Source organism: Syntrophaceae bacterium (assembly GCA_013177795.1).
Lineage (GTDB): Bacteria > Desulfobacterota > Syntrophia > Syntrophales > UBA2192 > UBA2192.
This window is the reverse complement of record JABLXY010000001.1, coordinates 346,029-401,646: the sequence shown is the minus strand read 5'-3', so window position 1 is coordinate 401,646 and position 55,618 is coordinate 346,029. Positions and strand designations below refer to the sequence as shown.

Below are 55,618 nucleotides of genomic sequence, written 5' to 3'. Positions count from 1 at the left end.
TCGGTGACCAGAGCCGACCAGATGTGAGCGGCAAGCACAGACTTGCCGGAACCAGGTGGCCCTTGGATTACGAGGACCTGCTTACGTGGTATCCCGCAGTTGAATACCGATTCTTCAAGACGGGCCCGTACAAGAGCGAATGCGCTACGCTGGTGATCGAGAAGTACGAATGGGGTGTCCGTGCGATCGCGGATCAAAGCGCCGACCTGGCGAACAAATCCGCGTTCCTGCTTGTAGCGCCCGCCTACGAAGGCGCGGGCGAATTGCTCGTCGGCTGATGTGAGGCAATCGGCAAGATAGGCTGGCCAGGCCTCCCGAATGACTTTCGGGTTCAGTGTAAAGAAGGGGTACTTCCGCACTAGCGCATCATTGGGAGGCTCTGCGTAGCGGTCTGCGAAATACTCTCGCGTGAAGAGAACGCACCCACGTACGTTCGCTCGCTCATCCTGAACACTAGAATGGAATCTCCTGCAATACTCGGCGTAACCTTGTACCTGCTCCGATGGATGAAGAACTAGACTACCCCCACGCTCCATCAGCCCCTCAACTGGACCCGGATGATCACCGCGTGTGATCCAATGCTTAAGCTCGATAATTACCACGGAAGGTCCCGAGTTACTTCGGCCGAGCAACACGACGTCGCACCATGAAGATGCGGCGGGTAGTTGGTATTCGAGGGCAAGGTATCCGTGGCCAGCGATGTATAGGTGAAGAGGACCAAACTCAGGCTCCTCCAAAACGTTCGCAAGCGCAGGCAGAGACGATTCCCAAGCCTCACGTTCTTCCTTGCCGCCACGTCCTGTTGCGGTAGCAAGGGCCTCTATAAGTCGCGCTCGATTTTCTTTTATAGTTTTGCGAAACTCTGACACTGTCATCAGCATGACACGCTCTCCCACATCTTCCCTTTCACTGTGCTGTTGAAGGGAGGATTGGCTAGGATAAAGTCGGTCTTGTGGTCCGGGTGTCGGTCGTTGTAGCAGCTGTCGCCGTGCTTGATCCTGCTCTCGATGCCCCGGATGGCGAGGTTCATCTTCGCCAGTCTCCAGGTGGTGTAGTTCGATTCCTGGCCGAAGATGGAGATGTTCGAAACCGCCCGGCCGGCGTTTCCGTTTTTCCCGGCATGGGCGCGGATGAACTCGACGGACTGCACGAACATGCCCGAGGAGCCGCAGCAGGGGTCGTACACCCGCCCCCGGTAGGGTTCGATCATCTCGACGAGCAGCTTGACCACACAGCGGGGCGTGTAGAACTCGCCGCCCTTCTTGCCCTCGGCGCTGGCGAACTGAGAAAGGAAATACTCGTAAACCCGGCCCAGCACGTCCTTGGAGCGAGCCTCCTCATCGCCGACCTTGATGTTGCTGATGAGGTCGATGAGCTGACCCAGGCGCTGCTTGTCGACAACCGGGCGGCCGTATTCCTTGGGCAAGACCGCCTTAAGGGAGGGGTTGTCCCTCTCGATGGCGGCCATGGCGTCATCGACGAGCTGGCCTACCGTGGGTTGCTTGGCGCTGGCCTTGAGATGGCACCACCGGGCCTCGGGCGGCACCCAAAAGACATTGACGGCCCGGTACTCGTCCGGGTCCTCGGGGTCTGCCCCCTGGTCCTTTTCGGCCTCCAGCAGGGCATGCTGCTCCTCGAAGGCGTCGGAGATGTACTTGAGGAAGAGAAGACCGAGGACGACATGCTTGTATTCGGCCGCATCCATACTGCCCCGGAGGGCATCGGCCATCTTCCAGAGCTCGGCCTCGTAGCCGACGTTGGCGCCCGTCTTGTTGTTGTTTTCGTCCTTTTTCTTTTTCGTCCTCGCCATAGTGTTTCTTTCGCCCCTTTGTCCGTGAATTTTCGGTCACGTTTCAGGTTGCCCCGGTGAATGAAAAAAGCCCGACGCAGAGCTTCCGCTCCTGCATCGGGCTTATGGTCCCGCACAGTATTTCAAGACTCCCCCCGGAAAACAGAGTGCCGTCCCCGCTTACCTCTCCTTCGTCGCTCCGCTTTCCCCTCGGGGCGATTATTAAAAGGAACAAAACGAAATGTCAAGCAACATCAGCGGGTTTCTAACGTGCGTGCGGGCCCGGGGATTCCGGAAAGAGGGGCATAACCCCCACCCGGGGCTGTCGGCCCCGGGGGCTGGACGGTTCCGTGCAGCGGGCATATCCCAAGGGACTATCGTCCAAGGAGGTCTTTCGTCGCGTTGTAGCCCGCTTCGGGCTTCTTTGCCGAGGACGGTGTGCCGGGCGCGGTGTTGACCTTGCCGACGTAGGTTGCATTCTTCTTCGGATCCTGGGGCGGGGTGCCCGGGCGCTGCGTGTTCTGCCCGGTGACCTGTTGAAGTGCCGGGGGCTTGCCGGGCGCGGCGACGGGTTTCACGGCCTGCTGGGGCGCCGCCGGGGGTCTGGGGGGCAGCTTCGATCCGATCTGGTCCATCGGCTGGCTTTGGGCAGGCTTTGCAGGCTGATTGGGGTTCTTCTGGGCATCCATCCATGCCTTCAGGTTCGGGTTGGCGGGGGATTGCGGCGGGGGCTGCATCTTCTTCTCGTAGTCTTTGGACGCGGGCCCCGCTGCATCGGCGACAAGCGCCGGGGAGGCGAGAGCCACGGCGAAACACAGGGCAACGAGGACTGCGGTCGGACTGTTTTTGCTCATGATGGATCTCCTTTACCGGGCGGCTGCCCGTTCTCATACTGTATCGTCAGCGCGGGGCCGGACTTGAGCGGCCGCAGCGGACGTCATGCATCTTCGATGCCGAAGCCAACACCGTCAGACCCTGACTGCGTGGCGTGCGGCGCAGGACCGACGGCAAAACGACGCTCCGCACGGTCACGCTGCCTTGAGGCGTGACGAGTTTGGCGCTTGAGATCGTTCACCCTCCCCTTGCTCCCCTCCCGTCGAGGGAGGGGGATTGAGGGCGCATTGAGGGAAAGGAGTGTTGGAACCGGCTTCCCCGCGCGGGCTGCGGCTCACCGCAAAGATGTGTCTTATCGCTGGTTCGGGGGCTTCTTTCACGGGTACGGTCAGCCTCCCAGGACCCGGGAGATGAACATGACCGGCCTGTACTGCCAGCCGCCCTGGACGACGATGTTGACGACGGGGTTTTTCAGCTCGGCGTGGGAAAAGGTGTACTCGTAGGCCGTGCCGACGGTCGGCAGCCCGTCCCGGACGATGATCCCCACCTGCTTCTCGTATTCCCAGCGGCCCAGCACGATGCCGCGGAAGAAGGAGCCCTCGAAGGAGAAGCCCAGCCTGGGGCCGTCGGCCGTGTACCGCAGCGACCGCGCGATGTCCACGGCACGGCATACGTTCTCCTTTTCGGAGAGCCGGAGACGAATGGACGCGACGGTGCGGACCCCGCTCAACGTCATGAGGCCCGCCCATTTGGCGTCGGCCAGGCGCCAGGTCACGTCGATCGTGCCGTCCTTGCGCTCCTGCGCGCGCAGCGGTGCGTCCAGCTCGTTGAGGGCCATGAGGCGGCGTCGCAGCTCGGGTTCGCTTACCGGTTCGGCCCCCGGGGCGGGGAGGACCGCCGCGGCCCAGCTGCCGATCCGGTTCCAGAGGCGAAGCTGCAGGGCCGCGTAGAGCAGGATGACGATAAGCAGGGCGGGCAGATGCTCGCCCCGGCGGAAAATCGCCGTGAGGAGGTTTGCCCCGGGGTTGGGGACCAGGACGGCCGATTCCCGGAGGGCCTGCACGATGCGCTCATCGCTGTCGGCCTCCACGCGGAGGATTACGTGCCCGATGCGCCGGAGGGCGATGTGCCGTCCTGCGGTGTCCGTGTAATCCAGGCGGTCGGGCCCGGAGACCTGACGGGGGCCCGCAGCCGCCGAGGCCGCCTCCGCGAGGTCCCTGAAGGCGGCTGCAGCGGCGCGGTCATCGGCATGGACCCGAAGCTCCGCCAGCGTCCCGTCTTTCCGGGCCCGCAACCCCGCCAGGGCAGGCGGGGCCTGGACGGGCTCCCGTGCGGTCCATCCCGGGAAAAGGAGATCCGGGCGCGCGAGCCGGCCCCCCTCGAGGGCGAGTGCCCGGGTGTCCAGCGCGTACTCCGGCGGGGCCAGCACGAACCCGAGCCAGAGCGCGCCGACCGCGAAGAGCACGGACCCGAAGAAATACGCCAGGGCAAGCGCCGTTTTCAAGCCGATCGACTCCCGCGTGCGCCGACGCGCCGGTTAGCCCCTGATTTTGCCGAGGATCGTCGTCTGCGATTCAGTGACGGACTTGCGGATATCAGACCCCATATTCAAGAAATCAGTGTTTCGCCGGTTCATGTCCGAGGCCGCGTCGCAGATCGCAGCCTGCACCTCGCACCTGGTCCTGCACTGGGAAAGGTTGCTCTCCTGCTGTGCGCGCAGAGCCGATCCCGGCGCGCCCGTGACCCTGTTCTTCTCGGCGCAGCAGCTCTGACAGACGGAAAGGTTGCAGCCGCCGCAGTACTGGGGATCAAGAACCTGCTGGGCGCTGAGCTGGCTGGCGTAGTCGTTGGACTGGGCCTGCAGGGCGTTCCCGTAGGCCTTCATCGTGGCGGTCTCGGTGTTGAGGCTGTCGGCCGAAACGCGCAGCGACTGGCGCTCCTGCGCGGTCAGGGAGGAACAGGATGCAAGCTTGCGGATCTCGCCGTTGAGGGCCGAGAGCACCCCGCGGATCTCGCCCGCCTCGCGCAGGCCGTTGCCGTGGACGCGCTGGGCCTCGCCGCGGATGCGCTGCATGTTCTGCAGCTCGGTCATGCCCGTCTGCCGCGGCGTGACGGCCGTGACACCGCTCGTCTGCCGGGGCGTCGCCGGGGTCACGCCCGTGCCGCCCTGCGGCAGGGCGGCCGTGCCCGGGTAGGGCTTGAAGGCGGCCTGCTGAGCCTGGTGGCCGGCCTGCTTCATCTGCCTGCCCAGGTTGATGAAATCGTAGGTCGAGCGCAGGTAGGGGCCGAGCTTGGCCTTGAGCTGGGCCACGCGCTGCACCACAGGCTGCACGGCCGGGCACGGGGCGGGCTGCGTCGCGCCCTTTGCAGGGGTCGCGGTGCCCGCGGGCTTCTGCGTGCCGGGCACGGTCGTCATCCCCGGGGTCGTCGCCGCGGGTTGAGATGCCGTGGGGGTCTTGACGGCGGGTGTGGCCGCGGGGAAGGGCAGCGGGAGCTTCTGCAGCGTTCCTTTTGAGGGAAGTGTAACAGGAGGAGTGGACGCGGGCTGCGGCTGCTTCGTCACGACACCGGGGATGACCGCCTGGGTCGGCTTCTGCGCGGCCGGGGCGGTCTGGGCGGGTTTCTTCTCCGGCAGGGGCTTGAGGTCAAGCTTCTCCTGGGTTTGCAGGGGCTGTACAACCTTTTCGGTCTGCTGGGAGGCTGCAGGTCCGGGACACAGGAAAAGTAGAAAGGCCAGGGCCGCCGAAAGGAGGGCCCAAGGTACAAGGCACGGCCTGCCGCGCGGGCGCCGCTCACGGTGCGCGCTCATCCTGCTCACCTCCTGTGTCACTTGCAGGGACCCACCCACTTGCCGTTCATGTGCTGGGTCATCTCCATGGTGCCCTGCCTGCCGTCGGGCACGCGGACCTTGACGGTGCCTTCAAGGGTGTCGTTCTTGTACGTCATCGTGCCGCTGCTGGTGACCGTGCCGCCTTCCGCCTTGCACTCGATCACCCAGTTCACCGTGTCCCCCTTCACCTCACGCTTGATCTCCTTGCAGTCCGTGCGTCCCGGCTCCTCCTTGTTCTGGGGGACCATGTCTTTTTTGTTGAGGCACTGCCGGAAGGTCTGCGGGGGCATCTGCATGGGCATGCCCGGCATGTCCATCTTGACCGTGATCTCCCAGAGGCCCTCCTTCATGTTCGGGCCGCTCTGCCCGCCGCCGCAGGCGGCAAGCGAAAGGATGACCAGAAATGCGAAGCCCATTGCGATTGCCGTTCTTCTCTCCATGATCTCCTCCTTGGACTGATATGAAGCGGTGTCGGTCCGTCTTCGGGTTTTCGTGTCTCGAGGGTGTTGACGCGTCGTGTTGGGGCGGCTGAGCATGCAAGGAGAGCGCTCGGCGCTCATTATCGTCAGACGGGGAGACCCTGTCAAGGTTCTTATGGCATGACGCACGCGAACGATGGAGTGGTTGTAGTCGATGAAAACGGATGCGGGTCTCTGGAGACCTCACGGCACCCTGCGTACAATTTCGGTCTGTTTCTCCCCCACGGACTTGAGGATTTCCATGGCTCGAGCCCAGGCGTCCCTTGTTTTCGACCCCATGTCCGAGGCGGCGTCACAGCTCATCGAGTAGACCTCGCAGAGATCCCGGCAGGTCGCGAGTTCTTTCTCCTGGAGGGCACGCTCCAGCGTTCCCGCTTGCCCCGTGATCCTGTTCTTCTCGGCGCAGCAGTTGCGGCACGCAGGCAGGTCGCAAGTTCGGCAGTGCTGGAGATCCGCAACGCGTTGGGCGATCACCTGCGAGGCGTAATCGTCGGCCTGGGCCTGCAGGGCGGCCACGTAACTCTTCAGGGTGGTGATCTCGGAGTTGAGGCTGTCGGCCGAGGCACGCAGCGACTGGCGCTCCTGCGCGGTCAGGGAGGAACAGGATGCAAGCTTGCGGATCTCGCCGTCGAGGGCCGAGAGCACCCCGCGGATCTCGCCCGCCTCGCGCAGGCCGTTGCCGTGGACGCGCTGGGCCTCGCCGCGGATGCGCTGCATGTTCTGCAGCTCGGTCATGCCCGTCTGCCGCGGCGTGGGGGCCGCGACACCGCTCGTCTGCCGCGGGGTCACGCCCGTGCCGCCCTGCGGAAGGGTGGCCGTACCGGGGTAGGGCTTCCAGGCGGCCTGCCGCGCCTGGTGGCCGGCCTGCTTCATCTGCCCGCCCAGGTTGATGAAATCGTATGTCGAGCGCAGGTAGGGGCCGAGCTTGGCCTTGAGCTGGGCCACGCGCTGCACCACAGGCTGCACGGCCGGGCACGGGGCGGCCTGCGTCGCGCCCTTTGCAGGGGTCACGGTGCCCGCGGGCTTCTGCGTACCGGGCACGGTCGTCACCCCCGGGGTCGTGGGCTGGGTGGCCGTGGGGGTCTTGACGGCGGGCGCGGGGAAAGGCAGCGGGATCTTCTGCAAGGTGTCTTTCGAGGGAAGGGTGACCGGAGGGGTTGACGCGGGCTGCGGCTGCTTCGTCACGACACCGGGGATTACGGCCTGGGCCGGCTTCTGCGCGGCCGGGGCGGTCTGGGCGGGCTTCTTTTCCGGCAGGGGCTTGAGGTCGGGCTTCTCCTGGGTCTGCAGGGGCTGAATGCCCTTTTCAGTCTGTTGGGCGGCTGCAGACCAGGAAACCAGGAGGAGCAGAAGGGCAAGGGCCAGCGCGATGACCGTTCTTCTCTCCATGATCCCCTCCGTTCCGAAGAAACGATGCCGCTCCGTATCGGGTATTCTTGTCTCGAGTGGGTTGTCGCGCAGTGTCCCGGCGGGTGACGCTGCTGCGTGAAGCTCTCACGGGCAAATTATCGTCAGGCGGGGAGACGCTGTCAAGGTTCTGATGGCTTGACGTCCGCCTCCCGATGCTGTAGATATGGACCTGCAAGCCGCAGCTGTTCACGTCGTCGTCACCTCGAGTCAACCCAAGGCATACACAGACGGAAGATGGGGGCAAGCCCTTACTGAAACCGCACCCCCGGCACCGAAAGGAGGTCGCCATGAAACGGTTCAGGTTTTCGGTCGCGCTGTTTGCGGCGCTTCTGATCGCCGGTCTCTTCGCCGTGCCGTCTCACGGGCAGATGACGACAGCCGGCGAGACGCGGAAGTTCATCACGCCGCGGGAGATCCACATCGACTATGCAGCGAGGGAACAGGCGGCCTCGCCCGCCATCAAGGCGAAACTGCTGAACCTGCGCCGTGATGTGACGGCGCGGAATCTCAAGTTCACGGTGGGCTACACCGCCGCTCTCGATTTCGACCTGCGGGTGATCACGGGACTGGTGCCGCCCGCGAACCTGGACCGGCTCATCCAGGAGCACAACGCGCAGATCGCACCGCTGCTGCCGAGACTCCCGGCCATCCCGGCCGCGGCGCCGTGTTCGGCAACGCTGCAGAGCTTCGACTGGCGCAGGGCAGGGGGCACGACCCCGGTGCGGGACCAGGGACCCTGCGGCAGCTGCTGGGCCTTCGGGACGCACGGGGCCTTCGAGGGGAGCTGGAGGCTCGTCAACGGCACGGTGATCGACTCCTCCGAGCAGGACACCCTTGACTGCAGCGGCAAGGGAAACTGCAAGGGCGGCTGGTGGGCGTTCGCCTACCTTGTGGACAAGGGCTCGGCCACGGAGGCGGCCTACCCTTACACGCACGAGAAGCACGACTGCCGGCATAACGTGCAGCGGCCCTACAGGGCCGAGATCTGGGGCTACGTCTCGCCGCTGGACATGGGAAACCGCCGCAAGCACGTGGAGCAGCTCAAGCAGGCCCTCTGCCGGTTCGGGCCGCTGGCCGTCACGGTTAACGCCACGGATGCCTTCCATGCCTACACCGGGGGCGTTTTCGACGAGTTCGCCTCCGGCGACGTCAACCACGCCGTGACCCTGATCGGCTGGGACGACAACCGCCAGTCTTGGATCATCAAGAACTCCTGGGGTACGGGCTGGGGCGAGACGTGCGGCTTCGGGACCGAGCGCGGCTACATGTGGATCGCCTACGGGTCAAACAAAGTCGGGGCGAATGCCGCCTGGGTTTACGCCCACCCGCAGCGGCCCGGGGGCGCGCGGGACTACGAGACGGTGGTGTACGAGCACCGGGACTTCGGGGGCAAGAGCCTGGTCTACGAGGTTCGCCCCGGGATGTGCCAGCGCATCGAGCCGCAGCTGAGCAAGGCGAAGATGAACGACAAGCTCACCTCCGTCCGCGTCGGCGACCGGGTGAACGTGCTGCTCTTCGAGCACAAGAACTACGACGGGCGGCACCTGCGGCTGACGTCCTCCGTCAACACCCTGAGCCCCTACAACTTCAACGACAAGGTCTCGTCGCTGGTTGTCTTCCCGAAGACGACGCCTGAACCCCAGGGCGTTTGGCTCATGGGGTCAAAGGAGCAGTTCTTCCCGGTGGGCGAGGACTGCCGCCGGGCCGACTATGCCCACGTCGCGCACAACGACGACGCCCTGAGGCTCTGGATCACCGGGAGCATGCGCGTGACGGTGTATGAACACGCGGACTTCAAGGGCCGCTCGGCGGTCTTCCAAGCGGGGGCAGGCGGCGGCCGCTACGAGCTGCCGCAGGAACTGAGGAAGAAGGTGTCGTCCCTGAGGATCGAGTACGTGGGGGCGCCGCCCGTCGTGCGCTGAACGCCGGGCAGTCGCTCCGCGTCTCTTGGCGGCTCAACGGCAGGGCAGGAGTTACTCAGCGGACCTCGATGCCGATCGTGAAGGTCCGCAGGGGAGGCTTGTCCGTTTCCCAGATGCGCTTGTAGTGGAATTCGAGCGGTGTCCGTCCCGGGGCGAGGGCCTTGAACCGGAAGACCTTCGTCACAGGCCCCCCGATGATACGCGGGTCCGTGCGCCCCTCGGTGGACTCGCCCGCCGGGGACAGCACGTCGGCGTTGCAGTGAACGAGGTGCCAGGCATACCCCGTGCCCGGGATCCCCGCGAGCTTCACCGCGATTGCCTGGCCGCGCTCTAGGGTGATTGCGGCGCCGCTGTCCCGCTCGGTGACGACGATGTCCTTCAAGGCGCCTCCCGTTGTCCCGTCTGCGGCGGCGCCGCGGACGCATCCCGCAAAGGCGAGCAGAAAAGCCGTGCAGAGGATCCACCCCGGGGCCCGATGCGGTCCGGCCATGGCGTCAGTCCTCCGTGAAACAACTCCCGGACATTGATGGAGATGCATCCCGGGGCCCGTCCGGGCCACGGAATGCGACCTTATCATCCCTGTTTCATGGTTACCACAGTGCCCCCCGGGGCGCAAGGCCCGCGAGCCGGAGCCCAATAAAAGAGGGGCCGCGTCGGAAGCGGCCCCTTTTTCTGCCGTCATTTGATTGCTGTCCTATTCGCGTCCCGTCCTATACCGTGTCAAGCCCAAACCCAAGAGGCCGAGGCCGAGCAGGATGAGAGTTCCCGGCTCCGGCACTGCCGCTGTCGTTACGGTCAGGTTGTCGATGCCCATCCAGACCGACTGTTGGTAACCGTTGAAAAGTAGGGTGGAGACTGGCTCCGGAAACGTGAATTCCACGTGATGGCTGTCAGGTGAGCCGCCGATAATCAAGATATTATTCCATACGGTGCCTTGGAGATAATAAGCGCCAAACCTGTCATAATATGAACCCCAATCAAAGGACAGCGATGTGATCGGGACCCCGAATGCGATGGTGAATCCGGGCATAGCAGTATTGTTCCCCAAGGCCCCGAGGAATTTCGTCTCAAAGAAAGCGCCATAACGGGACGGATCACTGGATGGGTCGATAATCGAGGCGCTACTCGAGACCGGATAGTTCGAGACAACGACGCTGTTTCCGAAAATGTTGGTCATGTAAGTAGAAATCGCCCCGGGACCGCTTCCGTTCTCGAGGGAATTGAAATCAAATGTGTAGATCGCCGCGGAGGCGAAGGTCCCGAAAGTCAGCACGACAGCCATGATTACCGTGCAAACCAGCAGCCTCTTCATTACCCTTTCCTCCTTTTAATCGTGTGTGCATGCCCCATTTGCAATGTCAGCCGAAATGTTCCGTAGATGTGGAAAATTTGTGCACAGAAAATGCCGAATCGCCGGACGTTTCGCTGATGAATATGTAAGTAATCGATATGAATGATGAATTAATGAAAATGACATGGTTGAATCACGGAGATTAAACTAGGCTGAATTCGAGAATCTGTAAAATAGTTTTACGCTGCGAAAGGCAAAATAATGCGAATTGGAAAATATTTATAAAAAAAATCAGAAGTTGCAACCGTTGCGACTTGCTGTTAATAATTCCGACAACTTATAGGTGTGCGGACCGGTTGGCCTATGCAGGTCTTGGGTAAGTGTTCAATGCTCCTGCCCCGCCGTTGCCAAAAATCCACGGGGGCGCAGGGCCCTCGCGGCACCGGCCGTGAAGCCGCCGCCGGCGAGGGTCTGCCCGATTTTTCGAGAATCCGATGCGGATGAGAACGACGGTCGCCAGGCCGCCCGGCGTCAGCGCGGGTTGAGGTTTTCCGTCCTGGCGTTGTTGCTGCGGTTCCGGTCCTCGAGCCGTCCCGCCGCATCGATGACGGCCCCGACGGACGCCGGGGCCTTCAGGGGCTCGCCGAGCACGTACACCACGGCGGAGCCTCCCCTGGAGAGCAGGCGCTGCGGGTCGACGGCCGAAAGGGGTGCCGTTGCCCAGGAGCGCCCGTTCTGGGTGATCTGGAGGTAGGGCTGCTCCGCGCCGCTGCGCTGCCACAGCTCCGGCGGCACGGGGCCGCCGAGGTTTCGGATCTCCACGTTGACCCTTCTTGCGGCGTCGAGCCAGATGCGGGTGACGGCCAGGTCCGGCGGGTTCGACACGATGGCGGCGGGACCCGCCGGGGCGAGCGCGGCCGGTTGGGATGCCGACCCTGCATCGCCGCGCTGGTGGCGCTGGCGCTGCTGCCCCGGGACGAGGCTCTCGGCCTTGCGGTTGTTGCGGGTGTTGCTCTCCACGAGACGCCCGTCCGGGTCGATTGCCGCCGTTACCTCGGCGGGCCGCTCCAGTACGAGATCGCTCACGTACCGCACGGTCTGCCTGCCTCGCTTCGAGAGCACCATGCCGGGGTCGAGTTCCTTGAGCAGGATGCTCTTTCGTTCCTGCCCGTCGACCTTGAGGCTCAGGCGGATCGCCTTCTCCGCCGTGTCGTTCCACCGCACCGCAGGGACCCCCCTCTTGCCGATTCCCGCGATCACAACCATCACCCGGTTCGAGGCGTCGAGGCTTACCGACTCGACGGCCAGGTCAGCCTTGACCTCGTAGCCCTGCTCGATCTCCGGGTCCACGTCCCAGGCGCTGCCGGGGTAGTCGATGAGGATCTGGCCCTTCACCGTCTGGGACGAGAAGTTCTGGAGGATGACGAGATAGCGGCCCGCCGTCGCGGCGAGTTCCGGGTGGTCCACGGCGTGATCGATCCCGCCGTTGATCATGTTCGGACCCAGCCCCGCGGAGCCGTGGTAGTAGGCGGGGGGCTTCTTCTTGCCTCCGGTGAAGACCTTCGAGATATGTTTCAGGACGCTCGCGGCCTCTCCGACAATCTTCTCCGACACCTTGAACAGGGGGTTGATCTCGAGCACAGCCTGTGCCGTCTTGGCAGCGGGACGCACCGATCTGTAGAGCTGATCCCAGAAGTCGGGCGGCGTCTTCTTCGGGTCGAAGACGCGGGCATCCAGGAGTGTCGCTCGAAGGCGGTGCTGTGATGGGCCGGAGCCTGTGTCGACCTTCACGATGACGCGGACGGGACCCGGGCGGGTCAGCTCGAAGGGGTAAAAGAGGTCGAAGGGGTTGCCGTCCGAGCCGCCGTAAAGGGTGAAGGCCTGGTGGTATCGGGCATTGTCGTCTTCCGCGGCCGTTGCGGCTGTAACCGAGGTCAGCATGCAGGCGAGAACGAGAGCGAAGATGAAGAGCGGACGCTTCATGGACTACCTCCAAAACATTGATTCGGCCCCGGGGGCCGCACGATTATCGTCAAAGGCATTTGCTTCGTCAATACCGGTCCTTGTGCGCGAAGCCCCGGACCGCATCGGACCTTCGCACCAACGGCGTGTGCCGGCAACACCGGAGACGGAAGCAAGAGCCCTGCCAGTCAAAAAATAAAGTGAGAAAAGGGGGACTATAGCGCGAAATTTGCATGTGACGACGGCGGATTTCTCGGGTGGGAAAAGGGTCAAGTTGAGCGCCGTCCCGTCCGATGAAGGACAAAACACCAAGTGGAGGTTTTCGAATGCGTCGGTTGCTGACAGCGGGGTTTGCCGTCCTTTTTTGTGCCCTTTTCATCGTTTTGTCAGGCCCGGCAGGCGCCGCCACATGCCTGCAGACCCAGAAGCAGTGCGTCCAGAAGCAGAAGAAATGCGTCAAGACAAAGAAGGTGTGCGCCCAGACGCAACGCCGGTGCGCCGAGCAGAAGCAGCAGTGCCTGGCCCGCAATACCAAGACGGGGCAGTGCGTCTCGACGCAGACGGTATGCGCACGGTGGGAGGATAACTGCGTCCGCTGGCAGGAGACCTGCGAGCAGTACGAGGACGTCTGCACGCAATGGAAGGACGTCTGCGTCAAGTACAGCAACCCCCAGGCCTGCTACAACGCGTGCCTGCAGACCCAGCAGTCATGCGGAAACCGCTGCACCCAGCTGCGCGACCTGATCGAGCAGAACCGCTGCGTCAACCGGTGCAACGACGCCTACCTGCGATGCCAGGACCAGTGTAACCGCTGAACAAGAGAGAAGTTGAGCACCGTCCCTGCAAAATGGCATAAGCACCCTCTCCCCTCGCGGGAGAGGCAATCACAAGTTTCCCTCTCCCCGCGCGGGAGAGGGTGAGGGTGAGGGGGCCTGAAAAAACGCACCCTCCCCATGATCCCCTCCCGTCAAGGGAGGGGAACCGAGAGGGCTGTTCATCAGGAGTGGGAAGCGGACAGGTCCCATGTGCCGGCTTACGTCAAGAAGGCGTCCGGCAGCGTCAAGCAACCGCCGGCGAGGAGGGTGATCCGGCGATTCGGGACGCGAGTCCACGCGTTTCGCAGGCGGGATTCACGTTGACAGGGTCAGGACGTTTTTTTATACTCCCCGCAGCTTTTCGAGAGTCGCCGGCTGCGATGGAGAAGGGTTGAGACGCCGCGGTCCGGCGGGTGCCGGATCTGCGGTTCAGCAGAATAAAGAGGATAACACAGCGTCACAGGGAGGTTGCAGCATGATGAGAAAGCATCTGGCGTTTCTCGCGGTCCTGACGTTTGTCTGCGCCATGGTCCTCGTCCCCATGGCGGCGGATGCCCAGAAATCCCCCAAGGGGGCCAAGGCGATCTTTGACAGCGGCGACGGCGCAGCCGTCCGGATGTCGTCCGGCGGGCCGGCACCGGCCGCAACGGAGCCGAAGCCCGAGAAGTACGTAGGCATCTCCTACAAGATCGCCCTCATGAAGCCCAACGGCGACTTCTCGATCGTCCCGAGGACGCGGACGTTCAAGTCGGGCGAGCGGATCAAGCTGCTCGTCCGCACGAACCGGCCGGGCTACCTCACCATCATGAACATCGGCCCCACGGGCAACACGCACGTTCTCTTCAACGAGTACGTGGAGGCCAAGCAGCTCTACGAGATCCCCAAGGCCACCTCCCTGCGGTTTGCTGGCGCGCCGGGCACCGAGAAGGTCATGATCATGCTGTCCGCGAACCCGAACCCGATCGTGGGCGGGCAGACGACCACCGTGGCCAGCGCCCCTCCCGCGGCTCCCCCGGCAGCCCCCCCGGTCATGCCTCCTCCGCCTCCCGCGGGTGACCCGGCCGGCTCGGCTCCCCCGAGCATGCCCCCTCCGCCTCCCGGCCCGGTCGCGGATGCCGGCAGCAGCCTGCCCCCGCCCCCGCCGATGGCGATCGCCAGCAGCATGCAGGGCGCCAAGGACATCGTCCTCGAGGACCAGAACAAGACGGGCTACGCCGTGATCTCCCCCAAGACAGGCTGGAAGCCCTCGGCCAAGGGGACGAAGGACATCATCCTCGAGTCCGATGCGCGCGACGGCAGCAACTACGGTGTCGTGCCGGCCTCGGCGATCGAGGAGGGGGGCATCCTCACCCTGGACCTCAAGCTGACGCACAAGTAGGGGAGGGCCCGGCATGAACGTCTTTCGCATCAAAACGCTCAGCGTGCTGATGGTCTGCGTTTTCCTGCTTTCCTCCTGCGCGTCGGTCCTCCCGGACCCGTCGCAGATCCGGACGGAGGAGGAGCGGATCGACGCCCGGAACAAGTGCATCGCCATGTACACGGCCGGCGGCGCCGCGGCTGGTGCCCTAGCCGGTGCGCTCATCGGGGGCAGCTGGAAGTCCGCCGGTGTCGGCGCCCTCGTGGGCGGCGGCTTCGGCTTCCTCGTGGCTTGGGGGCACTGCCTGCATCTCTACTCGACCCTGCAGAGCACGCCCGTGGCGGGCTATCAGCAGACGGCCCAGCAGGTGGGTTACAATCCCTCCCAGGGCAACGTGACCCGGATCCAGGGCTTCGACGTCACCCCGGGGACGGTCTCGCCCGGCAACACGGTCAACCTGGGCGGCTCCTACTACGTCATGGCCCCCCAGGGCTCCAAGGAGATGAAGGTGACCGAGACCCGTTACGTCAAGTTCTTCGACCCGTCGAAAAACGAGTGGACGAACCTCGGCGGCGTGGACCAGCAGATCACGGCGGCGCCCGGCCTCCGGAAAGCCGACGGCAAGTTCGACATCCCCAAGGATGTGCCCGAGGGCAAGTACCGCATCGGCTTCAAGGTGGCATCGGGCGGCAAGGAAGACGTCATCGAGCGCGACCTGACCGTCAAGAAGGGGACGGCGTCCCTGCCGCTCCACATCGCCTGGACCGAGAGCCGCTGACGCGACATCCATCACGGAGTGCATCATGACAACACGGGCAGCCATTTCCCTGATCGCTCTGGCCGTCGCCGTGGCGTTGCTCGCACCGGGCGCCGCCACGGCACAGTCCGCCGTGACGGACGCCCACATCCAGCAGGTCAACCAGCTCTTTGCGAAGAACGGCGTGCCCAACGGGCACGTCGTTCTCGATGCCTACGGCCGGCTGGAGCTCAAGGGAGAGTACGACGATGAAATGCAGGTGGACCGGGCCTTCTCCCTGGCCCAGACCGTGGTCGGCGTGAAGTGGGTATCGCCCGTCACGCCGGAGAACATCAAAGTCAAGGAGTGGGAAAAGAAGCTCGGCTCGCTGTTCAGCCGTGCCGCTGTCCTGCAGCCCGGCGTGCGGGGAGAGGGCCCCGTGGGGCCGATCCGCAACCGCTACGCGCTGGTCGTCGGCGTCGGGAAGTTCAAGAGCGGCATCACCCCCCTGCAGTACGCGGTGAAGGATGCAACGCTGTTCTACCGGTTCCTCATCGAGCAGGCGGGGTTCACGAAGAACAACACCTATTTCCTGGCGGACCAGAATGCCACATCGGCAAACGTCGTCCGCTACCTCAACGGCATCCGGAACGCCGCGCAGGAGGACGACCTGGTCGTCATCTACATGAGCAGCCACGGCACCCCCCCGGACAAGTTCGGGGGCGTCTACATCGTGACCTACGACACGGAGGTCAGCCCGCGCGAGCGTGTCTGGCACACGTCGGTGGCCGAGAGCGCGCTGAAGGACTTCGTGGAGAATCTGAAGGCCCGGCGCCTCGTGATGATCCTCGACACGTGCTACTCCAACGGGGCCTACCGGGCGATCCCCGGCTTCCTGCCGCCGGGCGGAAAATCTCTCGGCGTGGGCGACGAGAACGAGGGCTACGGCGTCTCGACGGCCCAGGGGAAGAGGCTCTTCGGGGCCAAGGACATCGTGCTCGACGAGCAGCCGAAGAGGGCGGGCTCCGCCGAGAAGAGCATCGGAAGCCAGGAGTCTTACGGCAAGGTTCTCATCAGCGCAAGCAGCGCGGGCGAGAAGTCCTGGGAGTCGGACCAGCTGCGCAACAGCGTCTTCACGTACTACTTCGTCGACGGGATGCGGCGATACGACGGCTCCGTGAAGGACGCCTTCGACTACTCCAAGCCCCGGACCCTGCAGAGGGTCAGGCAGGAGAAGGGGGCCGACATCACCCAGACCCCCCAGGCCATGGCCACCAACGAGAACTGGAACATGCGAGTGAAGCGATAGACGAAACGGATCCGAAAGGAGGAGCATTCATGAAGAGAACGATCATCGCGTCCCTGGCCCTTGCAGGCCTCATCGCCGTTGCCCTCGTCGGGTGCGGGCAGCAGTCCTCACCGCCGCCCCCGCCTCCGCCCCCCCAGGCGCAGGCCCCCGCCCCGGCAGCTCCGGCTCCCGCGGCGGCACCCGCACAGCCGTCCCTGGAGGTGACGCAGCACCTCAAGCAGGGCATGGCCTACGTGAGCACGGCCAAGAACGCGAACTCGCCGGCCATCTTCAACGAGAACATCAACAACGCGATCAACGAGTTCTCCAACGCCATCAAGAAGGACCCCGGCTACGCCACGGCCTATTCCAACCGGGCCGTCGCCTACATGATGCAGAAGAAGTACAACCTCGCCCTCGACGACCTGAAGAAGGCGAAGGAGCTCAAGCCGAACGACCCGGCCGTCCGGTACAACCTGGCCTCGTGCCATTCCCTGATGGGCAATGTCGATTTGGCCTTCGTCGAGCTCGACGCCGCCCTGGCCAACGGGTTCAACGACTACGACTCCCTCCGGAAGGACCCGGACCTCGCCAACATGCGGAAGCACCCGGACTGGAGGAAGACACTGGAGAAGTACAAGGTGTTCATCAACTAGAACGCGGGGCTGGTCCCGACTGCGGGCCGGCATGATCGGGAAACCGGGTCTTCTTGAGATTGTCTGTTCAGCCGACCTGACATCCAGTGCCCTGTCCGGCCTCGGGCCGGGCGGGGCATTTTTTCACGTTTCGTACAGGAGCGGATGCCATGCCGAGACGGACCGTTTGCCTTGGGATCGCGCTGATTGCGCTTTTTCTGTGCTCCTGTGCGGCCGGCGCAGGGTCAACGGGTCCCGGCTTCGCCCGGCACGAATCTTCAGAGGCTGCGAAGCCGGCGGCAACGCACTCCTCCATCGGGGCCGAGACGGAAAAGCAGAAGCTCGCCCTGCGGCGCGCCGTCGCAGCCGCCATGCGTGACGAGGCCCACGCCCTTCAGCAGAAGGGGCGGATCCGGGATGCCGTCATCCGCTATCGGCAGAGTCTCGTGTACTGGCCCGACACGGGCCTCGAGGCCTACATCGCCCCGCTGGAGCAGCGGGCAGGCTTCCAGGCCCTGCAGTACAAGCCGGAAGCGGCGAAGACCTCGGCGGCAGCCGGGACAGGCCGCGTCTACGCCACGGTGCGGAACCGCTCGGCGCGGGACATCTCCGTCGCTGTCCGCGGGGAGGAGCCTGGGGCGGCAACGACGGTGCGGGCGGGCGAGATCCGGATACTGCCCGTGAGTCTCGGTCCGGGCGGGGTGGTGACCTTTGAGATTGAACGCGACGGGAAGGTCCTGGAGACGAGAACCTGGAAGGGCGACCCGAACACATCAGCCGTCGTGCCGGTCCTGCTCTTCGACGACGCGCTGCAGGGCAGGCTGTTCGTGATGACGGGACTTCGATAGTGCCGAGCGGGAGGTTCGTGAGGCGAGGGGCGGTCCGGGCGTCCTGAAAGCATTCCTCGACATGTTCAGGAAGTGAAGAGGAGCGGAAGTTGTGAAGATCGGACAAAGAAATGAGGAGTATGGAATGACGGACGGGATGACGCGTATCTGCCGCCGATCGGGTGCCGGTTTGCGAGGTCTTCTCTCTGTTTTGCTCATCGTCGTGCTGTGCGGGATGGTGGCCGCCTGTGCGACGAATCCCGTGACGGGGAAGGACGAGATCATGCTCGTCTCCGAGGACGAGGAGATCAAGATCGGAAAGTCCGTCTACCGTGATGCGCTCTGGGGAGCCGAAGGGGGAGGGGGGGAATACCATGACCCGCAGCTCAAGCGCTACCTCGAGGGTGTCGTCATGCGTCTGCACAAGGTGTCACACCGGCCGAACCTGCCGCTGTCCTTCACGGTGCAGAACAGCTCGGTGCCCAATGCCTGGGCCATCCCGGGCCACGTGGTCATGACCCGCGGCCTGCTTGCGGGGCTGGAGAACGAGGGCGAGTTTGCCTACGTGATGGGGCACGAGATCGGGCACATCTCCGCCCGGCACTCTGCCCGCCACATGACGCAGAACATGCTCCTGGGGATCGCCCTGGGGATCGCCGCCCTCTCCATCGGGGACAAGGACTACGGAGAGGCGGTGCTGGGCCTGGGCGCCGTCGGGGGACAATTGCTCCTCCTGAAGTACAGCCGCGACGACGAGCTCGAGGCGGACCGCCTGGGTGTCGAGTACATGAGCCGGGCGGGCTACAACCCGAACAACGCCGTGAGCGCCCACCGGAACCTCGAGAAGGTCTACAAGGAATATGCCCGCTCTTTGGGCCAGGAACCGGCCGAGCGAAGCTTCTTCGAGGAAATGCTCTCCACGCACCCCCGGACGTCCGTCCGGATCGACGAGATCCAGCAGATGATCCAGTCGGCGCCGAGGGCGGCGCTCGCGGGCGACGGGTCGAACCGGGCGGGCTACCAGGCCATGACGGCGAACCTCCGGAAGACGAACCGGGTCTACACGGAGTACTACGACAAGGCCGTCCGGGCCTTCGAGAAGAACCGCCTGGCCGAGGCGAACAACCTCGTGAGCCGGGCGATCGCCGAGGACCGTTACCAGGCCCCCTTCTACGCCCTGGCGGGGTTCATCTTCCTCAAGCAGAACAGGGGCGCCGATGCCGAGCGCTACTTCCGGGGCGCCCTGTCGCTGCAGCCGAACTATCAGCCCGCCCTGCGCGGGCTCGGCATGATGAGCTACGGCGCGAAGGACTACGCTGCGGCCATCGAGCACACGAAGAAAGCCGTGCAGATCTTCCCCGGCGATGTGACCGCCCAGCGCCTGCTGGGCATGAGCTATTACCGGACCTCGAACTGGCGGGCGGCCATCGATCCGCTTCGCGTCGTCGCCGAGGCAAACCCGAAGCACAAGACGATCCACGGCATCCTGGGTCAGTGCTACGAAAACGTCAACGACAGGCGTGCGGCCTACGAGCACTACAAGCGCCAGCTTCAGGTGGCCCCGGACAGCGAATCGGGCAGGCTGGCGGCAGCCCGCGTCCAGGCGTGGAAGCCGCAGTTCGAGCCCGAGACGCCGAAAAAGAAGTGAGGGGCCCGATCATGGGGAACATGGGGAAGGACAGCAGGATTCTGGCGCTCGTCGTCCTGGCAGCCGCGTCGGCAGCCTTCATGGCGGCGGCTCCGGCATCCGGGGCCGACATCGAGGGTCAGCGGCCCCTGATGATCGTGGGGGACACGTTCCGGTTCACGCCCGGTGCGTGGGCCGACTACTTCATCCACGACCGCGCAAGGAAGGAATACTACAGGATGACGATCGCCACGCTGGAAAGGGTCAGCCGGGACGGCAAGCCCTGTTCCTGGATGGAAATCGGGGTCACCCCCGGGAAAGACCCCGCCGTGGTCACCCGCCTTCTGGTGGAGGAGACGAAGACCGGGCCCGGCGAGATCCACGAGGTCATCGTCCAGGTCCGGGGATACGACCCCTTCACCGTTCCCGAGGGCTTCTACAAGGGCCAGGAGAAAGACGTGGGCAACTTCAGGGGCACGGCCGTGGCAAAGCGGATCGACCGGCGGGTGATCCCCGTGGCGGGCCGGAGCGTCAGGGCCTGGGACGTGGAGGCCGTCGATGCCGCGGGGGAAGCGATGATAGCCCTCGTCAGCGAGGAGGTGGCACCCATCGGGATCGTCCTGGCCGAGAGCCCGCAGGTCGACATGGTCCTGTCCGACTGGGGCACGGGGGCAAAATCCAGGATCGAGGGCACGCCGGTGAACTTCTACGTGTGGCTGATGATGCAGATGGGAGGGGTGCTTGCGAAATGAGGAAGTCAGGAAGTTGTGAATTGAAGAAGCTTGGCGCGGCGAACTAGTCCCCGTTTTTCTCTCAACTTCCCATCTTCAGAACTTCACAGCTTCTGCCCTCAAAGAGGGCGGCGGGTGCGCCTACGGTCGAGGACCTCGGCCATGGCGGGCAGCAGCAGCGTGCCGAAGGGCAGCAGGACGATCACGAGGCAGGGCACGTAGCCGGCAAGATGGCGGATATACTGCTTGAGCCTGCGGAGCTCCTCCTGCGTCCAGGGGATGCCCGTGTTCCTCGGTTTCATCAGCAGGGCCATGAAGCCTCTCATGGCGCCGGCCTCCGCGTAGAAGAGATCCCGGTATCGCTCGAGCATCGGTCTCAACATCCTTTTCAGCACGTCCCCGCCCTTTCCCATGGAACGGTCACCGCACTATTCCATCGGAATTTCCCCCAATGACTGAAGGGAATTCTCGTAACGGGGGGCAAGGGGTTGCTCACCTCCGCGTGCAGGCCCCGTGCCGTGTGGCATGGAAATTGATTAAATCAGGACGGGTGAGAGTGATGAAAATTCCAGACGGGGCCGACAGGCTCATTCGGCAGATTCACAGCAATCCCTCGGCAAGGAACGGCCCATCCGCGGAGGTGGCCGGAAGCGGCACGGCCGCGTTCCGTGAGATCCTGGAATCGAGGCTCTCCCGCCTGTGCGGCAGCGGCGCCCGCAGCAGTCCCGACGGGGTCCCGGACGACGTGAGGATCGGGCAGATCATCGAACTCATCAAACTGCAGATGATGCTCGACGAACAACTGCTCGGTTTCATGCGGGGCGGGGACGGAGACCGGTCCCTGCATCAGCGCTTTGCCCGGTGGCAGTGGGGCGGGCCCGTCCCGACGGCCGCCGCTCCCGCGGGAAAATCTGCGGCACATCCGGCAAAACCGTCCGGGCCCGCGCCCGAGGAGGTCCCTCCCGTTGTGAAGCTCCGCAAGGCGCCGGACAAGGCGGAACCATACGGGCATATCATCCGCGATGCCGCGAAGACCTATGGCGTCGACGAGGGACTGATCAGGGCCGTCATCCGGGCCGAGAGCAATTTCCGCAACGAGAGCACATCCCCGAAGGGGGCCATGGGCCTGATGCAGCTCATGCCGAAGACGGCAAAGGAGCTGGGCGTGCGGGACGCCTATGACCCCCGGGAGAACATCATGGGGGGGACCCGGTATCTCAAGAGCCTGCTGGACCGTTACAAGGGCGATGTCCCCACGGCACTCGCCGCATACAACTGGGGCATGGGAAACGTCGAGAGGAACCCCGAGAAGCTGCCCAGGGAGACGCGGGTGTACATCGACCGGGTCCAGCGCTTCATGGATGAACGTAAAGCCTGAGAGGCAACAAAAAACCCCGCATCGCAGCGGGGTTTTTTGTTTTCACGCGTCAGGGGTCAGCCCGTACCGAGAACCTCCTTTACGATATCCAGCAGGTGGCTGACCTTGAAGGGCTTCGAGAGGGTGGGGTAGCGGTACTGGGCCACCTCGTCGTCAAGCTCCCTCTTGAGACGCTTGACCCCGAAGAAGCCGCTCATGTAAATGACCTTGATGCCGGGGTCCTCGCTGCGGATGCGCCGGACAAGCTCGATGCCGCTCACATTGGGCATGAGGACGTCGGTGAGGACCAGGTCAGGCTTGAAGCTCTTGTAGACCTCGTAGCCCGTGTCCCCGTCGATGGCCACGCGGACGTCGAACCCCTCCATGGTGAAGATGTTCCGCAGCGTGTCCTGATAGCCGAACTCGTCCTCGACGACGAGAACCTTCCATTTCTCCCGGGGCTTTTTCTGCGCGCCGTTCTTGATGACCTCGACGAGTTCCCGGTCAGGCATGGAGTTGATGACCTGGGCGACCTCGTTGATCCTCTGCTGCATCTTCTCGGCTTTTTCCTTGTTGTTCGGGTTCAGGTCGGGGTGGTAAATTTTTGACAACAGCCTGTAATTCGACCTGATGTAGGAAATGGCGGGGGCGTCCCCGAGTTCACTGTAGATCTCCCTCGCCTTGTCCAGCATGCCGAGGACGTTCAGTTCACTGGCCAGATCCATGGATTTCTTCATCTTTCCGTCTCCGGGATGGGTGCGTCCGCCGATGCCGCGGGCCATGCCCGCGCCCTGACAATCCGCATGGCCGGTTGCACGGGGCCGTCATCAATGTAGAATATGCAAGTCCCATGCAAGCGAGAAAATGGGTTGGAAAGGGCGGAAAAGGGAACCCGTCAGCCGAGCCGGGAGGCGAACTCCCTGACGGCCTTCAGGTAATCCTGCAGGCCCACCATGAAGATGCTGTTGTGGTCTGCGCCGGGGATCTTGAGGAGTCTTTTGTCTGCCGATCCCGAGGCCCGATAGAGGGCCTCGCCGTCCGTGAAGGGTAGGATCTGGTCGAATTCCGCGTGGATGATCAGGGTCGGACCGAGGTAGCGGCCGATCTTCTCGAGGTGGCGGAAGGCCTCGCGCTCGTCGATGCCGGCACGCTTCATGTCAATGCCGACGAGGTTCAGAAGAGTCTGGGAGTGCGCGAAGCCGCTCTCGATGATGAGGCCGTCGATCTGGTCCGGATAGCTTTCGGCAAGCTCCAGGGCCGATGCACTGCCCAGGGAGCGCCCCATGACGATGAGGGGCCCGGTGCAGCCGTTGAGCTGAAGCCACTTGCGGGTGTAGTCGAACACGGCGTGGGCATCGCGCAGCATGGCGCTCACCGACGGCCGGCCCGTCGAGTGCCCGTAGCCGCGGTAGTCGACGGGCAGGAAGTTGATCCCCATCCGGATGTACAGGAAGGCGATGTCCTCGTAGTCCTCGACGATCTCGCCGTTGCCGTGGAAGAACAGGATCGAGGGGCCCTCTTTTCTGCCGATGTGGTACCGGGCCCCGATGGAGACGCCCTCCTCGACGGGGATGAGGACATCCCGCACCCCCTCCTGGGAAACGGGCTCCCTCCAGGATGTCCGGGGGTAGAAAAGGGTCCCGCTGATCTCGGGACCGTCGAGCTTGGGGCAACCGATCCGGCTCGCGTCTTTCATGGCACCACCTCCCGTCGAACGCTCCGCCGCACCATACCACAGGGGGCAAGGGGTGTCCACGGGAAGCTGGGTTTGACAGCGGGCCGCCCGATGGGATATGCAGGGCGCGGGAGGCCGCCCATGCCGACGTGGCTGATCATCGTCTTTGCGGTTCTCGGGACGGCGGTTGTGCTGAAGATCCTGCACGCCGTGGCCATTGTCGCGGTGCACCCGGTGACGCAGGGGGCCATGTACACCTCCACGGGGCGCGTGAAGATCCGGAAGGCCCTTGACGCCGTTGCCATGTCGCCGGGGGAACTGCTGGTCGATGTCGGCTGCGGGGACGGGCGGGTCCTGCGGGAGGCCAGGAGACGCTACGGGGTCACCTGCCGGGGGTTCGAGATCAACCCGATCGCCTATCTCAAGGCGACACTTCTGACCCTCGGTCGGCGCGGCATCGAGATCCGGTTCGGGAATTTCTGGAAGGCCGATCTCGCGGATGCGGATGTCGTGTCCTGCTATCTCTTCCCGGACGTGATGCGCCGTCTCGGTGAGAAGCTGGCCGCGGAACTGGCCTCCGGTGCGAGGGTCATCTCCTTCAATTTCCCCATCCCCGGCTGGAAGCCCCAGGCCACGCTCCGGGCCGCCTCCCGGCTCCACAACGACCCGATCTACATCTACCAAATCCCCGAGTCTCTTCCCGAAAGGCATTGAGGAAATATCTGGCTTTGGCCCTGTATCTCCGTGTTCGAATCTTGCAGGCGAAGCTGGGAAGCTATGAAGTTGGGAAGCTCGGAGAGGCTCCCCTCTGTTTCACAGCTTCTCAACTTCCCAATTTCTCAACTTCCATCTGTTTACGGTGCCCAGAGGTACATGAACTGCATCCCACCCGGCAGAAGGCTTTCCAGGTCCTGGGGCAGGATGTTGACGACGGTCGTGCCGGTTCCCGCCTCGGCATAGACCGAGCCCTTGTAGGAGCCGGGCCGGTGATATACGATGACGGAGGCCTCTGTGAGATTCCGGGCGCTCTTGATGCCCTCCAGGGCGCTGTCGAGATAGCCCACGCGGTCGACGAGCTTGAGCTCGAGGGCCTGGGCGGCCGTGTAGATGCGCCCGTCGGCAAGCTTGACGACGGCTTCGCGGGAGAGGGGCTTTCTGCCGTCGGCGACGACATCGACGAAACGGGCGTGGAGCTGATCGATGACGGCCTGGACGATCCTCTTCTCGTCCTCCGTGGCCGGGCGGAACGGCGACAGGAGGTCTTTCTTGTCGCCGGACTTGATGGCCTCGGCCTCGACGCCGATCTTCCCGAAGAGCCCCTGCACGTTGAACTTCATGGCGATCACGCCGATGCTGCCGGTGATCGTCGTGGGGTGGGCCACGATCTCGTCTGCCGCCGTGGCCACGTAGTAGCCGCCCGAGGCCGCCACGCCCATCAGGCAGGCGGCGACGCGCACCCCCGTCTGTTTCTTGTACTCGAGGATCTCGTGGCGAAGGATGTCGCTGGCCGTGACGGTGCCCCCGGGCGAGTTGATCCGCACAACCAGGCCCGCGATCTTCGTGTCCCGGCGAGCCTTGCGCAGGGCCTCGCGGAACTCCTCGATCACGGAGCTCTCCTGCCGCATCCCCAGGGTGCGCCTTTTCTCCTCGGAGATGATCCCCGTGACGTCGAGCAGGAGGATCTTGGCGTCGCCCCGGCCCTCCACCACTTTCTCGCGCAAGGGGCCGGGCTCCGGCAGGAGGGAGAGGTTGACGTAGGCGCAGCCGCTCCACAACAGGGGCATGGCCGCCAGCAGGGCGATGCAGATCATCCGCTTCATCGGGAATCCCTCCTTGTCTATTTCGTCTTCCGGGTCCGCTGCGGTTTCGTCCGGCCCGCCTGCCTTCGTTCCCGGAGCAGCCGCGAAATGTCCTTCTGGCGCCTCGTGGTCTTCTGCTTTGCCATGGGCTGTCCCTTCCCGCCCTTCGCCGCGGCCCGTCCGCGTTGTTTTGCGTTGACTCGGCTTGGGCTTGCTCCTATAATTTGAATCGAACACGCCTCATACTGCCAGCAAAACCCATTTCTGTAAAGGAGGTGCCATCATGTCGGACAACAGGTGCGGCGACTGGATGAAGGGCCTGCTCATCGGCAGCCTCATCGGCATCGTCGTCGGGATGCTCTACGCGCCCAAGAGCGGCCGGGAGACCCGGGACGAGCTGTCGGAAAAGGCGAAGGACATCGCGGGCAAGCTGAAGGACGAGTACGACGTCGCTCTCGAGAAGAGCAAGACCGCGTACGAGAACCTGCTCAAGAAGCTCAAGGAAGTGGAGGCCAAGGCCGAAAAGAAGGCTCGGGAGATCGAGGGCGGGCCGGCTGCCTGATCCGGCGTGAGGAGAGGAAAGCCTATGAGCTGGGAAACGAGCCTGTTCATCCTGTGCCTGGCCGTGGTGGTGCTCGTGGTGTTCACGATACCCTTGCTGCTGCAGCTCAGGCGCACGGTCCGGAATCTCGACACGACGATCACGACGCTCAACCAGAATCTCCCCCAGATTCTGAAAAACGTGGATTTCATCACGGAAAACGTCCGGCAGAGCGTGCACGCGGTGCGGGCGACCCTCGAGGAGACGATCAACCGGTCGCTGCCGTCGATCCTCGTGAATGTCGACCGCCTCACTGCTACCGTCGGCAAGTCGGTCGATCTCGTCCGGAGCCGTGTGGACGAGCTTTCCGGCAGCGTCGAGCGGGTCCGCGGCGGGCTCGCGCATCTCGACGAGGGCATAAAGGAACAGGCCCGGGGACGAATGTCGCAGGGGCTCAAGATGTTTGCGGGTCTCGTCAGGCGGGTCCGCTCGGCGCTGGAGTCCGTCAGGGCATGACGGTCCCCGACGAGGCGCATGACCGATTGAACAATTGATGGAGGGTGCCATGAGCGAGAAAGACGATTTTGCGAAGGGGATACTGGCCGGCGCACTGATCGGGGGCCTGATCGGCGTTGCCGTCGGGATCCTGATCGCACCCAAGAGCGGTGAGGAGACGCGCCAGGAGCTTGCGGAGAAGGCGAAGGACTTCGCCGAAAAGGTGCAGGACGAGTACGACGTCCTGTACGACAAGGCGCGCCGCACGACGGACACGCTGATCAACCGTCTGCACGACATCGAGCAGGCGGCGCGGAAAAAGGCCGACGAGCTGGCCGCGAAGATGAAATCCTGAACCCCGTCGGGCCCGGCAGCGCCGGGCCCGACGGATTTGAGGGAAGCCCATGCCCTGGGAGATCAGTGTTTTGGCGGCCGGCGTGTCGCTGCTGGTTCTGGCCGCAGCGGCCGCCGTCACGGCAGCGGATATCCGGAGAACCGGCAGACGCGCCGCAGAGCTCGGTGCAGCGCTCGACCGGCACGTTCCCGCGATCCGGCAGAACCTCGAGGAGATCTCCCGCAACGCAGATGCCCTGGGTGCCTCGCTCCGGGCGCTGGGCGAAAAGGCATCCGAGACGGGCAGAGGGGTCGAGAGGGTCGTCCTGGGGATCCGGGGTCTCGAGCGGGACCTCCGGGAGGGTCTCGTCGAGCCCCTCCAGAGGATCGCGGCAGGCGTTTCAGCCCTTCTTGCCGTCGGTTCGGCCCTCCGCAGTCTGCGTCACCCCCTGCGGCGGCTCCGGCGCCGGAAGGGCAGGGCGTGAGCGACGCCGCTGCCGGATCAGAGCCCGCAGCCACCACCACACGTGGAAATACCCCCCGATAATGATGAGTGCCGTCACCCCCAGCAGGACGAAGAAGAGCACGTCCTGGTGGTCGCGCAGGGAACTGCCCTGCAGCGTCAGGATCACCGTGCCCAGCAGGCGGCCCGTCGTCGAGATGAAGAGGAAGTCACGGGTTTTCATGTGGGACAGCCCGAGGATGTAGCAGAGGGTGTCCTTGGGGAAACCGGGGATCAGGAAGAACAGGAAGGCGATGGCCCGCCCCTTGTGCTCGAGAAAATAGTCGTACTTGCGGATCGTGGAGGGTCGAATGATCCGCTCGACAAAAGGCAACCCGTACGTGCGGGCAAGGACGAAGGCCAGCCAGGACCCGACGGTGAGGCCGATCGTGGAGTAGATGACCCCCAGGGCGGGCCCATAGAGATACCCCCCGATGAGGCCCGTCACGTCGCCGGGCAGGGGCGAGATGACGACCTGCAGGATCTGCAGGGCGATGAAGACCAGCACGGAAGGGGCGCCCCAGGAGGTAAGAAACTCCGCGAGCGCCTCCCGGTCCATGAAGAAGGCGTGGAGGTTGTAGTGGACGATGAGAAAAATCCCGATGGCAACGGCCAGCGGGACGAGCAGGATTCGTGCAAACGAACGCTCCAAGCGGCATGTACCCCGTTCAGGATCTCGCGGCCGGACGGCGGGTCTGTCCGCAACGTCCGTGCCGAGACGTGAAACCCTACCATATCCGCAGGTCCGGGGCAAAGCGAAAACACCGCTGAGGTTGCGCGGTTTCCGCGCATACGGGAAGTTTTGAAATTGAGAAGCTGCGAAGCGTGGGCGAGTTCATCGCAAGTGCAGGCAGGTTGCCTTTCCGAGCTTCCCAACTTCACAGCTTCTTACCTTCATCCTGCATCGCTGCCTGCGACGCCAGCCAGTCCTTGATGTGTTTCGTCGCCCGGCAGTCGTCCTCGTTGTAATCCACGATCCCCTGCAGCTTGTCCTGCCAGGATGCCGGGTCTGCCTGGTACCGGAGGTACCAGGCGATGGCGTCCAGGGCGTTGACCTCCTCGCGGCGCCACCGGAAGCCGAGGTGCTTCGCGATGTCCTTGAGGCCGTTGGTGGGGGTGGGGAACGCGAAGGCCCGCGTGGCCACCCGGTGCAGATCGACCAGGTTCGGGAAGACCCGTTTTTCCACAACCTCGGTGAGACCGTGCCGGGATGCAAGCTGCCTCAGGTGCCAGCGCTCGTAGTTGTGCCAGTGGTAGACGGCAACGTCGCCGAGCCCCAGGAGAAAGTCGACAAACGCGCGGAACATTTCGCCTTCCTCCCGGATGCGCCATGCCGTGAAGGGTCGATACCGGCAGTCGCCGTCCTCGCATACCAAAACGCCGATCAGGTAATCCACCTGCTCCAGTCCGTCCTGCTCGACGGTCGGGTCGGTGCCCTCGAGGTCGAGGAACACCTCCCGCGGGCACTCCCGGAACTGCAGGGCCGAGAGGTCCAGCGGGATGCAGGTCCCGTGATGGATGGCCCGGGCGTTGACGACGAGACGCTCGGCCGTTGAGCGCCCCACGCCGGGGATGCCCGAGAGGAATTCAGGTGACGCCGAAGCGAGATCCCATACCCGTCGCAGCCCCTTCGAAAGGAGCTTCTCCTTCATGCGGGGCCCCACCAGCGGGACGAGCGAGATGTCGCGCTGCTTGAGCGCCATGTGGTTGGTCCAGCTCACCCAGGGCCACTCCCCCCCGTTGTACGTCGGGCTGGGCTGCTCCGTGCCTTCGAGGATGCGGCGGGCCCCGGCGATGGCATCCTGGAGCCTCCCCTCGTGGTCGGCGTACCGGAACGTGCGCTCCTCGTGATCCCGGTTGATCAGGGTGAAGCGGTCCGGCCGCTGCCCCTGGATCCTGGAAAGCAGGTACGTGTAGAAGGCCGCCTGGAGGACGTGGCTCTCCTCGATGCGGGAGGCTAGCTTGATTTCGACGACCTCATAGGCATGATCGCCGAAGACCGACCGGACTCCCTCCCGCTTGACCAGGACGTCAGGACGGCCCTGGAGGTTCTCGGGCAGATAAAACATCGGGAGGCCGCAGACCGCCGCTTCCCCGCGGGCCATCGCGTCCAGCAGGCGCGCGAAGCCCTCCAGGGGATCCGAAAAAGGGATGGGCTGGATGCCGGGCCAACGGGACGCAAGGACACGCTTTTCGTGCTCCATCCCGCGCTCGAGAAGAAGCTCCCGGTAGGGGCTCAGGGGATCCCGGCGCTCGGGAGGGCCGAACTTGTCGCACCAGACGGTGTAGGGCGAGCGGTGATACAGAGAGACGGGACGGGCCGTGAGCTCCCCCGTCAGCCCCCCTGCCGTGCAGGCCTGAAAAAGCGCGCTGGCGGTCACCATGATTTCGAATGATAGCGGGCCGCCGGGAATCTGTCAAAGCCGCGGCGGAGCGGTGTGGGGCCGCGCGGGATGTCATAGAGCTTGAATTCTTTCCCGGATTTCGCTACAGGGTTCAGCAGGCCCGCCGTACGGTGCCGGAGCGCCCATGTCAGCGGACGGCCGGGACGCCCTCGTCAGGCGCACGGGGAACGCACCATGCCCGACAAGCCCTGGAAAATCGGTCTTGCCCTCGGAAGCGGATCCGCGAAAGGATGGTCGCACATCGGCGTCATCCGGGGACTGCAGGAGGCCGGCATCGCGATTGACGTCGTCTGCGGCTCCTCGATCGGCGCTCTGGTGGGCGGGGCCTTTGCGGCCGGCAAGCTCGACGAGACGGAAAGGCTCGCCCGGGAACTCTCCTGGACCGATGTGCTGGGCTTCATGGACGTGCCCGTGCCGCGCTCGGGCATCATCAACAGCGAGAGGATCGCCCGGTACCTGCGGCGGAGGCTCGGGGACGCGAACATCGAGGATCTTCCCATCCCCTTTGCGGCCGTGGCGACGGATCTCACCTCGGGCCAGGAAGTCTGGTTTCGCGAGGGGTCGCTCATCGAGGCCATCCGGGCGAGCATCTCCATGCCCGGGATGTTCACGCCCTGTTTCCGGGACGGGCGGCTCCTGGTCGACGGAGGGCTCGTCAACCCGGTGCCCGTGTCGCTCTGCCGTTCCCTGGGCGCCGGCACCGTCATCGCCGTCAACCCCAACACGGATGTCAGGATCCATTACGAGATCACCCGGGATGCGACCCTGGGCGGGCCCCCGAAGGCCGAAGCGGAAAAGGAGGAGCAGGGGCTGCGCATGCGGGACCTCCTGTTCGCCGGGCTGACCCTGTACGTCACGGATCGGATCAAGCGGGGAAAGTCGGCGATCACGGGCCGCTTCGCCGCGAAGGAGACCGGGGAGGACGGTAGGGGTCTGCAGGATCACCTGATGGGGTATCTTTCCGATTACATCAACGCGACCCTGAAGCAGGGCAAATCCCTGGCCCTGGGACAGATCACCGAGGACGGGACGCTGCGGGAGCCGGCGATCCTGGAGGTGATCCTGGCGGCGATCAACCTGATGGGGGACCGGATCGGACGCCAGCGGCTCGCCGGCGATCCCCCCGACGTCATGATCCTCCCCCACGTGTCCCACGTGGGGCCGCTGGAGTTCCATCGTGCCGAAGAGGTCATCGAGGCGGGCCGGCGCGCGCTCCATCTCATGCTGCCCATGCTGAGGGACCAGATCGGGTTCGTCGTGACGATATGACGAGGCCCAGCCGACCGGTCCGCCCGATGCCGGCAGACAGAAATCCCTTGACAACGTGACGGCCTTCCCGCATGATCGAACGCCAATTCAATATAATGAACAGGCGTTCGCCATGCAGCGGGAACAGACCAGCAAGAAGCGCAGAAGGGAACGCGAGTTTCGGTTCCGGCGCTCCGAAATCCTCGACACGGCGGAGAAGCTGTTCTCCGCAAGGGGATTCCACGGGACGACCATGGCGGACATCGCCGCCTCGTCCGGATTTTCCATCGGGGGCCTCTACCAGTTTTTCAGCGGCAAGGAACATCTGTACTCCACCATGGTCGAGGAGAAAGTCCGGCTGATGTACGACGGGATCATGGACGCCGTCGACCGGGAAACGTCCATCGAGGGACGGATCCGGGCCCTCGTGATCGCGCACTTCACCTACGTCGAGCATCACGTCGACTTCTACCGCCTGCTGGTCGGCCACGAAAGCGGCCTGCGCTCCGAAGGCCTCCGGACGCTCAGGCACAAGATCCTCGAGGAACACCGCAGACATGTCGCCCGGATCGAGGGGCTTCTGCGGGACGGCATCCGGCGGCGCGTCCTGCGGCGCATGAACACGGCATCCCTGGCCAACGCCCTCATCGGCATCATCGCCTACTTCAAGTTTGCATGGATCATGAACCCCGGCGGGACGTCCCTGACGGCGACGGTGGACGATGTCCTCGAGCTGTTCTTCCGGGGCGCCGCCCCGGCCCCGGGTGCCGGGGCCGGCATCCGCCGGTCGGCGGACAAAACCGCTCGTCAGGAGGCGAAATGAAAGGGTTGTGCGTACGGGCGGTCGCGGCCGGCCTCGTGCTCCTTGTCGGGAGCGGGGCGGCAGCGGCGGAATACTCGCTGGAGGACCTCTACCGCATCGGGATGCAGCAATCGGAGAAGATCCGCGTGTCCGGCGAGAACGTGCAGATCGCCGAGACCGGCAGGCTCAAGGCCCTCTCGGCGCTGTTGCCGAGGGCGACGGTCTTCGGGACACACACGAACTACACCGACGATAAGCGAAACGCCGCGGGCTCCCTCATCCAGCCCGACCGCCAGAGCGTCTGGGGGGCGCGGATCGACGAGACCCTGTCGCTGAGCGGGCGGGAGTTCACGAACTATTCGCTGGCCGGGGACGGCGTGGAGAAGAGCCGTTACGATTACCGGAACTTCCAGGAGGAATTCCTCCTGGCCGTTTCGCTGGCCTACTTCGACTTCATGAAGGCCCGCAAGGGTCTCGAGATTGCCGACTCGAACGTGGAGAGGCTGACCCGGTACCGGGAAGCGGCCCGGACGCGCCTCAAGGCGGGGGAGGTCACGAAGACGACGGTCCTGAGGGCCGAGGGCGAGCTCTCGGGGGCCCTGTCCGACCAGATCAAGGCCCGGAACGCCTACGAGAGCGCAAGGGTGCTCCTGGCGCGCCTCGTCGGGATCGAGCGGGATTTCCAGGTCCGGGAAGTCCCCGTCACGGAGAGGGACGAGGCGGACCTGGAGGCGCTGAAGGACCGGGCACTCAAGTCCCGACCCGACGTCAAGAGCGCCGAGATGCAGGTCCGGATCGCGGAGAAGCAGATCGCAGTGAGCCGCGGTGCGTACTGGCCCTCCGTGAGCGTGGCCGGCGTATACACGTCGACGGAGCAGAGCCCCGAGACGGCCTCCTACAACAGGGAGAGCGCCTACGGGGCCGTGACGCTGAACGTCCCGGTCTTCGAGGGGGGCCTGCGGCGCGCGGAGGTGCGCGAGTCGGAATCGAAGTACCGGCAGGCCGAGCTGCAGTACCGCGATTTCGTGAAGACCGTCAACGTGGAAGTGGAGAACACCTGGCTCGACCTCATCGCGCAGAAGGGGATCTACAAATCCGCCCAGGACCAGCTGGCCTGGGCAGAGGACAACTTCCGGGCCGTGACGAAGCAGTTCGAGTTCGGCCTCGCAAGCAGCCTCGACGTCATCGACGCCAACAACCTGCTCATCTCGGCCCAGAAGCTCATGGCCGACGCGACCTACAACTACCAGTTTTCCATCCTGCGCCTGCAGCGGGTCACGGGAACGCCCCTGATGCACTACCTGGCCGGCGCGGCGGCTGAACGCGGGAAACCCTAGAACCGGAGGCACCGAACCCCATGCCCATGCGACTGCATTCCCTCTTCACGAGCACCCCTCGAATCCGGGCGGCGTCGGCCGCGTGTCTGGCCCTCGCAATCGGCTGTTTTTCCTCCTGCGGCAGCAAGGAGGCGAAAGTCATCGAGGAAAGGGCCTTCAACGTGCAGGTCCAGAGCGTGCAGGTGAAGGCCCTGCGTCCCTTCATCGAGGCCGTCGGGACGCTCAAGGCCTACGAGCAGGTCGTCATCTCGAGCGAGATCGAGGGGATTTTGAAGACCACGAACGTCGAGGAGGGCGTCTTTGTGCCGAAAGGGGCCGTGCTCGCCCTGATCGACGACCGGGACTACGCCAGCGAGCTTCGGAGGGTCGAGTTCGCCCTGAAGCAGGCCGAGGCGACCCTCGTCAACGCCAGGGCGGAGTTCGGCCGCAAGGAGGCCCTCTACAAAGAGGAGCTTGTCACCAAGCAGCAGTTCGACGACGTGGCCACGAGGCTGGCCGTCGCCGATGCGGAGGTCGAGCGTTCCAAGGCGGCCCTGGCCATCGCGAAGGAGCGTTATGCCAAGACGAGGATCCTGGCCCCCATGGCCGGCTGGATCAGCGAGAAAAAGATCTCCCAGGGCGAGTACGTCCGCAACGGGACCCCGCTCTACACCCTCGTCCAGATCGATCCGCTCAAGCTCTTTTTCACGGTCTCCGAAAAAGACATCGGGAAACTCAAGGTCGGGCAAGACGTCCAGTTCCGGGTGGATGCCTACCCGGACAGGGAATTCACGGGCAGGGTGTCGATCCTCTACCCGACGCTCGACGAGAGGACCCGCAGCCTCACGGTCGAGGCCCGCGCCGCGAACCCGCAGCGGCTCCTCAAGCCCGGACTTTTCGCGAAGGTCATCCTCTACACCGCCGAGGCGAGGGACACGGTCGTCATCCCCGTGACGTCCATGCTCTACGAGGGGCAGAATGTGAAGGTGTTCATCGTGGAGGGCGACCGGGCCCGGGAGCGGATGGTGAAGCTGGGGAACAAGTACGATGACCAGATGGAGGTGGTCGAGGGGCTCAAGGGCGGAGAGACCCTTGTCGTCGCGGGCCAGCAGAACCTCGCCGAAGGAGCGAAAGTGAATGTGGCTCGCTGACACCTCCATCAAGCGCCCCGTCTTCGCGACCATGTTCCTCATGGCCCTGGTGGTCCTGGGCATCGTGAGCTACCCGTCCATCGGGGTCGACCTGTACCCGAAGGTGGACTTCCCCATCGTCAACGTCACGACGCGGCTCAAGGGTGCAAGCCCCGAGATCATGGACATCGACGTGACGGACAAGATCGAGGAGGCCATCAACACGATCAACGGTGTCAAGACCATCGCCTCGACGAGCACCGAGGGGGTTTCCGTCGTCACCGTCGAGTTCGTCCTGGAGCGCAACATCGACCTTGCCGTGCAGGACGTCCGGGAGAAGGTCTCCACGATCCGGGCGAAACTTCCCACGGACATCGACGAGCCCATCATCGAGAAGGTGGACCCCGACGCAACCCCGGTCCTGTGGCTGAGCCTCTCCGGCAACCGGTCCGTTGGGGAGCTGTCGACGTATGCCGACGAGGTGCTGAAGGAGCAGCTCCAGAAGGTCCCCGGCGTGGGCGCCATCAACCTCAGCGGCCTGCGGCTCAGGCAGGTGAGAATCTGGCTCGACCGGGACAAGCTGAGGGCCTACCAGGTCACGGCGTCGGACGTGTTCCAGGCCTTGGCCCGGGAGAACGTGGAGCTGCCCGGCGGGCGCATCGAGAGCACCTCGAAGGAATACTCCGTCAAGGTCAAGGGGGAATTCGCAAGGGCGCAGGACTTCAACGACCTGATCGTCGCCTACTTCCGCGGCGCCCCTGTCCGCATCCGGGACATCGGCCGCGCCGAGGACGGCCTCGAGGAGCGCCGCTCCATCGCGCGGCTCAACGGCATGCCGGCCGTGGGGCTGGGCATCCAGAAACAGTCGGGGACGAACACCGTCGAGGTCGTCGACCTCGTCAAGAAGGAGCTCAAGAAGCTCGAGAGGACCTTCCCGCCGGGGATGAACATCAGCGTCTCCTTCGATCAGTCGCGGTTCATCAAGACCTCCATCAACGAGGTGCAGAACCACCTGATCATCGGAGGCCTGCTGGCCGTGCTGGCGGTCTTCCTCTTCCTGCGCAACGTCCGGACGACGCTCATCAGCGCCCTGGCGCTGCCGATCTCGGTGATCTCGACCTTCTTCCTCATCCATCTCTTCGGCTTCACCTTCAACAACATGACCATGCTGGGGCTGACCCTCTCCATCGGCATCCTCATCGACGACGCCATCATCGTCATCGAGAACATCTACCGCCACATCGAGGAGGGGATGAAGCCCCGCGAGGCGGCCCACTTCGCAACGGCGGAGATCGGGCTCGCGGTCATGGCCACCACGATGGCCATCGTGGCCATCTTTCTGCCCGTGGCCTTCATGAAGGGGATCATCGGGCGCTTCTTCCTGCAGTTCGCACTCACCGTCGTCTTCGCCGTGCTCGTCTCGCTGCTCGTCTCGTTCACGCTGACCCCCATGATGTCGTCGCGGTTCCTGAAACGGCACGACAGGGAAGGCGGCGCCGCGCACACGGGGTGGATGTCCTGGTTCCGGCGGGCGGGGGACCGGCTCGAGGCCTGGTATGCCGCGACGGAGAGCCTCTACCGGAAGATCCTCGTCTTCTGCCTGGACAGGCGCAACGCGGTCCTCATCGGAGCCGTCGTGGTCTTCGCGGTGAGCCTCTGGATGACACGCTTTCTCGGCAAGGAGTTCGTCCCCCCCGAGGACCAGAGCCAGTTCATCGTCCGCCTCGAGGCCCCGGTGGACTACTCCGTCGACGCGACAGACCAGCTCTTCCAGAAGGCCGAGACGATCGTCAAGGAGGTCCCCGAGATCATCCGGCTCTACTACTCGCAGGGCGGCGGCAGGATCCGGCAGGTCAACCGGGCCGTCTTCTTCATCACGCTCTCCCCGAAGAAGGAGCGCAAGCGCAGCCAGCAGGACATCATGGCCGACATCCGCAAGCGGCTCCTGCAGGTCCCGGGGCTCAAGGCGACGGCGGAGAACATCTCGCTCATCGGCGGGGGGCAGCGCAACGTCCCCATCCAGTATGCGATCCGCGGGACGGACCTCGAGGCGCTCCAGCGCTACGCGAAGACGATCACGTCGGAGTTTGCGAAACTGCCCGGGGTCGTCGACGTGGACACCTCGCTCGAGGCGGGCAAGCCCGAGGTCAAGGTGTACATCGACCGGGACAAGGCCGCCGACCTGGGCGTCAACATCGCCACCATCGCCGAGGCCGTCAATTTCCTCATCGGCGGCGAGGTGGACGTGACCAAGTACAAGGACGAGAAGAAGGGCCGCCGCTACGACGTGCGGGCGCGTCTGGAACCCGAGGACCGCATGAACCCCGAAGACGTGGGGAAGATCTATGTCCGCTCAAAGGACGGCAGGCTCGTGGAACTCTCGAACGTGATCCGGATCGTCGAGGGCGGCGGGCCGAGCGTCATCAACCGCGTCGACCGTCAGCGGGCCATCACGGTCTACGCCAACCTCGAGAGGAAGCCCATGGGTCAGGCCATGGCCGAGCTCGACGCCATCACGGCCGGGGTGATCCCGTCGGACTTCTCGGCCAGCTACAAGGGACAGGCGAGCGTCATGCAGGAGTCCTTCCAGTACCTGCTGTTCGCCATCATCCTGGGCGTCATCCTGGCCTACATGGTCCTGGCATCCCAGTTCGAGAGTTTCATCCACCCCTTCACGGTCCTCCTCTCGATGCCCCTGTCCTTTATCGGGGCCTTCGGTGCCCTGATGCTCACGGGCAAAACGCTCAATGTCTTCAGCTACATCGGGCTCATCCTGCTCATGGGGCTCGTCAAGAAGAACGCCATCCTTCTCGTGGACTACACAAACACCCTGCGGGCCCGCGGCGTCGGGCGCCGCGAGGCCATCCTGGAGGCGGGGCCGGTGCGGCTGCGGCCGATCCTGATGACGACCTTCGCCATGATCCTGGGCATGCTGCCCGTCGCGGCCGGCCTCGGCGAGGGCTCCGAGACCCGCTCGCCCATGGGGGTGGCCGTGATCGGGGGGCTGCTGACGTCGCTGTTCCTGACGCTCGGGGTCGTCCCGGCGGCCTACGATCTCTTCGACGACGGGCAGGAGTGGCTGAAGCGGAAGGAGTACCGGAAGCTCGCCAAGAGGGAGTACTGGAGGGCGCGGGCCGAACAGCTGCCGGGCATGCTCCGGAAAGCGGCCCGCCTGCCCGGGGCCGCGTTTGCAGCGGCGGCGAAAGCCCTCAAACGCGCCGGGAGGCCGACGCACGGCCGGGGCTGACGGCTCCGGAGGCGCTGCAAGCCGGCAGAGAAGGGAGAGAGGCCATGAAGATGTTTCTCATCGTCTACTGCGACGCGGCCGACGAGGACGTCATCGACGCCTTCAAGAAGGGCGGCGTCCGGGCCTACACGAAGATGCGTGAGGTGCGGGGGGAGGGGACCGAAACGGAGCCGAAGCTGGGAACCCACTGCTGGCCCGGCAAGAACAACGCCCTGTTCATCGCCGCGAGCGACGAAGAGGTGGCCCGGATCAAGGAGGCCATCCTCGAGATCCGGAAATCCCACCCGCGCTCCGGCGTCAAGGGCTTCATCCTGCCCATGGAGGAGAGCGTCTAGGCCGGCCCCTTCTCGACGCAGGCGTAGGCGCTGTGGTTGTGGATGCTCTCGATGTTCTCGGCCTCCACGCTGTACCAGGTGAAGTTCGGGTCGCGGTTGAGCTTCACGGCCACGGAACGGACCACGTCCTCGACGAACATGGGGTTGGCGTGGGCCGCCTCCGTCACGTGCTTCTCGTCGACGCGCTTGAGCAGGGAGTAGACCTCCCCGCTGGCCGATCCCTCCACGAGGCTGATCACGTCCTCGATCCAGAAGAACTTCCTGAAGCGGACCCGGACCGTCACGATGCTGCGCTGGTTGTGGGCCCCGAGGCTGCTCATCTCCTTGGAGCAGGGACAGACGGTCGTCACGGGGACCGAGACGCCCACGAGGAAATCCGTCTTTTCCCCGTCGTTTGTCCCCGTGAACGAGCAGCGGTAGTCCATCAGGCTCCGCGCCCCGGAGACCGGGGCGCGCTTCTCGATGAAGTAGGGGAACTCGATCTCCATGTGCGCCGACTTGGCGTTGAGCTTTTCGCGCATCTTGAGGAGGATCTTTTCGAAGCTGCGGATGTTGATCTGACCCCGGTACTCGTTGAGGATCTCGATGAACCGGCTCATGTGCGTGCCCTTGAACTGGTGGGGCAGGTCGACGTACATGCTGACGGTCGCATTGACGTGCTGGATGCCGTTGGCCCGGTCCTGCACGATGATGGGGTACTGGATCCCCTTGACGCCGACCTTGCGGATGTCGATCTTCCGGCGGTCGCGGCGGCTCTGCACGTCGATCATCGCCCCTCCCCCGTGTAGCGCACGCGGGCGCTGTCCGACTCCCAGACCGTCACCTCGGCAAGGCGTGCGGCGTGCCCCTGCATGCGGGCCGCGATGCGCTCGAAGAGATACCGCGCCACGCGCTCCGATGTCGCGCAATCCCCCGAGAAGGCGGGCAGATCGTTGAGGAACTTGTGATCGAGTTCGTCGAGCGCCTCCGCAGTCCATCTCTTGAGGTCCCGAAAGTCCACGAGGAGCCCCTCGGGGCTCAGTTCACGGCCTTCCACGGTGACATCGACCCTGAAGTTGTGGCCGTGAAGGTCCTCGCACTTGCCCCCGATCTTCAGGGCGTGTGCGGCAGAAAAGCTCTTCGTGACGGTGACGCTGAACATGACGGGTCCTTTTCCGGATGCGGAGTCGTGACGGTGTTATATCACATTTCGCACGCGGTGCGCAAAACGTGCCGGGCCGGACGCACGGCAGGATCATCCCGGTCGGTGCCCGCTTTGCGGAACTACGAAATCTTTCGTACGACCGCTCAGGAATCCGTCGTAGACCCAGGGGGTGAAAAATCACCTCCCCGTCGTATTGCCATTTCCCCTCGCGGGCGGTAGGATGACAGGCAAGTTCAGAGCCGGCGGGACGTGCAGGGGAGGAGGGTTTCGTGAAACCGCTGAAGACCATCGACGATCTGATCCGGGAAAAGGGATTGACGGCGGAGGAGCTGGAACGGCACCGGGAGCTCATCGAGGAGTGCCGCGCCCGGGAGGCCCAGCTGAGGGAGTATTCCCGGGCGACCCGCGCGAGCATGCAGAAGATGACGGAAGAGCTCGATAAGCTGAACCGGACGGCGGAAGAGCTCTGGCAGGAGGCCCAGCGGCTCTCCCGGCGGGTCAGCGGGATCTACCTGCACGTGACCCCGGCGAAGAAGGTCTACCACTGACCCAGAGCGGGCTGCCGGCCTGAGGGACGGGATCCGTCAATCCAGGCAGGCCGTGATGTCCGAGGCCCGCTCGAGGATCAGATCGGCGCCGGCCTCCTGCAGATCGAAGGCGTCGGAGTAGCCCGTCAGGACCCCGACGGACAGCGCACCCACTTCCTTCCCCACCCGGATGTCCATGGGGTGATCCCCGACCATGGCGGACGTCGCGGGCCCCTCGTTCAGGATTCTCAACACCGTGCGGATGTGATCGGGGTGGGGCTTGACCCGCTCCGTGTCGTCCCGTGTCACCACGGCCTCACTGTAGTCCCCGATGTCGGGGAAAACGGCCCTGACCGCCTCGACGCAATTACGCGTCAGGACGCCCCTCTTGATCCCGCGGCGCTTCAATTCCACCAGCATCTCCCTGACGCCCGGGAACAGCGTACTGCGCGCAGCCCCCGCCAGTTCCCGGTCGGTCACCAGCTTCAGCGCGCGCTCGGAGAAGACGCCCTCCTGACCGGGATGCAGACGCCCGATCCGACGGCGCGTCTCCGCGATCATCTCGAGCACGAAGAGCCTCTCCATGCCGTCTTCCGCGATCCCGTAGGAGGCGGCCAGGCCGAGAATGTCCCTTCGCATCTCCCGGAAGTCGATGTTCAGGAGAGCAAGCGTACCGTCGAAGTCGAAGACGACGGCTTTGAGGGTCAGCGCGCGGCGATGCATGGTGTCAGCCTTGTCTCACGGCGAGGTCGGCCCGTGGTTGCCCGTCGCATACTCCGGCCGGAGGAACTTGCGGATCACGCGGTTCGGGTTGACCTCGGGCAGGGTGAACCCGAAGACGATCGCGAGGAACTTCAGGACGATGGACAGGGTGGCGCCCCAGAGAATTTCCTCGTGCCCGCCCGGCGGCGTGTAGAGAAAACAGGGGAAGTTCCGCACGGGCTCCACCTCGTGACGGAAGGGCAGGGCGGACTCGATCTCGACGGTCAGCGTGCCGTACCGCTCCCTGTCGAACAGGGCCGCAAGCGGCACCTCGATGACCCGCTCCACCTCCCGGTTGGGCCGGAAAGACCAGTCTCTCTTCACGAGCCCCACGACGGGGAAGATGACGCGGGAGAAGACGTAGAGCTCCTGCGAGGGCAGCGGCCCGAGGAAACGGACGTTGAGCGGGTTGATCCGGACCTCCTCCCAGGCCTCCCGCAGGGCGTTGGTCAGAAAGAGGCTGATGTGATCCAGGGCTTTGCCCCCGCGCGCCTTCGCCAGTGACCGGGGCCTGCCCTGCAGGATCGGCGTGAGCCCCGACGCGACCAGGCACCGCAGCACGCGGTCCGTCTTCGGGTCCAGCATGCCGCCCGGGCAGCTCAGGTCGCCGGGCTGCGGAACGAGGGAGGAGCGCTTGATGAGCTGCAGCACGAACCCGCGGCTCTCCCCGGCCCCCATGCGGTGGTGAAGCAGGAGGATCACGCCGGCGGCAAGCCAGGGGTCGGGGGACCCGTTGCGGCTTCGGATGAAGTCGACCCGCTCCTCGTAGTCGAGGGGGACACGGCCCAGGCGATCGATGATGAGCTCGATGACCCTATCGGGGTCCGTCAGATCGGGGATCGGCATTCCACACTCCCACAACAAGCCCATATACCATTTCCGCCTCCTCATCAAGCCGCTTCCCTGCGCGCCGACGCAAAAGGCGCGGCGGGTTCAGTCTTCTCCCGACGCGCGCCGCACGGCGTCCTCGAGGACATCCTCGAACCACACCCGGAGACGCAAATCCTGGAGGAACCCGCAGTGACCCCCGTATCGCTCGACGAGCACCCGGAGACGATCGTTTCCCCGAAGGGTGCGGAAATCCTCGACGGGGATGACGGGATCGTCCTCGGAAGCAAGGATCGTGACGTCGAGGGGCAGGCGCGAGAAATCCGCTCCGGTGAGGGTGTAGGTCCGGAAATACTCGAGGACGTCCCGGAAGGGGGTGTAGCGCGGGATGACGCGCTCGGTGATCGCCATGCAGCTCTTGAGGCCCATCACGTCGCCGAAATCGTACAGACCCGGGAACAGCCGCTGCTTGATACCGAGCGAGCGCTTCCACTTGCGCACGAAATAGTCGCGGTAGATGAAGAGACCGCCGTCGATGGCATGGGTGGCTTTCAACGGGTCCAGGACGGGGCTCACGGCGATGATGCTCCTGAGATTGCCGGCTTGGCCGGGGGCAAGCCGCAGGGCGATCCGAAGGCCGAAATTGCCGCCCAGCGAAAACCCGATGAGGTGGCAGGGCCGATCGCTGGCGTTCGCGACGACGTTGAGGACGGCTGCGAGGACCTCCTCGATCCGGGCGCTGTGGAAGACCCCCTCGTTGAGGTGGTGGCTCGGGCCGTGATCCCTCAGGTTGAGGCGGAAGACGTCATAGCCGCTGAGAAAAAAGCGCCGTCCCGTCGTGAGCATGTACGTCGAATCGGAGCTTCCCTCCCAGCCGTGCAGCAGGATGACGAGGCCGCGGCTTCGGCCCCGGGGCTGGAGCGTTTGAAACCCCAGCAGCCGCACGCCGCCGCCCGCGTCGACGAGCGTTTCCTCGGAGTGCGTGCGCAGCGGGTTGTCCCCCCGGGCGCGGACCCGGAGACTGGCCAGAATCGTCTGCAGGTGGGGGTTGCGGAGCGGGAAGACAGGCGAGAAGGTCCTCTGCGGAATTGCGCGAGTGGATATCGGGTTCGTCATGGCCGAATCGCCGGCTCCCCGACGGGAATCAGGTAAAGGGGCCACTCGTCCTTTCCAAGGGCGAGGATGCGATGCACCTCGTCGTCGCGGAAGGCGCCCACGGCCACGGAGCCGAGACCCAGGGCCACCGCCTGCAGGTGGATGTTCTGGGCCGCATGCCCTGCCTCCATGTGCACGTAGCGCTCGGCCCGGCTCCCGTAGCGACATTTCGTGCGCTCGTAGACGGCCGAGATCACGACGATGGACGGGGCCCGGGCCACGCAGTTCTGCCCGTGGGCGGCGGCGGCCAGTTGCTCGATCAGATTGCCCGGGACCCTCGGCTCGAGCTGATGCCGTTCCGGGTGATAACGGAACACGCCGTCCGGTGTCACGATGTCGATCTCCAACGGGTAGAGCGCGCCTGCCGAAGGGGCCGTCCTGCCCCCCCAGGACCGGGTCTGCCCGCCGGCGGACCAGAGGATCTGGGCAATTTCCTCCCTGGTCAGCGCCCGCTGCCTGAAATCGCGGACCGACACGCGCTTGGCCATCGTCTCTTCAACGGAAACGGCTCCCTTCCTCTGCGGTTGCGGCAGTGCAATCAATTGGCGCTCTCCCTTTCCCGCGCTCCCGACCCGCTCAGCCCCCGGGACCGGCGCGGGAAACGCGAACACCGCGAGCGCGGCGAAGGCGGCGGCCAGGCCCGGCCACCGGGTGCGACGTGGGGACGGCAGGCGGTCTTGCATGGCCATGAGATACCAAAAAAGAGGCCCCTTTCAAATATCTTTTTCCCGTGTGGTATAATCCGACCCGGTGATGATCCACGACGGGCAGGACACAGGCGGGAAAAAGAGGCCGGAAGGGCGCTACTGGCGCCATGCCGTAGGGTGGCCCCTGCTGCTGCTCGGCATCGCCGGGCTGGCGCTGCCTTTCCTCCAGGGGATTCTCTTCATCGTCATCGCCCTGACCATCCTCGCCCCCGAGGTGCCCCTGTTGAGGCGGCTGCTAGAAACCCTTCGAAAGCGCTACCCTGCCGCGTTCGAGAAGGCCTCCGCGATCTGGGAGGACCTGAAACGGCGGTTCGGTCAACGGTGAGCGTCGCGGGTCGTTCATGCAAAAGGGCCTTGAATCCTTTAGGGTTCGATGCTAAAGAATCGGCTCCGGCGAGCGCCGGCGAGGAGCAACAGGATGAAGAAGACGATCGGGATTGCACTGGGTATCCTTCTGTTCGCTGCGGCCGTATGCACCTCCGTCACCGAGGCGCAGCAGGTAAAGAGAATCGCCATCCTTCCCTTCACGGTCAACAGCAGCGAGAACATCAACTACATCCGCGACGGGATCTGGGACATGCTCATCTCCCGCACGACCGTCAGCGGGAAGACGGACGTCGTGAGCAAGACGGCCGTGCTCGAGGCTCTCGGCAAGGCGCAGGGCAGGGAGCTCGCACAGGCCGACGTGTCGGCGATGGGCAAGAGGCTCGGTGCCGACTACGTGGTCTGGGGCAGCATCACCAAGATCGGCGACAGCCTGAGCCTGGACGGAAAACTGCTCGACGTGGCCTCGGGCCAGTCCCCGGTGACCCTCTACGAGCAGACACGCGGCATGAACGAGGTGATCCCCAAGATCGGCGATTTCTCACAGAGAATCCGCTCCCATGTCGCAGGGGAGACCCCGGCTGTGACAGCAGCGCCGACGGCGGCCCCGGCCGCACCGGCCGCCGCCGCTACGGCAGCAGGGGCCGTCGCAGGAACGGCAGCCGCCGCAGGGGCTGGGCAGAGCCCGGAGACGGACATCGTGACGGGCATGCGAAAAGGGAAGACGACCTACACGGGGATCATCAACCCGGACTTCATCACCTCTTCACAGCCCGTGGGCCAGAAGGGCTTCTGGATGAGCCCCAAGTACTCCGCCGAGTTTCGGAGCCTCGACATCGGCGACGTCAACGGCGACGGCCTGAACGAGATCGTCGTCGCCGATGTCAACAATATCACCATCTACCAGAAAAAGGGCCAGGAATTCAGGGTGCTCAAGAAGATCCAGGGAGGCCAGCACGAGAGCTACGTCGGGGTGGACATCGCCGATATCAACGGCAACGGGACCCCCGAGATCTTCGTGACGAGCATCAACCGCCAGAGGATCGAGTCGTTCGTCATCGAATACCGCAACGGGAACTACGAGATCATTGCTAGGAACCTGCCGTTCATGATGCGGGCGATCAACACCTCGGGCCAGACGAGGCTGCTCGGGCAGATGCTGGCCTTTGGATCGGGCAAGCAGGAGAACCCCTTCATCAACCCCATCCATCTCGTCGTGTGGGAAGACGGAAAGTACCGCCTGGGCGAGCAACAAAAAATTCCCCAAGGCCTGTCGGTCTACGGGCTGACCCTGGATTCCGTGGACGGCACGGGGGTCGAGAGGGTCATCACCTACGACGAGAACGACCATCTCCGGATTTACGAGAAGACCAACAAGCTCCTGATCCACCTGCAGTCGTTCCGGGGCGCCAGCGAGCTGATCTGGAGAAGCGACGAGCCCTTCGGCGGGAGCAACACCTCGTTCGCTCCCGCCTTCGCGGCCGGTACGCGAAGCATGTCGGACGCACCGGACCTGATCTTCATGAACCCCCGGATCCATGCCTACGATCTCAACAAGACCGGCAAGAGGAACTTGATCGTCTACAAGAACATCAGCGGCCTCGGCCGGGTCATGAGGAACTTGCAGCTCTTCACGTCGGCCGAGGTGTACAACCTCGAATGGGACGGGCTCGGCCTTGCCGAGGTGTGGCGGACGAGGAGAATCAGCGGATACGTGGCGGACTACCAGATCAAGGATATCGACAACGACGGCCAGGACGAGATCGTGCTCGCGCTGGTGCTGTCCGTAGGCCCCACGATCAAGACGAACAGCTGCCTGGTGGCGTACAGGCTGACGCCAGAGGCGAAGTAGCCCCCGACGGCCGACCGACGCGGGATGCTTGACAATTCGGGGAAAGTAGGGTAATAACGTCACTCCTTTTCCAGGCGGCGTAGCTCAGTCGGTTAGAGCATGCGGCTCATATCCGCAGTGTCCGGGGTTCAAGTCCCTGCGCCGCCACCAGAAACCGAAGGCCCGGCCCGCCGCCGGGCTTTTTCTTTGGCGGGACCCCCGCTGCGATGCCCTGTCCCCCAGCAGGCGCCACGGAGGTTCGGCGTCGGAAGGGATGGACGTGGAACCGGATTTTGATTGCCAAGCGATCGACACCGTGCTTTTCGATTTCGGTGGCGTCCTGGCCGACGAGGGCTTTCGGAACGGGCTGGCCGCAATCGGCCGGCTGAGCGGCGCAGACGAGGATGCGGTCGTCCGCAAGGGGCACGAACTGGTCGTGACGACCGGCTACGTCACGGGAAGGGGGACCGAGCAGAGCTGGTGGGAGGCCCTGCGCGCGGAAACGGGCATCCGCGGCACCGCGGAAGCATTGCGCGGCGAGATTCTCGGCCGGTTCGCACTCAGGCCCCGGATGCTCGACATGGCACGGCGACTGCGGGACCGGGGCATCACCACGGGCATCCTGAGCGACCAGACGAACTGGCTGGATGAGTTGGACCGTCGGCACGGCCTCTACGGGCTCTTCGACTTCGTCTTCAACAGCTACCACATGGGAAAGAGCAAGCACGACCCGACGCACTTCGACGACGTCCTCAGACTGCTCAACCGGCAGGGTCGGCAGGTGCTGTTCATCGACGACACCGCGGCCCACATCGAAAGGGCACGGCAGCGGGGGTGGGCGGCCACCCGGTTTCAGGACGAAGGGGACGTGCTCCGGACGCTGACCGCTCTGTGCAAGGGGGCACAGTCATGGGCGTGAACCGGAGAAAAATCTGGATTCCGTCCGATTCGGCGTGGTAACATCGCCCCCGGTTTTCGACCGAACATCCACTCATCGAGGCGTCATGATCCCGAGATACTCGCGCAAGGAAATGGAGGCCATCTGGAGCCCCGAAAACCGGTTCCGGACATGGCTCGACATCGAACTGCTCGTCTGCGAAGCCCTGGCCGCAAAGGGGGAGATCCCCCGCAAGGCGCTTCGGACCATCCGGGCGAAGGCCGGATTCGACGTGGCACGGATCGACGAGATCGAGCGGACCGTCAAGCACGACGTGATCGCCTTCCTGACCAGTGTCGCCGAGCATGTGGGACCCGATTCCCGGTATATCCACATGGGTCTCACGTCCTCGGACATCCTCGACACGTCGCTGGCCGTCCTGCTGAAGGAGGCCTCGGGCATTCTCCTGGCGGGCATCGACCGCCTGCTGGCCATCCTGAAAAAGAAGGCCCTGCGCTACAAGAAGACGCTCATGATCGGCCGGACCCACGGGATCCACGCGGAGCCGGTGACCTTCGGCCTGAAGATGGCCCTGTGGTACCAGGAGATGGAGAGAAACCGCGAGCGCCTGGTCCGGGCCCGGGATGCCGTGGCCTGCGGAAAGATCTCGGGGGCCGTGGGGACCTTCGCCTTCGTCGATCCCGGCGTCGAGGAGCACGTGTGCCGCAAACTCGGCCTGAGGCCCGAACCCGTGGCGACCCAGATCGTCCAGCGCGACCGCCATGCCGAGTTCTTCGCAACGCTCGCCCTCATCGCCTCGTCGCTCGAGAAGTTTTCCACAGAGATCCGCCACCTCCAGCGCACGGAGGTGCGCGAGGCGGAGGAGTACTTCTCACCGGGGCAGAAGGGTTCCTCCGCCATGCCCCACAAGCGCAACCCCGTCCTGTCGGAGAACCTGTCGGGCCTCGCGCGGCTGATGCGGGGCTATGCCCTGGCGGCCTTGGAGAACATCGCCCTATGGCACGAGCGCGACATCAGCCACTCGTCGGTGGAGCGGGTCATCGCGCCCGATGCGACGATCCTGCTGGACTTCATGCTGCACCGGTTCTCGGGGCTCGTGGAGAACCTCGTCGTCTACCCCGAGCGAATGATGGAGAACATCCGCCTGACCCGGGGGGTCATCTTCTCGCAGCAGGTTCTGCTGAAGCTCATCGAGAAGAAGATGACCCGGGAGCAGGCCTACGCCGTCGTCCAGGACAACGCCATGCGGGCCTGGCAGGAGGGGCTCGAGTTCAAGGATTTGCTGCTGGCCGACGAACGGGTCCGTTCCGTCATCGACAGGAAGGAGATCGAGGCGGTCTTCCGGCTTGAAAACTTCCTGGAGCACGTGGATTACATCTTCGAGCGGGCCTTCGGGAGAAAACGGGGAAGAAGCTGAGAAGTTCAGAAGTTCAGAAGATTCGAAAAAGGGCGTCTTTTCCAGGCTTCCCAACTTCGCAACTTCCCAACTTCCCAACTTCCCAACTTCCCAACTTCCTCTTTCATCTTCTCACGATCGTGTCGCGCTGCCAGTACCGGTCGTCCCGGTCGGGATAATCCAGGTTGTAGTGCAGGCCCCGGCTCTCCTTGCGCATCATGGCACAGGTGATGATGAGATTCGCCACGACGGAAAGGTTGCGCAGTTCGAGCAGGTCCCGGGTGATCTTGAAGCTCCAGTAGTAATCATGGATCTCCTGGGCGATGAGGTCCATCCTCTTCTTGGCCCTCTCGAGCCGCTTGTTGGAACGCACGATCCCCACGTAATTCCACATGCACCGGCGGATCTCGTCCCAGTTGTGCTCGATCACGATGGACTCGTCGCTCTCCGTCGCGCTGCCGGACTGCCAGTCGGGGATCGGCAGCGTCTCCTCCGGCGCGCCGGGAAGCAGGGCCCTGATCTTCTCGAACACCCTGTGGGCGAACACGACGCATTCCAGCAGGGAGTTGCTGGCCAGGCGGTTCGCCCCGTGGAGGCCCGTGCAGGCCACCTCGCCCGCCGCGAAGAGACGGTCGATGCTCGTCTCCCCGTATTCGTTCACCACGACGCCGCCGCAGAGGTAGTGGGCGGCGGGGACGACGGGGATCGGGTCCCGGGACATGTCGATGCCGTACTGGAGGCAGCGGCTGAAGATGGTGGGAAAGCGCTCCATCAGGTAGCCCCGGTCACGGTGCGTGATGTCGAGAAGCACGAAGTCGTCGCCGGACTTCTTCAGCTCGATGTCGATCGCCCTTGCGACGACGTCCCTCGGCGCAAGGCTCTTGAGCGGGTGGTACTTCTCCATGAAGGTCGCGCCGTTCTTGAGTTTCAGCACGGCCCCCTCGCCGCGGACGGCCTCGCTGATGAGGAAGGATTTTGCCTCGGGGTGGTAGAGGCACGTCGGGTGGAACTGGATGAACTCCATGTTGGCGATGAGCGCCCCCGCGCGCCACGCCATGGCGATGCCGTCACCCGTGGCGATGTCGGGGTTTGTCGTGATGAGGTAGACCTTGCCGGCCCCGCCCGAGGCGAGGACGGTGAAGCGCGCCCGGAATGTGTCGACGCGGTCGTTTTCGATGTCGAAGACGTAGGCGCCGAGGCAGCGGTCCCGCTCCTCCCGGGAAAGGGGCCTGCGGCCCCTGACCTTTGACTCGCGGATGAGGTCGATGGCCAGCGAGTTCTCGTAGATCCGCACGTTTCCGAGGGACCGCGCCTTTTCGAGGAGGGCCCGCTCGATCTCGCGGCCCGTGGAGTCGGCCGCGTGGAGAACCCTGCGGCGGGAATGCCCTCCCTCCTTCCCGAGGTCGTAAGGGGACTGAGGCCCCGATTTCCTCGAGAACTCCACGCCCCACTCGATGAGTTCCTTAATGCGCTCGGGGGCCTCGCGGACGACGAACCGGACCACGTCCTCCCTGCAGAGCCCCGCTCCGGCCCGCAGCGTGTCGTCGATGTGGAGGTCGAAGCTGTCGTCGGTGTCCATGACGGCCGCGATCCCGCCCTGGGCGTAGTTCGTCGTCGACTCCGTGGCGTTCTTCTTCGTGATGACCGCGACGGTGCCCAGCCCGGCGGCCTTGATCGCGAAGCTCAGGCCCGCCAGGCCGCTTCCGATAACCAGAAAGTCCGTCTTGATTTCCATCGTTTGCAGAGCCTCTCGTGCCTTTCTTATACGCGTTTCACGCTTCAAATCAAAGGGAAAATGTGCTAGAGACATGGGCCATGCTGGTGCTCGGAATCGAGTCCTCCTGCGACGAGACGGCGGCTGCCGTGCTCCGGGACGGGCAGGACCTCCTGTCGAATGTCATCGCCTCGCAGATCCGCATCCACGAAACGTACGGCGGCGTCGTCCCCGAGATCGCATCCAGGAAGCACGTGGAGGTCATCGCCCCCGTCGTCCTCGAGGCCCTCGAGAAGGCGGGCGTGACGCTAGAGGCGATCGGGGGGATCGCGGTCACGCGCGGGCCGGGCCTCGTGGGCTCGCTGCTCGTGGGTCTCTCCATGGCCAAGGCGCTGGCCCTGGCCAGGAACATCCCGTTCGTCGGCGTCAACCACCTCGAAGGGCACGTCGCCTCCGCGTTCCTCGCGGAGGAAAAGCCCTCGTTCCCCTTCGTCGCCCTCGTCGTGTCGGGGGGGCACACGAACCTCTACCTCGTGAGGGACTTCGACGACCTGCGCCTGATGGGCCAGACCCGCGACGATGCAGCGGGCGAGGCCTTCGACAAGGCGGCGAAGCTCCTCGACATCGGCTACCCCGGCGGCATCGTCATCGACCGGCTGGCCCGGTCGGGAAACCCGGAGGCCCTGGCCTTCCCGAGATCCATGCGCGAGAGCCTGGAGTTCAGCTTCAGCGGGGTCAAGACGGCGCTGCTGAGCTACCTGAAGAAACGGCACGCCCCGCCGACACAGGACGAGATCCCCGACATCGCGGCCAGCTACCAGGAAGCCATCGTGGACGTCCTCGTGGAGAAGACGCTCCGGGCCGCCCAGATGCAGTCCATCGGGCAGGTGGCGGTCGTGGGTGGTGTGGCGGCCAACAGCCGGCTCCGTGCCCGTTTCGAGGAGGACGCCCGGGCGAGGGGGATCCGGGTCTTCATTCCGCCGCCCGTCTTCTGCACGGACAATGCGGCCATGATCGCCCTCGCGGGGCACCACGCGCTGGTCCGCGGCCGCAGGGACCCTTTCGACCTCAACGCGCTGTCGCGGTGGCCGGTGGACACGCTTTGAGACCATGGCGATACAGGACAGGATCCGGGCATTTTACATCCGCTTCCTCAGCCTCAACGGGGCACCGGATGAGATCGCCCGCGGCATGGCGCTGGGGGTCTTCATCGGCACGACACCGACCATCCCGTTCCACACCGCCCTGGTCATGGTCAGCTGCTTGGCCCTTCGCCAGAACATCACGGCGGCCATGCTGGGGGCGACGGTCATTTCCAACCCGCTCACGATCCCTTTTCTCTACCTCGCCCAGTACGAACTGGGCGTCCTGGTGCTGGGCATGCCCGCAAACCCGTTTGCCGTCTCCGGCCACGACATCCGGTCGATCCTGGAGATCGGGCTGCACATTCTCTACCCCCTGCTGGTCGGTGGGCTGATCCTGGCCGCCCTGTTTGCGGTCCCGTCCTATTTCCTCACCCGTCATGCCGTCGTCCGTATGAGAAGCCGCTATGCAGAGCCCGTTGAGCCTTCTCCGTAAGCACGGCATCCGGCCGCTGAAGCGACTCGGCCAGAACTTCCTGTGCGACCCCAACATCCTGGAGCGAATCGTCCGGATCGCGGAGGTCAGCGACACGGACACGGTCGTCGAGATCGGCGCCGGCATCGGCGTCCTCACGGCGCTCCTTGCCGCCAGGGCCGGCCGCGTCATCGCCATCGAGGTGGACCGTCGGCTCGTCGAGGTCCTGCAAGCGGAGCTCGGGGATATGCCCAACGTCACCATCGTCCACGCAGACATCCTGGAATACGACTTTGCCTCCGCCCGGCCCGGGGAGGGCAGGGTCCGGGTCGTCGGCAACGTCCCCTACAACCTGTCGAGCCCGATCGTGCTGCGGCTGCTCGAAGCATGGGAGTCCGTCGACCGGGCCGTCCTGATGCTGCAGCGCGAGGTGGCCGAGCGGCTGGCCGCCGCCCCGGGGACGAAGGAGTACGGCCCCCTGGCCGTCTACGTGGCTCTCTACACGGAGCCCCGTCTCGAGATACGCGTCCCGGCTTCCTGCTTCGTCCCGCGTCCCGATGTGGAGTCCCGGGTGATCCGGCTGGACATGCGGGCGAGGCCCCTTTGCAGGGTGGACGACCCGGATCTCTTCCGCGATGTCGTGCGGGGCTGCTTCGCCAGGCGCCGCAAGACGCTCCTGAACAACCTCCGGCATTCCGGGCTCCCCATCAGGCCCGAGGCGGTCCCCGGCATCCTGGAGGAGCTCGGTATCGACGGGACGAGGCGTGCCGAGACGCTGACCGTGCAGGAATTCGCCTCCCTGAGCAACCGGGTCGCCCGCGGACAAAAACCTTGACAGGCAACAGGTCTTCTGTTATTAGGGGTCCGCACCGCTTGGATCCCCCCCGGGGGACTGGGACGGAGAGTGATCACTCGAGAAGTGTGCTGATGTCAACAGCCTCCCGTCCCGCGCGGGAGGCTGTTTTCGTTTCGGGGGCAGGCCATGATCGTCATCGAGAAAGCCAGGGAGATGCAGCGGCACGCGGAGGCCCTGCGGCAGAAGGGACAGCGGATCGCCTTCGTCCCGACCATGGGGTATCTCCACCGCGGGCACCTGAGCCTCATGGAGGAGGGGAGAAAGCGGGGGGACTGCCTCGTGACGAGCATCTACGTCAACCCGACCCAGTTCGGCCCCACGGAGGATCTCGCCAAGTACCCGCGGGACTTCGACATGGACTACAGGCTCTGCCAGGGCGTCGGGGTGGACGTCATCTTCTACCCGTCCAACGAGGAGATGTACCCCGATCACTACCAGACCTACGTGGATCTCGAGGGGGTGACGCAGAATCTCTGCGGCCTGTCGAGGCCCGGGCATTTCCGGGGCGTGGCCACCGTGTGCACCAAGCTCTTCAACCTCGTGAAGCCCCACGTGGCGGTATTCGGGAAGAAGGATTTCCAGCAGCTCGTCGTCATCAAGAGAATGGTCGAGGACCTGAACATGGACCTCGAAATCATCGGCCTCGACACGGTCCGGGAGCCCGACGGGCTTGCCATGAGCTCCCGGAACACATACCTCAAGCCCGAGGAGCGCGAATCGGCCCTGAGCCTGAGCCGGGGCCTCAAGATGGCCCAGGGGATGTACGCCCGGGGCGAGCGGGATGCGGCCGTCATCATCGACGCCGTCAGCCGCTTCATCGCGGGGCATCCCCACGCGAAGATCGATTACGTGAAGATCTGCGACACGACGACGATGAAGGACGTGTCCCGTCTGGACGGGGAATGCGTCATGGCGCTGGCCGTGCGCGTCGGAGCTGCGCGCCTGATCGACAACACCGTCTTCGGAGAACCCCTGAACATCTGATGACACGGTGACGGGAAACACCGGCAGCAAGAGGGAGAGAAACCATGCAGCGCATCGTGCTCAAATCCAAGATACACCGCGCAACGGTGACGGACGCCAACCTGAACTACGAGGGAAGCATCACGATCGACGAGGGCCTCATGCAGCGGGCCGACCTCGTCCCCTACGAGAAGGTGGCGATCTACAACGTCTCGAACGGCGAGCGCTTCTCGACGTATGTGATCAAGGGGAAGAGAAATTCCGGCGTGATCTGCCTCAACGGGGCGGCCGCCCGGAAGGTCTCGAAGGGCGATCTCATCATCATCGCGAGCTACGTCCTGGTCGAAGACGAAGAGGCCAAGGGGTGGAACCCCAAGTGCGTCCACGTGGACGCGAAGAACCGGGTCCGGAAATAGCGCCGCCGGCGGTTCCGCATCGAAACCGGGCAAAGGCTGTCGAACCTTTGCCCTTTTTTTATCGGGGCTTGAAACCCATGAAACACAGGCTCAAGAACATCTTTCTCGCCGGTCTCGCCGTCTCGGTCCCGATCGGGCTGACGATCTACATCCTGTTCTTCCTGATCGGCCTGATGGACGGCCTGCTGCGGGTGATCCCGCCGGCCATTCACCCGGAGACCCTCCTGGGGGTGCACATCCCCGGCCTGGGGGTGATCGCGACGGTCGGGCTCATCTTCCTGGCCGGCCTGGTCACAACGAGCTACGCCGGGGCGAGGCTCTTCCGGTTCGCCGAGAGCCTTGTCGAGAGGATCCCGCTCATCCGGGGCATCTACCAGTCAATCAAGCAGATCGTGCAGACCATGGTGAGCAAGGAGGGACAGAGCTTCAAGAGGGTGGTCCTCGTCGAGTTCCCGCGGCAGGGGCTTCACACGGTGGCCTTCGTGACCGGGGCCGTCACCGGGGAGCTGCAGCGCAAGACCGGCGGGCGCGGCATCAGCATTTTCGTCCCCACGACCCCGAACCCCACGTCGGGCTTCTACATGATCGTCCCGGAAGACCGCGTCACGGACCTCGACATGTCCGTCGAGGACGCCTTCAAGCTCATCATCTCGGGCGGGATGCTCATGCCGCCGGAAAACAATAAGCAGTTGAGAAACGAATGAATCTCTGTTACAAATACCGCGTTTGATCGCCCGCAGGCAGCGGGACCGGCATGGAAGTCGATGACAAACCCCAACCCATGGAGGGCGCATGCAGATCACATCGGAGAGCATCAAGATCGGACACCCGGACATCGTGGCCGACGCCATCGCCGCCAACATCATCGCCGCGATTCTCGACGAGGAGAAGAAGCTCGGCCTGACGGTGTACAACATGCCGCACTGCGGCCTCGAGGTCTTCCTCGGCAAGGGCTTCTGCGTCGTCGGCGGCGAGGTCTCGACCCGCTGCTACGTGGACGTGGAGAGGATCGTGCGGGATACGGTCCTCGGCATCGGCTACAACGACTTCTGCCTCGGTCTCGACGGCGCGTCCATGGGTGTGCTCAACGCCATCATCCCGCAGTCGCCGGACATCAACATCGGCACCCGGGCCGATCTCGGGAAATTCAAGGAGATCGGGGCGGGGGACCAGGGCATCATGTACGGCTACGCCTGCTCGGACACCCCGGAGCTGCTGCCGCTGCCGTATGTTCTTTCCCATCGGATGATGCGGGTCTTCGAGGAGACGAAGCACCCCTACTTCGCGCCGGACGGCAAGGGCCAGGTCAGCGTGGAATACGACGACAAGACGGGAAAGCCCCTGCGCGTGGTCAAGGTCCTCATGTCCAACGCCATTGACTACCGCCACGTGGGCAAGGGCAAGAGGAAGGAAGTCGAGGCCGTCGCCAAGAAGATGTGCTTCGACGTCCTGGGGGACTGGATCGACCGCAAGACCGAGTTTCTCTTCAACCCCACGGGTGAGTGGCAGGCGATCCACTCCTGCAGCGCCGCCGATTCGGGCGTCACCGGCCGGAAGCTCGTCGTGCAGTTCTACGGGGGGTTCCCCGGCGCACAGCTCGGCGGAGGGTCCGTCATGAACAAGTCCCCCGAGAAGGTTGACTGCTCCGCGGCCTTCGGCGCCCGCTACGCGGCCAAGAACATCGTCGCCGCCGGGCTTGCCGAGAAGTGCTCCATCCAGCTCTCCTATGCCATCGGGGTGGCCAGGCCCTTCTCGATCTACGTGAACACTTTCGGCACCGGGAAGGTGTCGGACCGCAAGCTGGAGCAGATCGTCACGAAGGTCTTCGACTTCACCCCGGCGGGCATGATCACGCAGTTCAACCTGCTGGACGGAAACGTTTACCGCAGGCTCCCGAGGACCTTCTTCATGGACAAGTACGCCTGGGAGAAGACGGACAAGGTGAAGGAACTCCGCCGCTTGGCCAAGGCGTAACCGCATCGCCCGGCAGGACGGCGTACCCGGCTGCCGAACGCGGCGCCGTGAAAAGAGAAAGGGACCGCATGGATTACGACGTCAAGGACATGAAACTGGCGGAGCAGGGCAGGCTGGCCGTGGAATGGGCCTACCGGAGCATGCCCGTGCTCGCCCTCATCCGGAAGCGCTTCGCGAAGGAGAAGCCGCTCAAGGGGCTGCGGCTGGGCGCCTGCCTCCATGTCACCACGGAGACGGCGAGCCTCATGGAAACCCTCAAGGCCGGGGGGGCCGAGGTGCGCCTCTGCGCATCGAACCCGCTGAGCACGCAGGACTACGTGGCCGCGTACCTCGTCAAGTTCCACTCCATCCCCGTCTACGCGATCAAGGGGGAGGACACCGGGACCTACTACCGGCACATCCATGCCGTTCTCGACATGAAGCCGCACCTGACCATGGACGACGGCGCCGACCTCGTGTCGATGATCCACTCGGAGCGCCGGGACCTCATCCCCGGCATCGTCGGGGGCACCGAGGAGACGACGACGGGCGTGATCCGGCTGCGTGCCATGGCCGCCAAGGGCGTGCTGAGGTTCCCCATCATCGCCGTCAACGACGCCCAGACGAAGTACATGTTCGACAACCGCTACGGGACGGGACAGAGCACGATCGACGGGATCATCCGGGCGACGAACCGCCTCATTGCCGGCTCGGTCTTCGTCATCTGCGGCTACGGGTGGTGTTCCCGGGGGCTCGCCATGAGGGCCCACGGCCTCGGGGCGAACGTCGTCGTGACGGAAGTGGACCCCCTGAAGGCCCTCGAGGCCGTCATGGACGGCTACCGGGTCATGCCCATCGCGGAGGCGGCC

55 protein-coding genes, 1 tRNA gene and 2 pseudogenes (2 of these 58 only partly in view) are annotated in these 55,618 nt (G+C 64.6%); 35 read left to right on the top strand and 23 right to left on the bottom strand.

All coding sequences use genetic code 11. From position 1 onward, the window contains the following. From HPY67_01835 to HPY67_01805, 7 genes and pseudogenes are all read right to left on the bottom strand, one after another. A protein-coding gene (locus HPY67_01835; protein ID NPV03458.1) for a DUF2075 domain-containing protein crosses the window boundary here: on the bottom strand, positions 1-359 show its beginning. Its footprint begins 1,255 nt before the window's first position; only the first 359 of its 1,614 coding nucleotides appear in the window; its start codon is at positions 357-359; its stop codon lies off the left edge, out of view. 551 nt (positions 360-910) lie between these two features. After that, positions 911-1,810: pseudogene (locus HPY67_01830) on the bottom strand (SAM-dependent DNA methyltransferase). 353 nt (positions 1,811-2,163) lie between these two features. Beyond that, positions 2,164-2,643, bottom strand: coding sequence for a hypothetical protein (locus HPY67_01825; GenBank protein ID NPV03457.1), 480 nt, complete (start codon positions 2,641-2,643; stop codon positions 2,164-2,166). Between the two features lie 368 nt (positions 2,644-3,011). Beyond that, complete coding sequence (locus HPY67_01820; GenBank protein ID NPV03456.1) at positions 3,012-4,127, bottom strand: hypothetical protein; 1,116 nt, start codon at positions 4,125-4,127, stop codon at positions 3,012-3,014. Positions 4,128-4,160: 33 nt separating this feature from the next. Then, positions 4,161-5,432, bottom strand: coding sequence for a hypothetical protein (locus tag HPY67_01815; protein ID NPV03455.1), 1,272 nt, complete (start codon positions 5,430-5,432; stop codon positions 4,161-4,163). A gap of 17 nt (positions 5,433-5,449) precedes the next feature. Further along, positions 5,450-5,893, bottom strand: coding sequence for a DUF3617 family protein (locus HPY67_01810; protein NPV03454.1), 444 nt, complete (start codon positions 5,891-5,893; stop codon positions 5,450-5,452). A 222-nt stretch (positions 5,894-6,115) separates the two neighbouring features. Next, positions 6,116-7,321 carry a hypothetical protein gene (locus tag HPY67_01805; protein ID NPV03453.1) on the bottom strand — a complete coding sequence of 402 codons (1,206 nt, stop codon included), beginning with the start codon at positions 7,319-7,321 and terminating at the stop codon, positions 6,116-6,118. Positions 7,322-7,629: 308 nt separating this feature from the next. Between HPY67_01805 and HPY67_01800 the strand changes: the two genes are divergently transcribed. After that, positions 7,630-9,264, top strand: coding sequence for a hypothetical protein (locus HPY67_01800; GenBank protein NPV03452.1), 1,635 nt, complete (start codon positions 7,630-7,632; stop codon positions 9,262-9,264). 55 nt (positions 9,265-9,319) lie between these two features. Here the strand turns inward: HPY67_01800 and HPY67_01795 are convergent, their stop codons facing one another. The 3 genes from HPY67_01795 to HPY67_01785 all read right to left on the bottom strand — a co-directional run bounded on the left by HPY67_01795 (position 9,320) and on the right by HPY67_01785 (position 12,538). After that, positions 9,320-9,754: a protease inhibitor I42 family protein gene (locus HPY67_01795; protein NPV03451.1), complete on the bottom strand. Its 435-nt coding sequence runs from the start codon at positions 9,752-9,754 to the stop codon at positions 9,320-9,322. Positions 9,755-9,958: 204 nt separating this feature from the next. Further along, a complete protein-coding gene (locus tag HPY67_01790; protein NPV03450.1) occupies positions 9,959-10,576 on the bottom strand; it encodes a PEP-CTERM sorting domain-containing protein in 618 nt (205 codons plus the stop codon). A gap of 510 nt (positions 10,577-11,086) precedes the next feature. Next, a complete protein-coding gene (locus HPY67_01785; GenBank protein NPV03449.1) occupies positions 11,087-12,538 on the bottom strand; it encodes a hypothetical protein in 1,452 nt (483 codons plus the stop codon). 305 nt (positions 12,539-12,843) lie between these two features. On the opposite strand from HPY67_01785, the gene HPY67_01780 reads away from it, so the two are divergent. From HPY67_01780 to HPY67_01745, 8 genes and pseudogenes are all read left to right on the top strand, one after another. After that, positions 12,844-13,332, top strand: a complete 489-nt coding sequence (locus tag HPY67_01780; protein NPV03448.1) for a hypothetical protein — start codon at positions 12,844-12,846, stop codon at positions 13,330-13,332. 475 nt (positions 13,333-13,807) lie between these two features. Further along, complete coding sequence (locus tag HPY67_01775) at positions 13,808-14,710, top strand: DUF4384 domain-containing protein (protein ID NPV03447.1); 903 nt, start codon at positions 13,808-13,810, stop codon at positions 14,708-14,710. 166 nt (positions 14,711-14,876) lie between these two features. Next, positions 14,877-14,960: pseudogene (locus tag HPY67_01770) on the top strand (conjugal transfer protein TraT). A gap of 532 nt (positions 14,961-15,492) precedes the next feature. Continuing rightward, the gene (locus tag HPY67_01765; protein NPV03446.1) at positions 15,493-16,734 is read left to right on the top strand and encodes a caspase family protein; all 1,242 of its coding nucleotides are present in this window, start codon (positions 15,493-15,495) and stop codon (positions 16,732-16,734) included. A gap of 29 nt (positions 16,735-16,763) precedes the next feature. Then, positions 16,764-17,369, top strand: a complete 606-nt coding sequence (locus HPY67_01760; GenBank protein NPV03445.1) for a tetratricopeptide repeat protein — start codon at positions 16,764-16,766, stop codon at positions 17,367-17,369. Positions 17,370-17,518: 149 nt separating this feature from the next. Continuing rightward, on the top strand, positions 17,519-18,196 hold the full coding sequence (locus HPY67_01755; GenBank protein ID NPV03444.1) for a hypothetical protein: 678 nt from the start codon (positions 17,519-17,521) through the stop codon (positions 18,194-18,196). A gap of 190 nt (positions 18,197-18,386) precedes the next feature. Further along, a complete protein-coding gene (locus HPY67_01750) occupies positions 18,387-19,823 on the top strand; it encodes a M48 family metalloprotease (GenBank protein ID NPV03443.1) in 1,437 nt (478 codons plus the stop codon). A gap of 11 nt (positions 19,824-19,834) precedes the next feature. Then, positions 19,835-20,554, top strand: coding sequence for a hypothetical protein (locus HPY67_01745; GenBank protein NPV03442.1), 720 nt, complete (start codon positions 19,835-19,837; stop codon positions 20,552-20,554). A gap of 98 nt (positions 20,555-20,652) precedes the next feature. Here HPY67_01745 and HPY67_01740 read toward each other — a convergent pair whose 3' ends face one another. Further along, a complete protein-coding gene (locus tag HPY67_01740) occupies positions 20,653-20,904 on the bottom strand; it encodes a hypothetical protein (protein ID NPV03441.1) in 252 nt (83 codons plus the stop codon). Positions 20,905-21,317: 413 nt separating this feature from the next. On the opposite strand from HPY67_01740, the gene HPY67_01735 reads away from it, so the two are divergent. Then, positions 21,318-21,911, top strand: coding sequence for a lytic transglycosylase domain-containing protein (locus HPY67_01735; protein NPV03440.1), 594 nt, complete (start codon positions 21,318-21,320; stop codon positions 21,909-21,911). A gap of 56 nt (positions 21,912-21,967) precedes the next feature. Here HPY67_01735 and HPY67_01730 read toward each other — a convergent pair whose 3' ends face one another. Together HPY67_01730 and HPY67_01725 are read right to left on the bottom strand one after the other, a co-directional pair. Beyond that, a complete protein-coding gene (locus HPY67_01730; protein ID NPV03439.1) occupies positions 21,968-22,627 on the bottom strand; it encodes a response regulator in 660 nt (219 codons plus the stop codon). Positions 22,628-22,785: 158 nt separating this feature from the next. Continuing rightward, positions 22,786-23,586: an alpha/beta hydrolase gene (locus HPY67_01725; protein NPV03438.1), complete on the bottom strand. Its 801-nt coding sequence runs from the start codon at positions 23,584-23,586 to the stop codon at positions 22,786-22,788. Between the two features lie 120 nt (positions 23,587-23,706). Here HPY67_01725 and HPY67_01720 point away from each other — a divergent pair, with 120 nt between their 5' ends. Next, positions 23,707-24,279 (top strand): hypothetical protein, encoded by a 573-nt coding sequence (locus tag HPY67_01720; GenBank protein ID NPV03437.1) that lies wholly within the window; start codon positions 23,707-23,709, stop codon positions 24,277-24,279. A gap of 140 nt (positions 24,280-24,419) precedes the next feature. Here HPY67_01720 and sppA read toward each other — a convergent pair whose 3' ends face one another. Continuing rightward, the gene (gene sppA, locus HPY67_01715; protein ID NPV03436.1) at positions 24,420-25,385 is read right to left on the bottom strand and encodes a signal peptide peptidase SppA; all 966 of its coding nucleotides are present in this window, start codon (positions 25,383-25,385) and stop codon (positions 24,420-24,422) included. Between the two features lie 262 nt (positions 25,386-25,647). Here sppA and HPY67_01710 point away from each other — a divergent pair, with 262 nt between their 5' ends. From HPY67_01710 to HPY67_01695, 4 genes are read left to right on the top strand one after another with little or no spacing between them, the layout of a single operon-like run. Further along, positions 25,648-25,926, top strand: a complete 279-nt coding sequence (locus HPY67_01710; GenBank protein NPV03435.1) for a YtxH domain-containing protein — start codon at positions 25,648-25,650, stop codon at positions 25,924-25,926. 24 nt (positions 25,927-25,950) lie between these two features. Continuing rightward, positions 25,951-26,421 carry a DUF948 domain-containing protein gene (locus tag HPY67_01705; protein NPV03434.1) on the top strand — a complete coding sequence of 157 codons (471 nt, stop codon included), beginning with the start codon at positions 25,951-25,953 and terminating at the stop codon, positions 26,419-26,421. A 49-nt stretch (positions 26,422-26,470) separates the two neighbouring features. Beyond that, positions 26,471-26,755, top strand: a complete 285-nt coding sequence (locus HPY67_01700) for a YtxH domain-containing protein (protein ID NPV03433.1) — start codon at positions 26,471-26,473, stop codon at positions 26,753-26,755. 49 nt (positions 26,756-26,804) lie between these two features. Beyond that, the gene (locus HPY67_01695; protein ID NPV03432.1) at positions 26,805-27,218 is read left to right on the top strand and encodes a hypothetical protein; all 414 of its coding nucleotides are present in this window, start codon (positions 26,805-26,807) and stop codon (positions 27,216-27,218) included. Here HPY67_01695 and HPY67_01690 read toward each other — a convergent pair. Together HPY67_01690 and HPY67_01685 are read right to left on the bottom strand one after the other, a co-directional pair. Next, complete coding sequence (locus tag HPY67_01690) at positions 27,135-27,887, bottom strand: TVP38/TMEM64 family protein (protein ID NPV03431.1); 753 nt, start codon at positions 27,885-27,887, stop codon at positions 27,135-27,137. The genes HPY67_01695 and HPY67_01690 overlap by 84 nt on opposite strands. A 226-nt stretch (positions 27,888-28,113) precedes the next feature. Beyond that, positions 28,114-29,619, bottom strand: coding sequence for a TM0106 family RecB-like putative nuclease (locus HPY67_01685; GenBank protein ID NPV03430.1), 1,506 nt, complete (start codon positions 29,617-29,619; stop codon positions 28,114-28,116). 195 nt (positions 29,620-29,814) lie between these two features. On the opposite strand from HPY67_01685, the gene HPY67_01680 reads away from it, so the two are divergent. From HPY67_01680 to HPY67_01655, 6 genes are all read left to right on the top strand, one after another. After that, complete coding sequence (locus HPY67_01680) at positions 29,815-30,909, top strand: patatin (protein NPV03429.1); 1,095 nt, start codon at positions 29,815-29,817, stop codon at positions 30,907-30,909. Positions 30,910-31,021: 112 nt separating this feature from the next. After that, positions 31,022-31,711, top strand: coding sequence for a TetR/AcrR family transcriptional regulator (locus HPY67_01675; GenBank protein ID NPV03428.1), 690 nt, complete (start codon positions 31,022-31,024; stop codon positions 31,709-31,711). After that, a complete protein-coding gene (locus tag HPY67_01670) occupies positions 31,708-33,027 on the top strand; it encodes a TolC family protein (protein ID NPV03427.1) in 1,320 nt (439 codons plus the stop codon). The genes HPY67_01675 and HPY67_01670 overlap by 4 nt, the downstream gene beginning before the upstream one ends. Positions 33,028-33,047: 20 nt before the next feature. Next, positions 33,048-34,157, top strand: coding sequence for an efflux RND transporter periplasmic adaptor subunit (locus HPY67_01665; protein NPV03426.1), 1,110 nt, complete (start codon positions 33,048-33,050; stop codon positions 34,155-34,157). After that, entirely contained in the window at positions 34,144-37,383 is a 3,240-nt protein-coding gene (locus HPY67_01660) for an efflux RND transporter permease subunit (GenBank protein ID NPV03425.1), read from the top strand. Before HPY67_01665 ends, HPY67_01660 begins: the two co-directional genes overlap by 14 nt. Positions 37,384-37,427: 44 nt before the next feature. Next, positions 37,428-37,718: a hypothetical protein gene (locus tag HPY67_01655; protein NPV03424.1), complete on the top strand. Its 291-nt coding sequence runs from the start codon at positions 37,428-37,430 to the stop codon at positions 37,716-37,718. Here the strand turns inward: HPY67_01655 and HPY67_01650 are convergent. Together HPY67_01650 and HPY67_01645 are read right to left on the bottom strand one after the other, a co-directional pair. Beyond that, positions 37,715-38,488, bottom strand: coding sequence for a GTP cyclohydrolase I FolE2 (locus HPY67_01650; protein NPV03423.1), 774 nt, complete (start codon positions 38,486-38,488; stop codon positions 37,715-37,717). The two genes, HPY67_01655 and HPY67_01650, sit on opposite strands and share 4 nt — an antisense overlap. Then, complete coding sequence (locus HPY67_01645) at positions 38,485-38,859, bottom strand: 6-carboxytetrahydropterin synthase (protein NPV03422.1); 375 nt, start codon at positions 38,857-38,859, stop codon at positions 38,485-38,487. Before HPY67_01645 ends, HPY67_01650 begins: the two co-directional genes overlap by 4 nt. Before the next feature lie 272 nt (positions 38,860-39,131). Between HPY67_01645 and HPY67_01640 the strand changes: the two genes are divergently transcribed. Beyond that, on the top strand, positions 39,132-39,410 hold the full coding sequence (locus HPY67_01640) for a hypothetical protein (GenBank protein NPV03421.1): 279 nt from the start codon (positions 39,132-39,134) through the stop codon (positions 39,408-39,410). 36 nt (positions 39,411-39,446) lie between these two features. Here the strand turns inward: HPY67_01640 and HPY67_01635 are convergent, their stop codons facing one another. The 4 genes from HPY67_01635 to HPY67_01620 form a co-directional block, all read right to left on the bottom strand. After that, on the bottom strand, positions 39,447-40,112 hold the full coding sequence (locus HPY67_01635) for an HAD family hydrolase (GenBank protein ID NPV03420.1): 666 nt from the start codon (positions 40,110-40,112) through the stop codon (positions 39,447-39,449). A 15-nt stretch (positions 40,113-40,127) separates the two neighbouring features. Then, positions 40,128-40,997, bottom strand: a complete 870-nt coding sequence (locus HPY67_01630) for a CoA pyrophosphatase (protein ID NPV03419.1) — start codon at positions 40,995-40,997, stop codon at positions 40,128-40,130. Between the two features lie 87 nt (positions 40,998-41,084). After that, the gene (locus tag HPY67_01625) at positions 41,085-42,095 is read right to left on the bottom strand and encodes an alpha/beta fold hydrolase (protein NPV03418.1); all 1,011 of its coding nucleotides are present in this window, start codon (positions 42,093-42,095) and stop codon (positions 41,085-41,087) included. Continuing rightward, positions 42,092-42,817, bottom strand: coding sequence for a SagB/ThcOx family dehydrogenase (locus HPY67_01620; protein ID NPV03417.1), 726 nt, complete (start codon positions 42,815-42,817; stop codon positions 42,092-42,094). The genes HPY67_01625 and HPY67_01620 overlap by 4 nt, the downstream gene beginning before the upstream one ends. A gap of 70 nt (positions 42,818-42,887) precedes the next feature. Here HPY67_01620 and HPY67_01615 point away from each other — a divergent pair, with 70 nt between their 5' ends. The 5 genes from HPY67_01615 (at position 42,888) to HPY67_01595 (ending at position 47,311) form a co-directional block, all read left to right on the top strand. Further along, a complete protein-coding gene (locus tag HPY67_01615) occupies positions 42,888-43,166 on the top strand; it encodes a hypothetical protein (protein ID NPV03416.1) in 279 nt (92 codons plus the stop codon). 93 nt (positions 43,167-43,259) lie between these two features. Continuing rightward, positions 43,260-45,017: a hypothetical protein gene (locus HPY67_01610; GenBank protein ID NPV03415.1), complete on the top strand. Its 1,758-nt coding sequence runs from the start codon at positions 43,260-43,262 to the stop codon at positions 45,015-45,017. A 73-nt stretch (positions 45,018-45,090) separates the two neighbouring features. After that, positions 45,091-45,167, top strand: a tRNA-Met gene (locus HPY67_01605). A 109-nt stretch (positions 45,168-45,276) separates the two neighbouring features. Beyond that, a complete protein-coding gene (locus HPY67_01600) occupies positions 45,277-45,915 on the top strand; it encodes an HAD family phosphatase (GenBank protein NPV03414.1) in 639 nt (212 codons plus the stop codon). Positions 45,916-46,000: 85 nt separating this feature from the next. After that, a complete protein-coding gene (locus tag HPY67_01595) occupies positions 46,001-47,311 on the top strand; it encodes an adenylosuccinate lyase (GenBank protein NPV03413.1) in 1,311 nt (436 codons plus the stop codon). Between the two features lie 103 nt (positions 47,312-47,414). Here the strand turns inward: HPY67_01595 and nadB are convergent, their stop codons facing one another. After that, positions 47,415-49,025 (bottom strand): L-aspartate oxidase, encoded by a 1,611-nt coding sequence (gene nadB, locus HPY67_01590; GenBank protein ID NPV03412.1) that lies wholly within the window; start codon positions 49,023-49,025, stop codon positions 47,415-47,417. Positions 49,026-49,105: 80 nt separating this feature from the next. Here nadB and tsaD point away from each other — a divergent pair, with 80 nt between their 5' ends. The 8 genes from tsaD to HPY67_01550 all read left to right on the top strand — a co-directional run. After that, positions 49,106-50,110 carry a tRNA (adenosine(37)-N6)-threonylcarbamoyltransferase complex transferase subunit TsaD gene (tsaD, locus tag HPY67_01585; protein ID NPV03411.1) on the top strand — a complete coding sequence of 335 codons (1,005 nt, stop codon included), beginning with the start codon at positions 49,106-49,108 and terminating at the stop codon, positions 50,108-50,110. Between the two features lie 4 nt (positions 50,111-50,114). Next, on the top strand, positions 50,115-50,582 hold the full coding sequence (locus HPY67_01580) for a DUF2062 domain-containing protein (protein ID NPV03410.1): 468 nt from the start codon (positions 50,115-50,117) through the stop codon (positions 50,580-50,582). Further along, the gene (gene rsmA / locus HPY67_01575) at positions 50,554-51,396 is read left to right on the top strand and encodes a ribosomal RNA small subunit methyltransferase A (protein ID NPV03409.1); all 843 of its coding nucleotides are present in this window, start codon (positions 50,554-50,556) and stop codon (positions 51,394-51,396) included. The genes HPY67_01580 and rsmA overlap by 29 nt, the downstream gene beginning before the upstream one ends. 147 nt (positions 51,397-51,543) lie before the next feature. After that, a complete protein-coding gene (locus HPY67_01570; GenBank protein NPV03408.1) occupies positions 51,544-52,401 on the top strand; it encodes a pantoate--beta-alanine ligase in 858 nt (285 codons plus the stop codon). Positions 52,402-52,445: 44 nt separating this feature from the next. Continuing rightward, on the top strand, positions 52,446-52,796 hold the full coding sequence (locus HPY67_01565) for an aspartate 1-decarboxylase (GenBank protein ID NPV03407.1): 351 nt from the start codon (positions 52,446-52,448) through the stop codon (positions 52,794-52,796). Positions 52,797-52,873: 77 nt separating this feature from the next. Further along, positions 52,874-53,500 carry a DUF502 domain-containing protein gene (locus HPY67_01560; GenBank protein NPV03406.1) on the top strand — a complete coding sequence of 209 codons (627 nt, stop codon included), beginning with the start codon at positions 52,874-52,876 and terminating at the stop codon, positions 53,498-53,500. 88 nt (positions 53,501-53,588) lie between these two features. After that, positions 53,589-54,770: a methionine adenosyltransferase gene (locus tag HPY67_01555; protein ID NPV03405.1), complete on the top strand. Its 1,182-nt coding sequence runs from the start codon at positions 53,589-53,591 to the stop codon at positions 54,768-54,770. A 68-nt stretch (positions 54,771-54,838) separates the two neighbouring features. Next, positions 54,839-55,618, top strand: partial view of an adenosylhomocysteinase gene (locus HPY67_01550; GenBank protein NPV03404.1) — the 5' portion only. 477 nt of this gene lie beyond the right edge of the window; 780 of the gene's 1,257 nt are visible here — the first part of the coding sequence; its start codon is at positions 54,839-54,841; its stop codon lies beyond the right edge, outside the window.

What these genes read in the sequence shown, in the direction of transcription:
- HPY67_01825 (NPV03457.1), bottom strand. Translation starts at nt 2,643, where the DNA reads ATGAGCAAAAACAGTCCGACCGCAGTCCTCGTTGCCCTGTGTTTCGCC.
- HPY67_01815 (NPV03455.1), bottom strand. Translation starts at nt 5,432, where the DNA reads ATGAGCGCGCACCGTGAGCGGCGCCCGCGCGGCAGGCCGTGCCTTGTA.
- HPY67_01810 (NPV03454.1), bottom strand. Translation starts at nt 5,893, where the DNA reads ATGGAGAGAAGAACGGCAATCGCAATGGGCTTCGCATTTCTGGTCATC.
- HPY67_01805 (NPV03453.1), bottom strand. Translation starts at nt 7,321, where the DNA reads ATGGAGAGAAGAACGGTCATCGCGCTGGCCCTTGCCCTTCTGCTCCTC.
- HPY67_01800 (NPV03452.1), top strand. Translation starts at nt 7,630, where the DNA reads ATGAAACGGTTCAGGTTTTCGGTCGCGCTGTTTGCGGCGCTTCTGATC.
- HPY67_01795 (NPV03451.1), bottom strand. Translation starts at nt 9,754, where the DNA reads ATGGCCGGACCGCATCGGGCCCCGGGGTGGATCCTCTGCACGGCTTTT.
- HPY67_01790 (NPV03450.1), bottom strand. Translation starts at nt 10,576, where the DNA reads ATGAAGAGGCTGCTGGTTTGCACGGTAATCATGGCTGTCGTGCTGACT.
- HPY67_01785 (NPV03449.1), bottom strand. Translation starts at nt 12,538, where the DNA reads ATGAAGCGTCCGCTCTTCATCTTCGCTCTCGTTCTCGCCTGCATGCTG.
- HPY67_01780 (NPV03448.1), top strand. Translation starts at nt 12,844, where the DNA reads ATGCGTCGGTTGCTGACAGCGGGGTTTGCCGTCCTTTTTTGTGCCCTT.
- HPY67_01775 (NPV03447.1), top strand. Translation starts at nt 13,808, where the DNA reads ATGATGAGAAAGCATCTGGCGTTTCTCGCGGTCCTGACGTTTGTCTGC.
- HPY67_01765 (NPV03446.1), top strand. Translation starts at nt 15,493, where the DNA reads ATGACAACACGGGCAGCCATTTCCCTGATCGCTCTGGCCGTCGCCGTG.
- HPY67_01760 (NPV03445.1), top strand. Translation starts at nt 16,764, where the DNA reads ATGAAGAGAACGATCATCGCGTCCCTGGCCCTTGCAGGCCTCATCGCC.
- HPY67_01755 (NPV03444.1), top strand. Translation starts at nt 17,519, where the DNA reads ATGCCGAGACGGACCGTTTGCCTTGGGATCGCGCTGATTGCGCTTTTT.
- HPY67_01745 (NPV03442.1), top strand. Translation starts at nt 19,835, where the DNA reads ATGGGGAACATGGGGAAGGACAGCAGGATTCTGGCGCTCGTCGTCCTG.
- HPY67_01740 (NPV03441.1), bottom strand. Translation starts at nt 20,904, where the DNA reads ATGCTCGAGCGATACCGGGATCTCTTCTACGCGGAGGCCGGCGCCATG.
- HPY67_01735 (NPV03440.1), top strand. Translation starts at nt 21,318, where the DNA reads ATGATGCTCGACGAACAACTGCTCGGTTTCATGCGGGGCGGGGACGGA.
- HPY67_01730 (NPV03439.1), bottom strand. Translation starts at nt 22,627, where the DNA reads ATGAAGAAATCCATGGATCTGGCCAGTGAACTGAACGTCCTCGGCATG.
- HPY67_01725 (NPV03438.1), bottom strand. Translation starts at nt 23,586, where the DNA reads ATGAAAGACGCGAGCCGGATCGGTTGCCCCAAGCTCGACGGTCCCGAG.
- HPY67_01720 (NPV03437.1), top strand. Translation starts at nt 23,707, where the DNA reads ATGCCGACGTGGCTGATCATCGTCTTTGCGGTTCTCGGGACGGCGGTT.
- sppA (NPV03436.1), bottom strand. Translation starts at nt 25,385, where the DNA reads ATGAAGCGGATGATCTGCATCGCCCTGCTGGCGGCCATGCCCCTGTTG.
- HPY67_01710 (NPV03435.1), top strand. Translation starts at nt 25,648, where the DNA reads ATGTCGGACAACAGGTGCGGCGACTGGATGAAGGGCCTGCTCATCGGC.
- HPY67_01705 (NPV03434.1), top strand. Translation starts at nt 25,951, where the DNA reads ATGAGCTGGGAAACGAGCCTGTTCATCCTGTGCCTGGCCGTGGTGGTG.
- HPY67_01700 (NPV03433.1), top strand. Translation starts at nt 26,471, where the DNA reads ATGAGCGAGAAAGACGATTTTGCGAAGGGGATACTGGCCGGCGCACTG.
- HPY67_01695 (NPV03432.1), top strand. Translation starts at nt 26,805, where the DNA reads ATGCCCTGGGAGATCAGTGTTTTGGCGGCCGGCGTGTCGCTGCTGGTT.
- HPY67_01685 (NPV03430.1), bottom strand. Translation starts at nt 29,619, where the DNA reads ATGGTGACCGCCAGCGCGCTTTTTCAGGCCTGCACGGCAGGGGGGCTG.
- HPY67_01680 (NPV03429.1), top strand. Translation starts at nt 29,815, where the DNA reads ATGCCCGACAAGCCCTGGAAAATCGGTCTTGCCCTCGGAAGCGGATCC.
- HPY67_01675 (NPV03428.1), top strand. Translation starts at nt 31,022, where the DNA reads ATGCAGCGGGAACAGACCAGCAAGAAGCGCAGAAGGGAACGCGAGTTT.
- HPY67_01670 (NPV03427.1), top strand. Translation starts at nt 31,708, where the DNA reads ATGAAAGGGTTGTGCGTACGGGCGGTCGCGGCCGGCCTCGTGCTCCTT.
- HPY67_01665 (NPV03426.1), top strand. Translation starts at nt 33,048, where the DNA reads ATGCCCATGCGACTGCATTCCCTCTTCACGAGCACCCCTCGAATCCGG.
- HPY67_01660 (NPV03425.1), top strand. Translation starts at nt 34,144, where the DNA reads ATGTGGCTCGCTGACACCTCCATCAAGCGCCCCGTCTTCGCGACCATG.
- HPY67_01655 (NPV03424.1), top strand. Translation starts at nt 37,428, where the DNA reads ATGAAGATGTTTCTCATCGTCTACTGCGACGCGGCCGACGAGGACGTC.
- HPY67_01650 (NPV03423.1), bottom strand. Translation starts at nt 38,488, where the DNA reads ATGATCGACGTGCAGAGCCGCCGCGACCGCCGGAAGATCGACATCCGC.
- HPY67_01645 (NPV03422.1), bottom strand. Translation starts at nt 38,859, where the DNA reads ATGTTCAGCGTCACCGTCACGAAGAGCTTTTCTGCCGCACACGCCCTG.
- HPY67_01635 (NPV03420.1), bottom strand. Translation starts at nt 40,112, where the DNA reads ATGCATCGCCGCGCGCTGACCCTCAAAGCCGTCGTCTTCGACTTCGAC.
- HPY67_01630 (NPV03419.1), bottom strand. Translation starts at nt 40,997, where the DNA reads ATGCCGATCCCCGATCTGACGGACCCCGATAGGGTCATCGAGCTCATC.
- HPY67_01625 (NPV03418.1), bottom strand. Translation starts at nt 42,095, where the DNA reads ATGACGAACCCGATATCCACTCGCGCAATTCCGCAGAGGACCTTCTCG.
- HPY67_01620 (NPV03417.1), bottom strand. Translation starts at nt 42,817, where the DNA reads ATGCAAGACCGCCTGCCGTCCCCACGTCGCACCCGGTGGCCGGGCCTG.
- HPY67_01615 (NPV03416.1), top strand. Translation starts at nt 42,888, where the DNA reads ATGATCCACGACGGGCAGGACACAGGCGGGAAAAAGAGGCCGGAAGGG.
- HPY67_01610 (NPV03415.1), top strand. Translation starts at nt 43,260, where the DNA reads ATGAAGAAGACGATCGGGATTGCACTGGGTATCCTTCTGTTCGCTGCG.
- HPY67_01595 (NPV03413.1), top strand. Translation starts at nt 46,001, where the DNA reads ATGATCCCGAGATACTCGCGCAAGGAAATGGAGGCCATCTGGAGCCCC.
- nadB (NPV03412.1), bottom strand. Translation starts at nt 49,025, where the DNA reads ATGGAAATCAAGACGGACTTTCTGGTTATCGGAAGCGGCCTGGCGGGC.
- tsaD (NPV03411.1), top strand. Translation starts at nt 49,106, where the DNA reads ATGCTGGTGCTCGGAATCGAGTCCTCCTGCGACGAGACGGCGGCTGCC.
- HPY67_01580 (NPV03410.1), top strand. Translation starts at nt 50,115, where the DNA reads ATGGCGATACAGGACAGGATCCGGGCATTTTACATCCGCTTCCTCAGC.
- rsmA (NPV03409.1), top strand. Translation starts at nt 50,554, where the DNA reads ATGCAGAGCCCGTTGAGCCTTCTCCGTAAGCACGGCATCCGGCCGCTG.
- HPY67_01570 (NPV03408.1), top strand. Translation starts at nt 51,544, where the DNA reads ATGATCGTCATCGAGAAAGCCAGGGAGATGCAGCGGCACGCGGAGGCC.
- HPY67_01565 (NPV03407.1), top strand. Translation starts at nt 52,446, where the DNA reads ATGCAGCGCATCGTGCTCAAATCCAAGATACACCGCGCAACGGTGACG.
- HPY67_01560 (NPV03406.1), top strand. Translation starts at nt 52,874, where the DNA reads ATGAAACACAGGCTCAAGAACATCTTTCTCGCCGGTCTCGCCGTCTCG.
- HPY67_01555 (NPV03405.1), top strand. Translation starts at nt 53,589, where the DNA reads ATGCAGATCACATCGGAGAGCATCAAGATCGGACACCCGGACATCGTG.